The organism is Actinoallomurus soli (assembly GCF_024055715.1).
GTDB lineage: Bacteria > Actinomycetota > Actinomycetes > Streptosporangiales > Streptosporangiaceae > Actinoallomurus > Actinoallomurus soli.
This window is the reverse complement of sequence record NZ_JAMXMV010000018.1, coordinates 112347-163882: the sequence shown is the minus strand read 5'-3', so window position 1 is coordinate 163882 and position 51536 is coordinate 112347. Positions and strand designations below refer to the sequence as shown.

The window sequence follows — 51536 nt, the reverse complement described above, 5'->3', positions numbered from 1 at the left end:
CCGGGGCGCCGACGTCCGGTGGAAGGTCCCGCCCTGCTCAGCGGGCGCTGCGGCGGGCCGCCGGCGGGAGGGGCGGGCGGCCGGTGCCGAAGACCCACGCCCGGAAGAACGCGCTGAGGTCCTGGCCGGAGATCCGGGTCGCCAGGGCGGCGAAGTCGCGGGTGGTCGCGGTGCCGTGCCGGTGCTCGGCCGTCCAGGCGCGGAGCAGGGCGAAGAATCTCTCGTCGCCGATCTTCTCGCGGAGGAACTGCAGGGCCATCGCGCCGCCGTAGTAGACGCGGGGGCCGGCGTTCTCGTCGGGGGCCTTCGGATCGGCGAGCACGACCTGCCACATCGGAGAGTCGGCCGGATACGTCTCGTAGACCTGCCGGGCCTGCTCGGCCGCGGGCCGCCCGCCCTTGACCTCGTCCCAGTACCAGGTGGCGAAGGTGGCGAAGCCCTCGCTGAGCCAGATCTCGTTCCAGCCGCGGATGCCGACGCTGTCGCCGAACCACTGGTGGGCCAGTTCGTGCGCGACCGTCCCGGCGGAGTCGACCTGGGAGTAGACCGGGCGGGTCTGCGTCTCCTCCGAGAACGGCAGCTCCTTGCCGTCGTAGCTCACCTTCAGCGCGATGGCGCCGGTGGAGTCGAACGGATAGGGGCCGAACGTCTTCGTCCACAGGTCGGTGACCTCGGCGGTGGTCTTCCAGAAGAACGCCGCCGAGCCCGGCCGGGCCGCCTCCAGCCTCGGATCGACGGCGGTGTACTGCGGGATCCCGCCCGGCGTCGTCCCGGTCCGCACCTGCCACTTCCCGATGTCGATGGTGGCCAGGTAGGTGGACATCGGGTCCTTCTCGCGCCAGGCGAACGTCGTCCGGTCGCCGTCCGTGCGACGCGACACGAGCCGGCCGTTGGCGACGACGCCGAGACCCTGGGGGACGCGCACCCGGAAGTCGAAGGTCGCCTTGTCCGACGGGTGATCCTTGCAGGGGAACCAGGTCGAGGCGCCGTCCTCGATGTTCTGCACGACCGCCCCGTCGTCGGTCGGGACGAAGCCGTACGGCGTGTCACCGCCGATGGGCCTTGGTTCGCCGCCGTACGCGACGGTGACGACGAAGCCGGCCCCCTCGGGCAGGCCGTGGCGGGGAGTGATGATCAGTTCCTGCCCCTCGCGGGTGAACCGGGCGTCCGCCCCGTTCACCCGGACGCTCCGGACCGTGAGCCCGCGCAGGTCCAGGTCGAAGCGGGACAGGTTCTGGGTGGCCCGCGCCCGGATGCGGACGACGCCGTCGAGCCGCCGGGTCGAGGGGTCGTACGCCAGGTCCAGGGAGTAGTGCCGGACGTCGTACCCGCCGTTGCCCTCCAGCGGGTACCAGGGATCGCCGACGCCGGGGGAACCCGGCCGGAAGACGGGCCCGGCGGAGGCCGGGGAGGCGGCGGCGACCGAGCCCGCGCACGCGAGGGCCGTGCCGAGCGCGACGAGGCGGGAGGTCCGCGGGAGGGAGAAGCGCATGAAGGTCACCTCGAGAGCAGGTGGGGATCGACGCCTTCATGCTTCCGGCCGGCGGTCGCCCGATCGATCGTGCCCGCACGGGGATTCCCGGTTCGGTCCGCCCCACCCCGTAGGCGCGGACGTCTCGGACGTTGCCGCGCTCGAGTGGGCGGCCCACCCGTCGTCATGGCGGTGGTCGCGCGTTCGGCCGGAGCATCCCACAGCGGCGGCCGCGCGGCCGCGGGGCCGGTCAGCGGGGGAATCCGACTCCGGTGAACTGCTCGGAGAGATTCCACAGGCGGCGTGCGAGGTCGGTGTCCTGTGCCGGACCGGAGCGGCCGATGAGTTCCGGGGCGCCGCGCATGTGTGCGAGATGGTCGGGGCCGGTGAAGCTGTTGGCGGGGATGTCGGCGACAGCGGCGTACAGGGTCGGCAGCGCGCCGCGCCGGGCATCCTGGGCCAGCAGCCGGAGCGCGATCGACCACAGGATGTCGGACGGGCGGCGGGGGCCGTCGTGGTGGTAGATGTCCGTGGCGACCAGGCCGGGGTGGGCGGCGTGGGCGAGCACGGCCGATCCGGCGGCGGTCAGGCGGCGCTGTAGTTCGGCGGTGAACAGCAGGTTCGCCAGTTTTGAATCGTTGTAGGCGCGGGAGGGCTGGTAGGGCCGGTGCTCCCAGTTGAGGTCGGCGAGATCCAGCCTGGCGTATCGCTCGGCCTGTGAGGCGACCGTGACGACGCGGCCGGTGATGTGCTCGAGCAGCAGGTTGGTCAGGGCGAAGTGCCCCAGGTGGTTGATGCCGAACTTGGACTCGAATCCGTCGGCGGTGCGGGTCAGCGTCGGTCCCGAGACGCCCGCGTTATTGATCAGCAGGTCGATCGGGCCGTCCCAGCCGGCGGCGAACGACCGGACGGACTCCAGGTCGGCCAGGTCGAGTTCGCGGACCTCGGTGTCGCCCGGTATGGCGGCCGCGGCGGCCTTGCCCTTGCCGGCGTTGCGGACGGCGAGCACGACGCGTGCGCCGGCCGCGGCCAGGGCGTGGGCCGTGGCCTGGCCGATGCCGCTGTTGGCGCCGGTCACGATCGCCGTCGTGCCGGTCATGTCAGGGATGTCGGTAACGCTAAAAGTAGTCACGAGCAACAATGTAGGCATCGACGACAATGCTGTCAATGGATACATCGGGTGTTATGCTGGGGCGCATGCCCGATCGGCCCTACCATCACGGCAATCTGCGCACCGCACTGCTCACCGAGGCCGAGCGGACGTTGCGGGAGCAGGGCATCGAGGCCCTGTCGCTGCGCGACCTCGCCCGTCAGGCAGGAGTGAGCCACGCCGCGCCGCGCCGCCATTTCGCCGACCGGCAGGCGTTGCTCGACGCCCTGGCCGAGACCGGTTTCGCGCGCCTGGGCGAGGAGATGCGCGTGGCGATCGAGGGGGCCGGCGAGGACTGCGAGGCTCAACTGCGCGCGGTGGCCGGCGCCTATGTGCGCTTCGCGACCACGGATGGCGCTCTGCTCGATCTGATGTTCGGCGCCAAGACCGCCACGCGGTCCGCCGGGCTGCGGGCGGCGTCCGAACGCCTGTTCACCGAATTCGGCGACCTGGTCCGCCGATGGCAGCGAGGGGGCGCGCTTCCGCCCGGGGAACCCGAGCGTCTGCGTCTGCTTCTCATCGCCACCCTGCAGGGCATCGCCTCACTCGTCGCCTCCGACCGGGTCCAGGCCGCGCAAGCCGACGCGCTGATCACCGACGCGGTCACGCTTTTCGCCCCCTGCCGTCACCCCTGACCTCGGCTCCCGCGCGGCACGGTGACGTCGTTCAGGGCGCTGTGGGCGTCCTGGGCCGGTCGGCGTCGGTGGGGGCGGGGGCGTGGTGCAGGAGGCCGGCGAGGAGGACGTCGACCATGTGGCGGGCGCGGTAGCCGGGGAAGGTGTCGGCGCCGATGCACAGGTTGCCGATGGCGATCATCAGGTCCAGGGGGCGTACGTCCGCGCGGATCCGGCCGGCGTCGACGCAGGCCCGCAGCAGCCGGTCGAGGACCGGGACGAGGCGGTCGACGAACTCGGCGTGCAGGCTCTCCAGCCCCGCCTGGTCCGAGTGCAGTGCCTCGGGCAGGCCGTGCTTGGTCACCAGGAAGTCGGTGAACCGGGCCACCCAGGACCGCAGAGCCTCGTAAGGGTTCTCGGGGTTTTCGCCGGAGGCGCCGGCCGGGGTGGCGGCGAGCGCGTCGACCTGGTGGCGGAAGACCGCGACCACCAGGTCGGGGCGGGTGGGGAAGTGCCGGTAGACGGTGCCCATGCCGACGCCCGCCTCGGCGGCGATGTCCCGCACCGGAGCGTCGATGCCGGCGCGGGCGAAGACGGCCGCGGCGGCGTCGAGCAGGGTCTGGGCGTTCCGGCGCGCGTCGGACCGCTTGCGCCGCTCGCCGCGGGCCTGCGGCATGTCTGCCGGTGACATGCGGGCACCTCCAGGTTGCCAAGCGGAGCATTGCTCCATATATTCGGATTCGGAGCGACGCTCCGGAACTAATTGTGCCAGCTCGCCCTAATCATCCCTCCCACTAGCGAGGACTCCCATGAGCGACACCGCATCACCCCCTGCCATCACCGATCCGAGCGCGCCGGTCATCTCGGTCGCGCCGGTCAGGCTCACCGCCCCCGACCGCGGCCAGGACCTGCTGGTACGGGTCACCGCGCCGACGACCGGCCACAACCTGCCGGTCGTCGTCTTCTCCCACGGCATGACCTTGACCATGGACGACTACGCGCCACTGGCCGGCTACTGGGCCCGCCACGGGTTCGCCGTCATCCAGCCCACCCACCTCGACTCCTCCGGCCTCGCCCCCGACGACCCGCGCACCCCGCACATCTGGCGCATACGGACCGACGACCTCACCGGCGTCCTCGACCAACTCGACACCGTCGAAGCCGCCGTGCCCGGACTGGCCGGACGCCTCGACCCCGACCGCATCGCGGCCGCCGGGCACTCCTGGGGCGCACAGACCGCCAGCACCCTCGCCGGCGCACGGGTCCTCCAGACCGACGGCACACCCGGCGACAGCATGGCCGACCCGCGCGTCAAGGCCGCGGTACTGCTCTGCCTGCCCGGGACCGGCGGTGACGACCTGAGCCCGCTCGCCACCCAGTACTTCCCCTTCATGAACCCCGACTTCACGGTGATGAAAACGCCCAGCCTGATCGTCGCCGGGGACCACGACGACTCCCCCTTGACGGTCCGGGGCGCGGACTGGTTCACCGACGGCTACCACCTCAGCCCCGGCGCCACCGACCTGGTGACCCTCTTCGGCGCGGAACACGGACTCGGCGGCATCCAGGGCCACCACGACACGCGGACCACCGACGAGAACCCCGAACGCGTCGCGCTCGTCCAGCAGGCCACCCTCGCATACCTGCGCACCGCGCTCGGCCTCGACGACGGCGCGTGGCCCACCACCCGCGACTCCCTGACCACGGCCGGCGACCCGCTGGCAAGGATCGACTCGAAGTGAGGACGACGATGACCCACCCACCGCTCGATCCGGAGCTCGCCGCAGTGCTGACGGTCGTCCACGAACATCTGTCACCGTCCATCACCGCCGGGGACATCGAGGGACTGCGGGCCAACCCCATGTTCGCGGTCGCGGACGAGGACCTGACGCGCGACGGGACCGTCGAACTGCAGGACATCTCCATACCGGGTCCGCCGGGCGCCCCCGAGGTCTCGCTGCTCGTCCTCAAGCCCGTGGGCCTGGCGGCAGGAGCGCCCGTCTTCTACTACATGCACGGCGGCGGCATGATCATCGGCAACAATCGCACCGGAGTCGCCGGCGCGCTCGACTGGGCCGTCGACAACGGCGCCGTCGTGGTGTCGGTGGAGTACCGCCTGGCGCCGGAACATCCCGATCCCGCTCCGATCGAGGACTGCTACGCGGGCCTGTTGTGGACCCACGAACACGCCGCGAAGATCGGCGGCGACCCGGACCGAATCATCGTCGCCGGCGCGAGCGCGGGCGGAGGGCTCGCGGCCGGCGTGGCACTGCTCGCCCGCGATCGCGGCGGTCCGCGGCTGCTCGGTCAGGTGCTCATGTGCCCGATGCTCGACGACCGTTTCGTCACGCCGAGCAGCCGGGAACTCGACGGCGAGGGCATCTGGGACGCCACCAGCAATACGACCGGGTGGACCGCGTTGCTCGGCGAACGCAGAGGCGGCGGCGACGTCAGCGTCTACGCCGCGCCGGCGAGAGCGACCGACCTGACCGGTCTGCCCAGCTCATTCGTCGACGTCGGCTCCGTCGAGACCTTCCGCGACGAGGCCATCGACTACGCCGCTCGGCTGCTGCAGGCCGGCGTTCAGGCCGAGCTCCACGTCTGGCCGGGCGGCTTCCACGGATTCGACGGCATGGTCCCCCATGCCTCGCTGTCACAGACCGCGTCCGCGACCCGAGCCGCCTGGATCCGACGGCTCCTGGCCGCGGGCTGACAGGCGATCGCAGGAGCCCTGCCGCTCCGCCGAACCGGAGACGTCAGTGGCTGAAGGCGCGCCGGTAGGCGGTGGGGGTGGTGCCCAGCGCACGCCGGAAGTGCAGCCGTAGGTTGGCGGCCGTGCCCAGCCCGCAGTCCTGCGCCACCCGGTCCACCGAGTAGTCCGTGGTCTCCAGCAGTTCCCGGGCCCTGCCCAGACGGGCGCCCAGCAACCACTGCAATGGGGTCGTGCCCGTCTCCTCGGTGAACCGGCGCATGAACGTACGCTGCGAGAGCCCCGCGTGCCGGGCGAGCACGCGCAGGGTGAGCGGCTCGCCGAGCCGGTGCAGGGCCCACTCGCGGGTCTCGGACAGCGACGCTTCACCGGCCTCCGCGACGGGAGCGGGCACGTACTGGGCCTGCCCCCCGTCGCGGTGCGGGGCGGCCACCAGACCGCGAGCGATCTGGTTGGCCACCACCGCCCCCAGGTCGCGGCGCACGATGTGCAGGCACAGGTCGATGCCGCAGCACACCCCGGCCGAGGTGAGCACGTCTCCCTCGTCGACGTAGAGCACGTCGCGGCCGACCTTGACGGCGGGGAAGTCCCGCTCGAGGTCCTCGATGTGCTTCCAGTGGGTCGTGGCGTGCAGCCCGTCCAGCACGCCCGCGGCGGCCAGCGCGAACGCGCCCGTGCAGATCGACGTCACTCGCCGGCCCCGGTCACGGGCCTCGGCCAGTACGCCGAGCACGGCCTCCGGCGGCCGAAGGAGCGGCTCGAATCCCGGCACGATCACGGTGTCGGCGGCGCGCACCTGCTCCAGGCCCCCAGCGGCGACCAGAGTGAAACCCGCGGTGGTGGTCACCTTCGAGTCGAGTGCGCACACGGTCATCTCATAGGGCGTCTCCGGCCGGGCGTTGAAGATCTGCGCCGGGATGGCCAGGTCGAGCGGGGTGACCCCGTCCAGCGCCAGCACAGCGACTCGATGTACCGCCATGGCAATATCCTAACGAAAGTCGGCGAAATTGCCACTGTCCAGGTCAGGACGGTGACGGCCACCCTGGAGGACATGACCGGACCGATCCCCACCGACCAGGCCGGCGCGACGACCGCCGACCTGCTCGCGCTGCCCGGCACACCGCTTGCCGAGGCCATCGTGGATCTCATCCGACCTGTGGAATCACAGTCGGTGTTCAACCACAGCATCCGCAGTTATCTGTTCGCCCGGCTGGTGGCCGCTCGCCTCGCCCTGGTCGTCGGCCGTGACTACAACGACGATCTGCTGTTCGCGGCGTGCGCGATGCACGACCTCGGCGTGGCGTCGGACGGGCCGCACAGTCAGCGCTTCGAGGTCGAAGGCGCCGACCGGGCCGCCGAATTCCTCATCGAACACGGAACGCCCGCAGCCGACGCCGATGAGGTCTGGCAGGCCATCGCCCTGCACACCTCCTCGGGCATCGCGGAACGCCGCGGCACCCTGTGCCTGCTCGTCCGCGAAGGCGTCGCCCTGGACTTCGGCGGCCCGCTCGGCGGCGACCACCTCGAAGCCCTCACCGACGCGCAGGCCGACGCCGTCCACGCCGCCTATCCACGGCTGGAAATGATCCGCTCGCTCACCGACGCGATCGTCGCGCAAGCCGCGAAGAACCCGAAGAACGCACCTCGCTACGCGATCCCCGGTGAGTTCATCCGCGAACGCGAGACCTTCGGCCAGACCCGGCTGGAGCATGCCTGCCGTTCGTCCCGATGGGGCGACTGACGCCCCGAACCCCACAACCCCTACTCGGTCGACAAAGAAAAGGATTCACCGCGATGACCACCTACACCGTCGAGATCCCCGAGGACTCCGCAGTCTTCGGCAAGACCACCAGCGCCTTCTCGAGCTTCGGCTATTCCGCCGCGGTCCGCTCCCATGGCCAGCTCTTCATCGCCGGAACGATCGGCCGCCGCGCCGACGGAACCATCGCGGAGACCGTCGAAGAACAGACCGAGATCGCCATCCGGCGCATCGAGGAGATCCTTCGGCTGGAGAACCTCGACCTCACGGCCCTCGTCGACGTCACCAGCTACCACGTCGACATCCGCGAGAACATGGCCGGCTTCCTCGAGGCCAAACAGCGCCTCATCAAAGCCCCCTACCCGGCCTGGACGATCATCGGTGTCAGCGGCCTCGCCAGCCCGGGTCTCCTGGTCGAGATCCGCGCGACCGCCACCTATCCCGACACCGCATCCCGATAGACCGATGCTCCCGGGCTCGGGGGCCGGCCCCCGAGCCCGGGAGCTCGTCACCATTCGCATTGAGATTCGACATGAAGACTTCGGCTCAGCAGGACGAGAACGTCTCCGCGACCGCCCGGCGTCCCGGCCTCGCCGGCCTTACGCTGCTGGCCTCGATGATCGTCTCGTTCCTGGCCTCCTCGAGTGCCCCCACGCCGATCTACGCCATCTACGCGGGCCGATGGCATTTCTCCCCGATGACCACCACCATCGTCTTCGGCAGCTACGCCCTCACCGTCCTGGCCGCGCTGCTCGTGCTCGGCCGGACGTCGGAGCACCTCGGTCGCAAGCCGGTCCTCCTGGCCGCGCTGGCGTTGCAGATCGTCGCCATGGTCGTGTTCATCACGGCCGGCGGCATCGGCGCCCTGCTCGCCGGGCGGATCCTGCAGGGCGTCGCCACCGGCGGTGCGCTGGGCACACTCGGCGCCGCGATGCTGGACATCGACCGCGAGCGCGGCACACGCGCCAACGCCATTGCCCCCGGACTGGGGTCCGGGGTCGGCGCACTGCTGTCCGGCCTGGTCGTCCAGTACCTGCCGGCGCCCACGCGGCTCATCTACGTCATGCTCATCGGGATCTTCGTCATCCAGGCCGCCGGCGTGGCGCTGCTACCGGAGACCATCGGCCGCAGGCCCGGGCTGCGCTCCGCCCTCGTACCGGAACTCGCGGTGCCACGCCACCTGCGCGGTCCCCTGCTCGCGGTGGCGCCGGCGCTGTTCGCGGTGTGGTCGCTCGGCGGCTTCTACGGCTCACTCGCCCCCGCGCTCGCCCGCCGGCTCTCGGGCTCGACGTCCATGGTGATCGGCGGCCTCGGCCTGTTCGTCCTCACCGTGGTCTCGACCATCACCACCGTCGCGCTCGAACGCACACCGCCCCGGACCGTGATGTTCCTCGGCATCGGACTGCTCGTGGTGGGCTCACTCGGGACCCTCGTGGCCGTCGAGTCCTCGTCGATCGTGGGCTTCTTCGCCTGCACCTGCGTGGCCGGGGTCGGTTTCGGCGCCGGGTTCCAGGGCGGGATGCGCACCGTCCTGCCCCTGGTCGCCGAGCACGAGCGCTCGGGCGTCCTGTCGACGATCTACGTGGTCTGCTACCTGGGCATGGGCCTGCCGGCCATCGTCGCCGGGATCCTCGTCGTGCACGGCGGTGGCCTGGCCTCCGCCACGCGGGACTACTCGCTGTTCGTGGTGGCGTTCGCCGTCGCGACACTGGTCGCGCTCCTGCGTACCGGCCGTACGGCACGGCCGACGCGCCAGATGCACGTGACGTGCGAGTCCGACGCCTGATCACGGCTTGACGGGTCTCCCGGTCCGGTTCGCCCACCCCACGGGCGGACCGGACCGGGACGTGCCGGGACGGCGGGTCAGGTCAGGTGGACGTGCCGGGACGGCGGGTCAGGTCAGGCGGTCGGCGGCGACCTTGGCGGCGCCGGCGATGAGCCTGTCGTTCGGCGTGGCGTCCTTCGTCGAACGGCTGGACATGACCGCCATCACGATGGGCGCCCGGTGCGGGGGCCACGCCACGGCGATGTCGTTCCGCACGCCGTAGTCGCCGGTCCCGGTCTTGTCGCCGACGGTCCAGCCGGCCGGGACGCCGGCGCGGATCACGTTGTCGCCCGTGGTGTTGCGCCGCATCCAGTCGATGAGCAGGTCGCGCTTGGGCGTGGGCAGCACGTGGCCGAGCGTGTACGCGCGCAGGTCGGTGCCGAGCTGCCGCGGCGTGCTGGTGTCCCGGACGTCCCCGGGGATCGCGGTGTTGAGGTCCGGTTCGTTGCGGTCGACATGGGTGGTGCGGTCCCCGATCCGCCGCAGGGCGGCGCCGAGGCCGCTCGGCCCGCCGACCTCGCGGAACAGCAGGTTCGCGGCCGTGTTGTCGCTGAACCGGAGCGCCGCGTCGCACAGCTCGCGGATGGTCATCCCCGTGGCGACGTGCTTCTCGGTCACCGGAGAGTACGAGAGGAGGTCGTCCGCCGTGTACTTCACCACGTGGTCCAGCCGCTTCATCGGGTCCTCGCGCAGGACGGTGCCCGTGAGCGGGACCTTGGACGTGGACGCGTAGGCGAACCGCTCGTCGGCGCGCCAGGCGACGACCTTCCCCGTGCCGGTGTCGAGCGCCCAGACGCCGAGCCGGGCGTCGTACTGCTTCTCCAGGGCCTGGAAGGCCTGGTCGTTCCGCTGCCCCGCGGGCGCCGACGCGGCGGTCACCGTGGCCGACGCGCTCGCGGGGGTCACCTTCGCCGACGCGGTCGCGGCGTCGCCGTCCGCGCCGCATCCGCTCAGCGGGATGAGCGCGAGGGCGGCGGCCGCGGCGAGCGGAGCCCGAAGGCGCGTGGGCTGCTTCTTCTGTCGTGCGTTCCTCATGCCGGGGAGTCTTCCGACGGCCCTCGTATGCGGTCAAAGACGTAAACGGGCGATTCAATGCTGAAACAGCATAAACTCTGGTCGTGGATCTCCTCGGGGCGTGGCGTGCGTTCGTGAGCGTCAGCGAGCACGGCAGCTTCACCGAGGGAGCCGCGGCGGCGCGGATCCCCCAGCCGGTGGCGAGCCGCCGGATCGCCGCCCTGGAGAAGCACCTCGGCGAGCGCCTGCTCGACCGGTCCTCGCGCCGGGTGACGCTCACCCGATTCGGTCGCGACATGCTGCCGTCGGCCAAGCGCCTCGTGCGGCTGGCGGAGGCCATGGAGGACGAGGCCGAACGCGCCAAGCTCAGCCCGCTCCGGCTCGCCGTCCCCGATGTCTGCTCCGTACGCGACCTGGCCCTGCTCACCGCCGAGGCGCGCCGCAAGGGCGTCTACCTGGACTTCCAGCCGGCGCCGCCGGCCGAACGCGCCGAGCTCGTCCGGTCCCGTGAGGTCCGCGCCGCCCTGACGGCGGTGCCGCCGGACGAGGGCACCTGGTCCGTGGCCCTCGGGCTGGCGGGCACGGCCGCTCCCGCCGCCCGGACCATCTACCTGGAGACCCTGCGGCCGGGCCGCGCCGCCCTCGCGGCACGGCCGCGCCGGATCTGGATCCAGCCCGAGGACGACGTGCCGCACGTCCGGGACCGCCTGTTCCGGGTCCGCGACGCGGTCGGCCTGTTGCCCGCCCAGGTCGCCGTCGCGGGTACTCTCGTCGCCGCGGCCGCGGAGGCGGTGGCGTCGGGGGATCTCCTCCTGTGCTCGCCGCGCCAGGCCGGGGAGCTCGGGCTGCACTGGCGTCCGATCGGCGAGGTCGGCGTCGGGCGCGGCTTCGAGGTGGCCGCCGGCATCGGCGACGACGCCGAGCGCGTCCGGGTCCGGCTCCGCGCGGAGATCGCCCGCTGCCTGGGCGCCGATGAGACCGAGGGAGGCGCGGTACGGTGACGGGCGTCGAGGGGTTGCTCCGTGACCTGCGCACGGCCCTGGACGACGCCGGGCTGAGCGGGTCGTTCCTGGTCCGGGACCTGCGCTCCGGCGACGAGCTGGGCATCGATCCGGACCTGGAGTTCCCGGTCGCCTCCCTGGTGAAGATCCCGCTCTCGATCGCGACGCTCGAGCGCATACGGCGCGGGGAGCTCGACGGCGCGGCGCAGATCTCGATCGAGCCGGGCGCCGCGGCACCCGGGCCGAGTGGGCTGAGCAGGTTCCGGCACGCCACGCGGATCGCCGTCGACGACCTGCTCTACCTCAGCATGGCCGTCAGCGACAACGCCGCGACGGACGCGCTGTTCGCCCTCACGCCGCCGGCCGAGGTCGCCGCGATCCTGCAGGAGCTGGGCGTGCGCGGCGTCACGGTACGGCACACGATCCGCGAGCTGACCGGGACGCTCGCCGAACTGCTGCCCCCGGAGGACGCGCACCTGGCCCATGTCCTGGCGATCGAGGCGGGCACGACCGGGCGGGGCCACCGCATCCCGCAGCTCGACGTGACCCTCGCCAACTCCGGATCCCCGCGGGCGTACCTGGACCTGCTGCAGGCGCTGTGGACGCCGTCGAAGATCGACCCGGACGTCGCCGCGCGGGTCCGGGAGCTCATGGGCGACAACGTGCTGCGGCAGCGCCTCGCACCCGATTTCCGGTCCGACGCGACCCGCTGGTCCTCCAAGACCGGGACGCTCCTCAACCTCCGCCACGAGGTGGGGGTGGTCGAGCACGCCGACGGCCGGGTCTTCGGGGTCGCGGCGTTCACCGGGTCGCGGGTGCCGGCCCTGCACCAGCCCGAGGCCGAGGCGCTGATGGGACGGGTCGCGCGTGCCCTCCGCGACCGCCTGCGCGCGATGTGACGACGCGCCCCGGGGTGCGCGCGGCCGTCAGCCGGACTCGTCCACCGCGCCGGCCAAGGCCTCGGGCGTAGGGGCCGTATCAGGCGTACGCGGCTCACCGGTGGCGGGGCCCGCCGTCGCCAGGACCGATCCGGCCAGGATCAGGACGAAGGCGGTGACGACCCCGGGCGTCAACGGTTCGCCGAGGAACACCGCCCCGGCCGCCACCGCGACCGCCGGGTTGACGTACGTGATGACGGTGGCGCGCGCGGGGCCCGCCTCCTTGATCAGCTCCAGGAAGGCCACGAACGCGATCGCGGTGCACACGACGCCGAGACCGGCGAGGGCGGCCAGGACCTCGGCGGACGGCATGGCGGACGGGCCGGTGACGGCGGCCGCGGGCGCGTAGACCACGGTGGCCAGGGCCAGGCAGGCGGCCGTGAGCTGGAGTGAGGAGACGCCCTTCAGGTGGCGCGCGGCGATCAGCGGGGCCGTGGCGTACCCCACCACGGTCGCCAGCACCTCGGCGAGGGAGCGGGCGTCACCGCCGGTCAGGTGCGGTGCGGTGAGGACCGCGACACCCGCGAGGCCCACCGTCAGGCCGGCCGCCCGCCGGAGCCCGAGCCGGTCGGTGCCGCCGAAGAAGCGGGCCACGACGACTCCGACGATCGGCACGCCCGCGATCAGCAGGCCCGCCGTGGAGCTGGACAGATGGCGCTCGGCGTCGCTGAGGGTGAACCAGGGGACGATGATCTCGGTGCACGCGAAGGCCAGCAGGGGACGCCAGTGCGCCCGCGCGGTGCGGACCAGGCCGCCCTGCCGCAGCGCGAAGGGCAGCAGCAGGACGGCGCCGAGCGCGCAGCGTGTGAACACCACCGTGGACGGGGACACCGCGTCCACCGCCACCTTGATCATCAGGTAGGGGATGCCCCAGACCACTCCCATCAGGGAGAAGAGGAACCAGCCACGTGCAGTCATGCGGCGAGTATCGGGCCGCCCGGATGGGGCCGTCTTGAACGCTGTTGCGGCTACGCCGCCCCTGCCACGCTGGTGCGGTACGCCGCCGGTGTCACGCCCAGCACCCGCCGGAACCACCGGGTCAGGTGCGCCTGATCGGCGAACCCGACGAGTGCGGCCACCTCGGCGGGCCGCAACCCGGACTCCAGGAGCGCGCGGGCTCTGGTCACGCGGTACTGGGCGAGCCACGCGTACGGCGGGACCCCCGTCGCCGTGCGGAAGGCGCGCAGGAGCTGGTAGCGGGACAGGCCCAGCTCGGCGGCGAGGCCGGTGAGCGAGGGCGGGGCGGTGAGGTCGCCGGCCAGGCGGTCGCGGACGGTGCGGGCGATCCGGGCGGCGCCCGGGACCGTGTCGCTCACCGGGCGGGCGGTGGAGTGCCGGCGGGCGAGCGCGGTCAGCAGCCAGGGGAGGCGGCACTCAGCCTCCAGGGGGTCGGGGCGGCGGACGAGGTCGATGTGCGCGGCGCGCAGGGCCCCGGCGAGTTCGGGGTCGTCGAGCAGCGGCTCACGAAAGTGCGGAAGGCCGCCTCGGACGCCGTCGGTGACCAGGGCGGGGTCGGCGTACAGGGCGAGGTAGGCGTAGCCGGCGATCGGTGTGGCGGGGCCGCCGGTGTGCATCTCGCCGGGCTCGAGGACGATGATCGAGCCTGGGCCCGTACGGATGCGGCCGCCGCGGTAGTCGATGGACTCCACGCCGCCCACGCAGACGCCGACGGTGAGCTCCTCGTGCGCGTGCGGGGCGTAGACGTGCTTGTCGAAGCGGGCGGTGAGCAGGTCGAGCGAGGGTCCGTCCCGGCCGAGCCGCGCCCTGGTCCACCGTGCCTGTTCCCGTGCGCTCACCTCACGTGCCCTTCCCCCGTCCTGGCCACGCGGCCCCTCGGCGATCGCCGAGGGGCCGCGGTACCTGATCGGCCAGGGGTCAGCCGCCGAGGCCGGCCTGCTTGAGCCAGTCCTTGGCGACGGTGCTCGCGTCGTCCTTGTCGCTGACGACCTTGGTCATCATGGCGAGCAGGTCCTGCGTGGTGAGCTTGGCCGAGACGGCGTTCAGAGCGGCCACGCCGGTCGCGTTGAGGCCGGACTTGTAGACCAGCGGCGTGACGTTCTGCGCGCTGAAGACGTTCTGCGGGTCCTCCAGCACGACGAACTTGTTGGCCGTGATCGTCGGGTCGGTGGTGAACAGGTCGGCGGCCTGGATGCTGTCGTTCTTCAGCAGCTTGACCAGCGTCGTCTGCGCGTTGGCGTCGAACGGCTGGAACTTCTTGAACTTCAGGCCGTACTTGCTCTCCAGCCCGACCAGGCCCTGCTGGCGGGTCTTGAACTCCGACGGACCGCCGATCGTGAGCTGCCCGGCCACCGACTTGAGGTCGGCGATCGACTTCAGGTGGTACTTGGCGGCGGTCTGGGAGTTGACCGTCACCGAGTCCTTGTCCTCGGCCTTGGACGAGTCGAGGACCTCCAGCGTCGACGGCAGCTTCGCCTTGAGCTCGGAGTTCACCTGGTCGGTCGTCACGGCCGTGCTGCTCTTGTCGACCGACGTGGTCAGCAGCGCGCCGTTGTACTCCGGCATCACGGTGATGGCACCGGACTTGACCTGGTCGTAGTAGACCTCGCGGCTGCCGATGTTGAACTTCTTGGTGACCTTGACTCCCTTGGCCTCCAGGGCCTGGGCGTACACCTCGCCGAGCAGCTGGCTCTCGGGGAAGTTGGCCGAGCCGACGACGACGCTGCCCGCGCCGCCGCCGCTGGACTTCTGGTCGAGCGGGTTGCCGCCGTTCTTGTCGCCTCCGCCGCCTCCGCAGGCGGCGAGCGCGAGGGCGACCGTCACGCCGAGGGCGGCGCCACGAACGATGCGGATCATGCTGATTCCTTCCGTTGAATCATCAGGTCTCAGTTGCGCAGGCCGCGGGAGACGACCGCTCGGCGGATGCCGACGAAGGCGAGCTGGACGATGACGGCGAGCAGGACGACGAGCACCGAGCCGCCGACGACCGAGGGGTAGTCCTTGCGGGCGAGGCCGTCGACGATGTAGCGGCCGAGCCCGCCGATGCCGGCGTACGCGGCGATGGTCGCGGTGGCGACGACCTGGATGGCGGCCGTGCGCAGGCCGAGGAGGATGAGCGGCATGGCCACCGGCACCTCGGCCTTGAGCAGGATGCCGGTCCCCGTCATGCCCATCCCGCGGGCGGCGTCCTTGATGTCGGGGTCGACGCCGCGAACGCCCTCGTACGTGTTGACGAGGATCGGCGGGGTCGCCAGCGCGATCAGCGGGATGATCACGGGCGTGAGGCCGATGGACGTCACGGTGACGACGAGCAGGAGCAGGCCCAGCGTGGGGATGGCCCGCGCGAAGTTGGCGACGGTGACGACGGCGAACCCGCCGCGGCCGGTGTGACCGACGAGAGCGCCGAGCGGCAGCGCGATGAGCGCGGCGATCACGAGGGCCAGCGCGCTGTACCCGAGGTGTTCGAGCAGGCGGTGCGGGATGCCCTCGCCGCCGCTCCAGTGCGCCGAGGCGGTGAGCCAGGTCCAGGCGGCCCTGATCTGGTCGGCCAGGTTCATCGCGTCCCCCTCCGGGCCCAGGGCGTGAGCAGGCGCTGCGCGGCGACGAGGACGCCGTCGCTGACCAGCGCGAGAACGATGATCAGCACGCAGGAGACGATGATCGGCGTCGTGAAGTCACGGGAGTACCCATCGACGAACAGCTGCCCGAGCCCGCCGTTGCCGATGAGGGTCCCGACGCTGACCAGGCTGATCGAGGAGACGGCCGCGACCCGCGCCCCGGCGATGACGACGGGAACCGCGATCGGCAGCTCGACCTGGATCAGCCGCCGCAGCGTGCCGAACCCCATGGCGGTGGCCGCCTGGCGGACCGGATCGGGGACCGACCGGAGCCCGTCGACGACGTTCGGCACGAGGACCGACAGGGAGAACAGCGTCAGCGGCACGATGATGGTGAAGTCCGCGCGGCCGCCGCTGCCGATGCCGAAGTACGGGATGCACAGCATGAACAGCGCGAGCGACGGCAGGCCGTACAGGACGTTGGCCACGCCGAGCGTCGGCGGGTAGAGCCAGCGCCACCGCGCGCACAGCAGGCCGAGCGGGATCGCGACGATGAGGCCGAACAGGATCGGCAGCAGCGCCAGCTTGAGATGGTGGGCGGTCAGGTCGGCGAGCTGCCCGGTGTGGTCACCGATCCAGTCCCAGCGGATCAGCGGCTCCCCGCCGTTCGCCGCCGCCAGGGTCATCGCTCCGCCGCCTCGACGTCAGGCTTGTCCTGCCGCTCGGCGCCCGGCTCGTCCTGGCGGTCGAGGTCGCGGTTGAAGCGTAGCCGCTTGAGGCCCTTCTCACCGCCGAGGAACTCCCGGACGAAGTCGTCGGCCGGTTCGGCCAGCAGCTCGTCGGGCGTTGAGTGCTGGGCGAGGACGCCGCCGACCTTGAACACCGCGACCGTGTGCCCGAGCTTGATCGCTTCGTCGATGTCGTGGGTGACGAACGCGATGGTCTTGCGCAGCTCGGACTGCAGCCGGATGAACTCCTCCTGCAGGCTCTTGCGCACGATCGGGTCGACGGCGCTGAACGGCTCGTCCATCAGCATGACGGGCGGGTCGGCGGCGAGCGCGCGGGCGACGCCGACGCGCTGCTGCTGCCCGCCGGACAGCTGGTACGGGTAGCGCTTGGCCATCTTGGTGTCGAGGCCGACGCGCTCCATCAGCTCCAGCGCCGTCGTCCGGGCCTTCTTCTTGTCCCAGCCGAGGAGGTACGGGACGGTGGCGATGTTGTCGACGATCGTCCGGTGCGGGAACAGGCCGGCGTGCTGGATGACGTAGCCGATGCCGCGGCGCAGGCGGGCGGGGTCCTGGGCGCGGACGTCCTCACCGTCGATGGTGATGGTGCCGCTGGTCGGCTCGATCAGGCGGTTTATCATCCGCAATGTCGTGGTCTTGCCGCAGCCGGAGGGCCCGACGAGCACGGTGATCTGGCCGGTGGGAATCTGCAGCGTGAGGTCGTCGACGGCCACGGTGCCGTCGGCGTAGCGCTTCGTTACGCCATCGAATTGGATCAAGAGTGGCTCAGCCCCTGGGGTTATCCGGGATTAAAGGTCAAGATAGTGTGATTTATCTGCTTGCCGTAAGGTTCCACCGATGAGTCCGACATCCGTAGCCGTCCACGGTAGCGGCCTGACCTGCGAGGTCGTAGCGGCAGTCGCCCGAGAGGGCGTCTTTGTTACAGTTCCGCCACAAGCGGTGGAACGGGCACGGCAGGCGTGGGAGGTCGCCCGCGAGGTCGCGGACCGCCAGGCCGTCTACGGCCGGACCACGGGCGTCGGCGCCAACCGCAACGTCACGATCGAGGACGACGACGCCCACGGCCTGCGCCTTCTGCGCAGCCACGCCGGCGGGGCGGGGCCGCTGCTCGCCTCCGAGATCGTCCGCGCGATGCTCGTCGTGCGCCTCAACCAGATCGCCGCCGGGGGCTCCGGCGTCGACCCGGAGGTGCTCGGCACGCTCGCCGAGGTGGTCAACCGCTGGCTGATCCCGCCGATCCCGGTGTACGGCGCGATCGGCACCGGAGACCTGACCGCGCTCGCCTCGACCGCGCTGTGCCTGATCGGCGAGCGCCCCTGGCAGGGCGGCGCGGGCGGCCCGCGCTTCTCCCTGCGGCCCACGGACGCGCTGGCCTTCATCAGCTCGAACGCCGCGACCCTCGGCGAGGCCGCGCTGGCCGTCCGGGACGTGACCGAACTGCTGCGCGCCTCGATCCCGGTGGCCGCGCTGTCGCTGCTGGCCGTGCGCGGCTCGGCCGAGCCCTTCGCCGCGCCCGTGCACGAGGCGTGCCCGCACCCCGGGCAGCGCCGGGTCGCCGAGGCGGTCCGCGGCCTGCTGCCCGAGGAGGTCACCCCCGCGCGCATCCAGGACCCGTACGGCTACCGGGCGTTCCCCCAGGTGCACGGGCCGGCCGTGGACGTCGCCGAGCAGGCCGAGGGGATCGTCACCCGGGAGATCAACGCGGCGGCCGAGAACCCGCTGGTCGACGTCGTGAACCGTACGGTCTGGCACAACGGCAACTTCCACACCGCGTCGGTGGGCCTGGCGCTCGACTCCGTCCGCGCGGCGCTGTTCCAGACGGCGGCGCTGTCGGCGGCCCGGCTCGGCACGCTCGTGGAGCCGTCCTTCACCGGGCTCGAGGCGTTCCAGGCGGCGCCGGGCGAGCCCGGCTCGGGGATCATGATCCTGGAGTACGTCGCGCACTCGGCCATCGCCGACATCCGGCGGCTGGCCTCCCCCGCGGCGCTCGGCAGCGCCGTGCTGTCGCGGGGCGTCGAGGAGCACGCGGGCTTCGCCACCCAGTCGGCGCGTGCCACCACCGACGTCGTCACGGCCTACCGGACCGCGCTGGCCTGCGAGCTCGTCGCGGCGGTGCGGGCGCTGCGGATGCAGGGCCGCACGCCACCGGACCGGCTCGGCGAGGTGTACGCCCAGGCCGCCGACGCGCTGGACCCGGCCGTCGAGGACCGGCCGCTCGACACCGACATCGCCGCCGCCGCGGACCTGCTCCCCCGGATCGCGGCGTACGGCGCCTACTGAGAAGAACATTTGCCGGTGGACTCCCGGGGGAGGAGGCTGGGCTCGCAGACGATGCGGCGGCGGCGCGGCTTGCCCTCGATGCCGCCGACGATGACCCGGACCGCCGAGTGCACGATGTCCTCGATGTCCCAGTCGACGCTGGTCAGCGGCGGGGTGAGCAGCGCGGACATCGGGTGGTTGTCGAAGCCGGCGACCGACACGTCACCGGGCACGCTGAGGCCCAGCTCGCGGGTGGCGGCGTAGACGCCGTAGGCGATCGAGTCGGAGAAGCAGAACAGCGCGCTCGGCGGATCCGGCCGGCCGAGCACGGCCAGGGCCGTCTCGGTGGCGCTGTGCAGCGCCTGCGGCGAGGTCACCACGTCCACCTGGATGCCGATCCGCTCGGCCTCGGCGTTGACGTGCACGTCGGCGGGGCGGTCGGGCGTGCTGGCGCGCGTGGGGGTGAGCACGGCGACGTGCCGGTGCCCGAGCTGGTGCAGGTGCTCCAGCGCGAGCGTGACGCCGGCGCGGTTGTCGAACACCACCTCGCCGTAGGCGTGCCCGCCGCGCAGCGAGTCGCCGATCGACACGATCGGCAGGCTCTCCCCCAGCTCGGCCCACACGTCGCCGGCCGGGTCCACCGGCTGCACGATCAGCCCGTCGACGCGCTGGTCGCGCAGCTGCCGCGCGAGCATGGCCTCCCGCTCGGGGTCGCCGGCCGCGTCGAGGATGATGGCGTAGCGGTCGCGGGCGAACAGCGCGCGGCCGATGCCGACCGCGAGCGACTGCTGCCAGAGGTCCTCGAGGGAGCCGCACAGCAGGCCGACCATGCCGGTGCGCCCGCTGGCGAGGGCACGGGCGATGGGATGCGCCTCGTACCCCAGCTCGGCGGCGGCCTGCCGGACCCGCTGCTGCGTCTCCTCCGACGTCTGGATGCCCCGCAGCGCGTACGAGACGGCGGCGGGCGACAGCCCGGTCGCCTTCGCCACTTCGCGGATGGTCGCTCGCTTCCGTTGCTGCGCCACGGCTCCAACCCTATAGAGCGGGTCTGACAAGACTCAGCGAGAAATCACCGTCCTCGTCCGTCCACCACCGGTCGACCGTGAGTCCCGCCGCCCCGGCCTCGGCCTCGATCCGGTCCCGGCGGAACTTCGCCGAGATCTCCGTGCGCATCTCCTCGCCCGCCTCGAACTCCACCTTCAGGTCCACGGCCGGAACGTGGACGACCTGCGGTTCGGTCGACCGCAGCCGCATCTCGATCCACTCGTCGCCGGCGTTCCAGACGGCCACGTGCTCGAAGCGCTCGGGGACGAAGTCGGCGCCGAGCTCCCGGTTGATGACGTTCAGGACGTTCCGGTTGAACTCCGCGGTGACCCCGCGCGCGTCGTCGTAGGCACGGACGAGGCGGCCCTCGTCCTTCACCAGGTCCGCGCCGAGCAGCAGGGCGTCGCCGTCGTTCATCGTGGCGCGCAGCGCGCTGAGGAACGACACCCGCTCGGCCGGGGTCATGTTGCCGATCGTGCCGCCGAGGAACACGATCAGGCGGCGCTCACCGCCGGGCAGCAGGGCCAGGTGCCGCTCGTAGTCGGCCACGACCGGCCGCACCGTCAGGTCCGGGTGGTCCGCGGCGATCCGCTCGGCGGCGTGCGCGAGGAAGTCCCCACTGACGTCGACCGGGACGTAGGTGCGCAGCGTGCCGCCCAGCGCGTCGAGCAGCACCCGGGTCTTCTCCCCCGAGCCCGCGCCCAGCTCCACGAGGGTGACGGCGCCGGTCGCCTCGGCGATCTCGCCCGCCCGGCCGGCGAGGATCTCGCGCTCGCGGCGGGTCGGGTAGTACTCCTCCAGCCGGGTGATCTCCTCGAACAGCTCGCTGCCGCGCTCGTCGTAGAACCACTTGGCGGGCAGCGTCTTCGGCCGCGCGCTCAGGCCGTCGGCGACGTCCCGGCGCAGCGCCTTGCCGAGATCGTCCGGGGTGAGAAAGCGATCCACGTATGCCTCCCGATGTTCTTTCGTCGTCCGTGGGCCCGGGCCCGTCACAGTGCGCTCACCCGTACCCCGTGCTGATCGACCGTCACCAGTGAGCGGTCGGGGACCTCTTCCCAGTCCGGCGCCTCGTCGTACGGCTCGGAGGCGATGACGACGTCCTCGCCCCGGCGGACGTACAGCGTGTCGCCCCATCGCGTCGCGGCCAGCGACCGCCCGTCGGCGGCGAGGAGGTTGTACCGGCCCGGCGCGAGCGCGGCGACGGCCTCGACGGCGTACGCGAGCCCCTCCGCGAGGCCGCCCCCGGCCCGCCAGCGCCCGGCGGCCAGCGCGAACAGCAGCGCCGAGTCCACGGGGGCGCGGGCGTCCGGGATCGGCGCGAGGTCGCCGGCGAGCTCCCGCAGCTTGGCCTCGACGCCCGGGAACCCCTCGACCGCGCCGTTGTGGCTGAACAGGCGCTCGAAGTCGGTGAACGGCTGGGCGCACGACTCGTCCACCGGGAAGCCGGGCGTCGCGGAGCGGACGGCCGCGACCGCGCACGTGCTGCGGACGACCTCGGCGACGTCGGCGAAGGACAGGTCCGTCCAGATCGGCTGGGACCGCCGGTACCGGACGGGCCGGGCGCGGGAGGGGTCGTACCAGCCCGCGCCGAACCCGTCGGCGTTGATGATGCAGTTGGCGTTCATGCGCGGCGCGTACGACTGCCGTTCCAGGGAGTGGTCCGGTGCGAACAGCAGCTCGTGCAGGGTGCGCGGCGTTCCGAGGTAGGCGATGTGGCGGCACATCAGGCGGCGTCCCTCGCGCAGCGGAACCCGGCGAAGATCTGCCGGCGGATCGGATAGTCCCAGTTGCGGAAGGTCGTGCGGCAGGCCAGCGGGTGCGTCGCCCAGGAGCCGCCGCGCAGCACCTTGTAGTCGGTGCCGAAGAACACCTCGGAGTACTCCTTGTAGGGGAACGCGCGGAAGCCGGGATACCCGTGGAAGTCGCTCGACGTCCACTCCCACACGTCGCCGAGCAGTTGCCGTACGCCGTACGCCGACGCGCCGTCGGCGTAGGAGCCGACCGGCGCGGGCCGCATCATCCGCTGCCCGAGGTTCGCGTGCTCGCCGGAGTCGCCCCAGGGCAGGCGGCGCTTGCGGCGCGTATCCGGGTCCCAGCTCGCCGCCTTCTCCCACTCGGCCTCGGTGGGCAGCCGCTTGCCCGCCCAGCGGGCGTAGGCGTCGGCCTCGTACCAGCAGACGTGCTGCACCGGCTCGTCGAACGGCACCGGCTCGACCCGGCCGAACCGCCGCCGCAGCCACTGGCCGTTCTCGCGTCTCCAGAAGGCGGGCGACCGCTTGCCCGTCCGCGTGCGCCACTCCCAGCCGTCGGGGTGCCACCAGCGCGGGTCGTCGTACCCGCCGTCGTCCATGAACGCCAGGTACGCGGCGTTCGACACCGGCGTGACGTCGATGAAGAAGGCGGGCAGGTCGACCGTGTGGGCGCCGCGCTCGTTGTCGTACGCCCACGGGTCGTCGGAGGTGCCCATGACGAACGGGCCCGCCTCGACCAGCACCTCATGCCCGGCCAGGGCCGGGGCGCCGGCGGGAGCGTCCTCCGGCGACGGGTCGAGCAGCGTCGGGCCGTCCTTACGGAGCTGGTGGGTGGCGAGCATCGTCTCGTCGTGCTGGTGCTCGTGCTGGATGACCATCCCGTACACGAAGCCGCCCGCCGCGAGCGGCCCGGTCAGCGGCACCTTCTCCAGCGAGTCGAGCACCTTGGCCCGTACGGTGTCGATGTACGCGCGGCTCTCGGCCGGGGTGAGCAGCGGGAGCTTCGGGCGTTCGGCCCGTGGGTGCTCGAAGGCGTCGTACAGGTCGTCGATCTCCGGGCGCATCGCCTCCTGGCCCGCGGCGGCGCGCAGCAGCCACAGCTCCTCGTAGTTGCCGATGTGCGCCAGGTCCCAGACCAGGGGGGACATCAGCGGCGATACCTGCACCATCAGGTCCGGTTCCTCGAGCGCCTCCAGGGTGAGGCCGACGCTCCGGTCGCGGGCGGCCATCAGCTCCGTCGCGATCCGTTCCTTCAGGTCCACGTGGGCTCCTCCTCGGTAGCCGTGGCGGGCGATCCCGCGTCCGGCACGGCCGTGAACATCTCGGGTCTCTCGGGCATGGGAAAGCGGCCCGGTCGCTCGTCCGCCGGGCAGCGTCCGCGTTCGACGAAGCGGCCGGCGTAGGCGTCGACCAGGGGGACGAGCGCGTCGGCGCCCAGCCGCGGCAGGGCGTCCAGCGCGGCGGCGAAACAGCGGCGCGCGGCGCGGGCCAGCACCGGGTCGGTGAGGGCGTCGCGCGCGGCCTGCCGCCAGCGGTCCCGCGCCGGTTCGGCGGCCTCGGCGGCGAGGTCGGCCGCGACCGGGTCGTCGAGCAGCGCGGCCGCGACGGCGACCGGCACCGGCCAGTACGGCGGCGGCAGCGCGTCGATCATCCGCAGTTCGAGCCAGCCCTGCGGCCGGACCGGCGGGAACAGCGTCGACAGGTGGTAGGCGAGGTCGCCGAGGTCGGGGCGGCCCGTCGCCATCCACTCCCGGAACGTCATTCCCGGCGCCGCCCGCCAGCCGTCGCGGATCAGCATGACCTGCGCGTCGAGGGCGTACCGGACCCAGGCCTCGACGGGGTCGTCGCCGCCGACCGCCGCCGTACGCCCCGGATCGAGCGTCTCCCAGACCACCTGCCGCCGGGACCGTACGGACGGTCCGGGCGAGTTGGCGAAGGCCGCGGCCAGCACCGGCCCGAGCGCGTGGGCGAGCCGCCAGCGCCGGGCGGCGTCCGCGTCGTCCGCGCCGATGTCGAGGCAGACCTGGAGGGAGGCGGTGCCGCACATCATCCGCAGGCCGTGGTCGCCGAAGTACTCGCGCATGCGCCGGTAGCGTCCGCCGGTCGCCTGGAACACGGTCGGCCGCAGGTCGGCGCCGCGGCCGTCGAGGGACAGGTCCTCTTTGGCCAGGTGCGCGGTGACGTGCGCGATGTCGCGGGCGATGGCGGCCTGCGCCGCGGCGGGGCCCCGGCGCGGGGGCGAGCTGAGCTCGAGCTGGCCGCCCGGTTCGTACGTGACGCGGCTCCCGGCGGGCGGCGGCCCGGCCGCCTCCATCACCGCCCGGACGCGCGACACCGGAACGCTCCGCGACGGGGCGCTCCGGTCGACCACGAACCACTCGGTCTCGATCCCGACCAGGCCGGGCGGACCGGTCTTGAAACAGACGCCGTTGACGTGTTCGTAGACCTCGTCGATGGTCAGTCGGCTCACGGGCACCTCCGATCGGGCGAACGATCGAAGGTCCTTCCCTACTGAACCGCATCAATAATCCGAAAAACACCTTTCGTTGGTGAAAGCGGCAGTTGTCCGTGTGGTGAAGGGGGCGGGTGTGAACCGGTTCACTGAACCGCTACACTGATACGGTTCAGTGAACCGGTTCAGGATTCCTGACCTGGGCGTAAGGAGCGGCCGCGTGCGGATCGACGTGCATCAGCACCTCTGGGGCCCGGCCTTCCTCGACGCCCTCCGCCGGCGCACCACGGCCCCCCGGCTCGACGGCTGGACGCTCCACCTCGCGGGCGAGGCCCCCTACGACGTCGACCCCGCCGACCACGACCTCCGGCGCCGCGCCGACGAGGCCGCGCAGGACGGCGTCGGCCTCGTGCTGACCTCGTTGTCCGCCCCCCTGGGCGTGGAGTCGCTGCCGCCCGACCAGGCCGCTCCCCTCCTCGACGCCTATCACGCGGACGCGCTCGCGCTGCCCGAGCCGTTCCGCGCGTGGGCCGCCGCCGGTCTGACCGAGATCGACGCGCCCGCCCTCGCCCGGCTCCTCGACCAGGGCCTCGCCGGCCTGCAGCTGCCCGCGACCGCACTGCTCGACGCGGTCGGCTACGAGCGCTGCGCGCCCCTCCTCACCGTGCTGGAGGAGCGCGACCTGCCGTTGTTCGTCCACCCCGGTCCGGCCCCCGCCGCGGACGGCCCGGCGTGGTGGCCCGCACTCGTGCCGTACGTCCACCAGATGCACGCCGCCTGGTACGCCTTCCGCGCGTTCGGCCGGCCGCGCCATCCCGGCCTCCGTGTGTGTTTCGCGCTGCTGGCCGGGCTCGCGCCCCTGCACGGCGAGCGGTTCGCCGCGCGCGGCGGCGGGCGCGGCCTGGTCGATCCCAACGCCTACGTCGAGACGTCCTCGTACGGACCGCGCGCCGTCGACGCCACCGTCCGGGCGATCGGCATCGACACGATCGTGAGCGGCTCAGACCGCCCGTACGCCCGTATCCCCCGCGACTTCGGCGTCGGCGACGCCGCCGAGCACGCCATCCGCGTGGCCAACCCGCACCGGCTCCTCACTGGAAAGGACTGACCCCTCGTGGCCTTTGAGTCCCTGCCCGAACGAAGCCTCGACCGGCACGAGCTCCGCCGGCTCGTCGACGACCTGGCCGCCCGCCCCGAGGAGTGGCGCGAGCTGGTCGACTTCCCCGACGGCCACCGCCACTACGTGTCGCTGCACCGTGACGAGTACGTCGACGTGTGGCTGCTGTGCTGGACCCCCGAGAGCGACACGGGCTGGCACGACCACGACATCTCCTCCGGCGCGGTCGCGGTCGTCGACGGCGTCCTCATGGAGTGCAACCCCCGCATCGGCGGCGAGCACGTCGAGGTGGAGGTCGAGACCGGCACGTCGTTCTGCTTCGGCCCCGAGCACATCCACCGCCTGGTCGGGGTGGCGGACCGCAGCGTGTCCATCCACGCGTACTCGCCGCCGCTCTGGCGCATGGGGCAGTACTCCATCGACGACGGCGGCGTCATGCGCCGCGTCTCGGTCAGCTACGCCGACGAGCTCCGCCCCCTGGACCCCGCCGCCTGATCGCTCGCGCAAAACCCTCTAGCACCGATTTTTACATCGCTGGTAGCTTGCTCTTTACTTGTAGTGACGACGAGCCGAGCGGTGAAACGGAGTCGAAGGGTGTCCCTGACGGAGGCGCTGCGCGCCGGCGAGCCGGAGGTCTTCGGCCTGCTCTACGACGAGCACGGTCCGCGGATCCACGCCTACTGCCACCGCATGGTCGGTGACGAGGCCGCCGACGCCGCGCGGGACGCCTTCGCCGCAGCCGCCCGCCACCGCGCCGGAGCCCCGTCCGACGACGACGCGCTCCCCCTCTGGCTGCACGCGCTGGCGCGGGCGGAGGTGCTGCGGCGCGGCGCCCTGGCGCACGCCGTCGCGGCGGATCCGATGGCGCCCCCGCTGGAGCGCGCCCTGGCCCGGCTGCGCCCCGAGCACCGCGACGCGCTGGCGCTGGCCGACGCACTCGACGTCGAGGGGCTCGCAAGGATCACCGGAGTGGCGGACGACACCGCCGAGCTGCTGGTCCGCATGGCGGGCCGCCGGCTCGAACAGGCCGTCGTCACCGTGCTTGAGGCCGGCGCCGAGGCGGACGACGAGCTGCTGACGGCGCTCGCGAAGGGCCGCCTGCCCGCGCTCGTGAGCCGCCGGGTGCCCGGCCCTCCCGCGTCGCTGCGGGAGGACGTGGTCGCCGCCAGCGCCGCCGCCGAGCGGGCGACCGCCGGCGTGCCGCTGTCCGACGCCGACGGGCTGCCCCTCTCGATCGAGGGCGCGTTCGGCACGGCCGACGCGGCGACCGGGCACCACGCGAGGCGCACCCGGCCCGAGACCGCGGCGGCCGCCCGCCACCGGCGCCGGCCGCACCGGCGCAACGCCCTGCTCACCGAGACGCTCACCCTGGCCGCCTGTGCCGCTGCGGTCGTCGGCGCGATCCTGGTCTGGCCGGCCGGTCCGGGCCAGGGGGTCTCCCACGTCGGCGACAACAGCCGGCTGGTGCGGCACGGCACGCCGACGAGCCGTCCGTCGTCGCCCGGCGACGCCGGAACGCTGGGCGACGGGTCCTCGCGCGCCGGCGGTTCGCGGACCGCGCCGAAGACCGCCGCCGCGTCTCCGTCGGCCTCGGCCACCCGCGCGTCGTCCTCGCCGACGCCGACGGCGAGCCGCCCGCCCGCCTCCCCGTCGAGCCCGACCCCGTCCGGCACCCCGACGCCGTCGCCGACCACCTCCGCGCCGACACCCACGCCCACACCCACGCCGAGCCTGTCGACGCTCCCCCTCCCGGTGTCGGTCGGCGGAAGCCCCAGCGCGACCCCGACGCCGAAGACCTCCTGAGGAGACTCCGGCGCCTGCTCGAGCCGGGCGGACCTGGGCCGGCCGGCCGCGTCCCGCGCGACCACATCCGGTCGCGGTCGGCTCGCGCCTCCCCATCCCGGACCTTTGCCGGCGGCCCGTACGTTCGAAGATCGACAACGTCTTCGCAGCCATCGAGGTCACCGTGAACGAACCGAAGATCGACAAGGATGTGCCACACCCGGCGCGCGTCTGGAACTACCTCCTCGGAGGCAAGGACAACTACCCGGCCGACAGAGAGGCCGGCGACCAGGCCGTACAGGTGCTGCCGGAGGTGGTCCGGCTGGCCCGCGAGTCCCGCCAGTACCTCAACCGCGCCGTCTCCTACCTGGTCGAGGAGGCCGGAGTCCGGCAGTTCATGGACATCGGCACCGGGCTGCCCACGGCCGACAACACCCACGAGGTAGCTCAGCGCTCCGCGCCCGAGACCCGCGTCGTCTACGTGGACAACGATCCCCTGGTCCTGACCTACGCCCAGGCGCTGCTGACCTCGACGGCGGAGGGGGTCACCGACTACGTCCATGCGGACCTGCGGGAACCCGACGCGATCCTGGAGCAGGCCGCTCGCGTCCTGGACTTCGAGCGGCCGATCGCGCTGATGCTCATGGGCATCACCGAGTTCCTCCCCGACGATCGGGAGGCGTACGACATCGTCGACCGGTTGGTGGCGGCGCTGCCGGCCGGGTCGTACCTGGCGCTGTACGCGACGACGAACGTGGTACACGGCGAGCGCACCGATCAGGCCATACGGATGTGGAACCAGGTCGAGGGCACCACGCCCATGACGGCCCGGTCGGTGGCACAGATCGCCAGGTTCTTCCGCGGGCTGGAGCTGGTGGAGCCGGGCCTGGTCGAGATCACCCGGTGGCGGCCCGTGCACCCCGACCTGACCGGCGAGCCGGTCGACGGCTACGCGGGCGTGGGGCGTAGACCATGATGCCCACCGCGGCCCGGGAGGGCCGCGGATCGCCGGTCAGACCTCGCTGAGGACGCGTCGCCGCGGGACACCGGCGGCTGTGCCGGGGCCGTCCTGGCCCGTCCGCGAGCGCTCGCGCCGCACGAAGATCAGGCCGAGGGCGGCGCCGACGAGCATGGCGACGAGGTGCCCGACCGCCGCCACGCCCAGCCGGTCCAGGCCGCTGAACAGGTGCGGCGCGAGGAAGGCCAGGGCCACCCCGGCACCGATGCGCCACCAGCGGCTCGGCACGCGGTCGAAGAGCCGGTGGCCGTGCCGGGCGGTGCGCACGAGCGGCTCGGCGCCGTACAGCATCGTGGCGACGAGCGCCGAGGCGATGACGTAGGACGGGCCGACGTCGTCGATGTACCGCAGGGAGGCGGGCATGGCGCCGGCCGAGATCCGCCAGGCGAGCAGGCCCTCGCTGATGAGCGTTCCGATGACCTGGGCGGCGCCGACCAGCACGAGGGTCCGGACGTTGCCGAAGCGGTGTACCACGGGGAAGAGTCCGATGACCGCCAGGACCACCCACATCCACGGCACGGCCTGGGCCACGAACGCCGAGGCGACCATGGTGCCGACGGGGTCGGTCCTCAGGTTGACCAGGTTCGTGGCCGTCGTGGCGACGACCGAGCGCTGCTGGGCCGGCCCCAGGCCGTACGCGTACACGGCCGAGACGGCGCAGAACGCCAGGATGAACACCATGGGCAGGGGGAAGCGCCTGAGGAACGAATGCACGCGGGAAAGCGTAGGGGCTCTTTCTGAGAGCTCCATGACATACGGACGATCGTCAGCCCGGTCTTACCCCGGGGACAGGCGACCGTCCCGTCGGGTGGATCAGCCCCGGGCGTTCTGAGCGGCCGCGCTCCAGCCGCGTTCGAGCAGCTCGAAGGCACAGGCGATGGCGGTGTCGGCGTCGGCGCTCCCGCCGGGGAGGTAGCGGGTCTCCAGGGCGAAGTGGGCCAGTGCCCGGCAGGTCGGGTCGTCGGCGGGCGCGCCGATCTCCTCGGCGATCGCCCGGGCCAGAGCGGTCTCGTGCCGCATCCACATGCGGCGCTCGTACTCGCGCAGTTCGGGGGTGTTCTCGACGAGTTCGACGAACCGGGTGAAGCTCACGCCGGCGTCGCCGCCCTTGACCCGCCGGGAGCGCCGGACGTAGTCGCGCAGGGCGGCGGGGATCGATGTTCCCTCGGGGCGTTCGCGCACGGCGGCGATCAGGGCGGCCTCCAGCTCGGCGTCCTCGTCGAAGACGAGCGCCTCCTTGCCGGGGAAGTGCTTGAACAGCGTGGTCGTGGAGACGTCGGCGGCCTCGGCGATGTCCCGGATGCCGACCTGGTCGTAGCCGCGCTCGAGGAAGAGGCGCAGTGCGGCGTCCGCCAGGGCCTGGCGGGTGGCGGCCTTCTTACGCTCGCGCCGGCCGAGGGGCGCACGCTCCGTCGTCGCGTCGGTCATGCCGCCGATCCTACTCTTACGGTTGACCGAGGCAACACGTTGAACCGTCACACTTATTGATCGGGTGCGCTTTCGTGAAGGGATCGGCCGGCCGGTGAGGGGGTCGCCCGGACGCGAACGCCCCTCGCCGGCCGGTCGCGGCCCGTCCTACCGCTGCGGCAGGCGAGCCTCGCGGAACCGGCGGAGCCGGACGGAGACCCGGTCGACGGCGGTCGTCACGGTGACGGACCGGTACCGTCCGGGCACCTCGGCCGCCCAGAACGCCCCCGCGATCGTCACGGCCGGGACCTTCACCACCGATCCCCCGGCGTGGAACTCGACGAGCACCTCGCCCCCGGGCGGCAGCTCGCCCCAGGCCACGGACCAGCCCCGGCCGCGTACGGCGCCGCGGACCAGGGAGTCGTCGAGCCCGCGGGCCACGGCGACGTCGATGAGCCCGTCGCCCGTGTGCACCTCCAGGGCCGGACGGCGCCGGCTCCCCCGGCCGACGCGCAACTCCCAGCCGCTCGCCGCCAGCGGGGTCGTCGGGAACGTGATGGCGTGGGACATGGTCGACCTCCCTGGAGGCGGCGGATGAGAGACGGATACGGGCGGCGGCCACCGCCGCCCGTACCCGGTGCCGGTCAGATGGCGAGGGCGCCTTCGACCGGGGATTCGCCGCGCCGTACGAGGAGGGCGGCGAACGCGGCGACGAGCGCGACCACCGCGGCGACCGTCATGGAGGTCTGGAAACCGTCCATGAAGGCGAGGTGGCTGCCGGTCGTGATGGCCTTGGCGACCGGGCCCGGAGCGCCGTGGGGCACCGGGGCGACGCCCTGGGCGATGTAGTCCTTGGCGCCGGTGAGCTGGTGGGCCGCCGGGGCGGGCAGTCCCGCGCCGGTCAGCCGGTCGACGAGGACGCTCCCGACGCGGCTGGACAGGATCGTGCCGAGGACCGAGGTGCCGAGCACGCCGCCGACCTGGAACGCGGTCTGCTGCAGGCCGCCCGCGACGCCCGCCAGGTGAACGGGGGCGTTCGCGACGATCGCCTCGGTACCCGCGGTGAGGATGAAGCCGAACGCCATCCCCATCAGGATGAACCACGGCCAGATCGTGTTGTACGAGGCGTCGACCCCGATCCGGGACAGCCCGAACAGCGCGCCCGCGGTGAACACCATGCCGATCCCGAGCGGCACGCGCGGCCCGAACCGCTGCGTCAGCGCCCCGCCCAGCGGCGAGGAGACGATGAAGATCGCGGTCATCGGCAGCATCCGGACGCCCGCCTGCACCGGGGACATTCCGTGGACCTGCTGCATGTAGAGGGTGATGAAGAAGATCGTGCCGAACAGGGCGAACGCGCCGAGGACGATGAGTCCGGTCGCGGCCGACAGCGACGCCGAGCGGAACAGGCTCATCGGCAGGATCGGGTGCGTCGCCCGCACCTCGCGGATGACGAATCCGACCATGAGGACGGCGAACGCGGCGAACGACCACAGCGGCACCGGGTCGCCGAAGCCATAGTTACCGGCCTTGATCAGGCCCCACACCAGGGCGAACAGCGAGCCGGACAGGAGCAGGACGCCGGCGAAGTCGAACGAGCCGACGGCTCCCTCGTCGCGGGACTCGCGGATCACCCACAGGCCGACCAGGAGGGCGACCAGACCGAGCGGCGCGTTGAGGAAGAAGACCGACTGCCAGTTCACGTGCTGGACGAGCAGGCCGCCGACGATCGGGCCACCGGCGATGGAGATGCCGACGGTGGCGCCCCAGATGCCGATCGCGGCGTTGAGCCGTTCCGCGGGGAAGGTGTTGCGCAGGATGGCCAGGCTGGCGGGCTGCAGCAGCGCGCCCGCGAAGCCCTGCACGACGCGCCAGAAGATCACCATGCCGATGCCACCGGACACGCCGACGAGGACGGAGGCGACCGCGAAGCCGATCACACCGGCGAGGAAGGTGCGCTTGCGGCCGAACCGGTCGGCGATCTTCCCGGCCGGGATCAGGGTGACGGCCAGCGCGAGCAGGTAGCCGTTGGTGACCCACTGCAGACCGGACAGGTCGGCGTGCAGGTCCTTGGCGATGGCCGGGTTGGCGATCGACACGACGGTCGCGTCGAGGCCGACCATCATCACGCCGAGCGCGACGGCGAGCAGGGTGAGCCAAGGATGGCCGTGACCGGCCCGGCTCGGTCTTTCGTGCGTCCCGGGGCGGGACGGAAGTGTCGCTGGGGACGTCATGAACTGCCTCCGAAAGTTCGTGAGGTCCCAAACGTGTCATGCTGTGACAGTTGTCGTCAAGCGACTAAAGTCCGGCTATGACGAGTGTCACGATATGAAGGAACTATTGGCCGAGCCGTCCAATGTCAGCTACCCTGCGGGCATGGAGGCGTCCCCTGCTGTTCAGCCCTGCGCTCCGACGGCCGGTCGTCGTGAGCGAAAGAAGCAGCGCACTCGTGAGGCCCTGGTGGACAGCGCGTTCCGGCTGTTCGCGGAGAAGGGCTTCGAGGCGACCACCGTCGAGGAGATCGCCGACGCGGTCGACGTGTCCTCCCGGACGTTCTTCCGTTACTTCGCGTCCAAGGAGGATGTCCTCCTGACGTTCCAGGACGAGCAGTTCGGCGCGATGAAGGAGGCGTACGCCGCCCGGCCCGCCGACGAGCCGGTGATCACCGCCCTGCGCCGCGCCGCGGTCTCGGTCATCCGCGCCTTCGAGGACGGCGAGTTCGGCTTCGACCCCGAGCGGTTCGGCTGCATCCAGAGCCTGATGGAGACCAGCCCCGCCGTCTTCGGCAGCAGCCTCGAACACGGCCAGAAGAAGCACGCGGAGATGACCCTCCTGGTGGCCGACCGCATGGGCGTGGACCCCGCCACCGACCTGCGCCCGCACGTGGTCGCGGCCGTCGTCAACGGCGTGTTCCACACGGCGTTCGAGCTGCTCAGCAGCGGCATCGTACGAGCCGAGCGGTTCTCCGACGTGCTGTCGGAGCTCCTGCTGTCCCTGGAGGACGGCATCAACTTCCCCGCCGCCGCGGTGGAGGCCTCCTCGCCGAACTGATCGGCCGCGGAGACACCCCACCGCGCGTCAGACGGACCGGCCTCATCCGGCCCCGCCCGCCTCGTACGGCTCCGGCCGACGTACGGCCTCAGCCGGTCGAGGCGGCCCACCGCTTGATGGCGAAGCGGTCGCCGTCGCGACGGACCTCGGCCGCGCCGGCGCCGGCGAAGTGCGCCGGCACGACGAGCTCTCCGGTGTCGGCCGCGCGTTCGAGCACCCTGCGGCGGGTCGCCGCCGCCTGCGCGCGGTCCTCGCAGAAGCAGCTGTTGTAGTCGGGTTCGAGGATCTGCACCGGGCTGTGCAGGATGTCGCCGACGAACACGGCGCGGTCCGTGCCGGAGGCCACTCGGACGATCGATGAGCCCGGCGTGTGGCCGGGCGCCGGCTCCAGGCTGATGTTCCCGTCGACGCGGTGGCCGTCGCTCCACAGCTCGGCGCGGCCGAGGACCGGGGCGACGCTGTCGGCGTAGACGATCCGGCTGCCCTCCTGTCGGCGTCTCTCGTGGTCGTCGCGGGGCGCGCGGCGGCGGTGGGCGTTGCGGGGGTCGAAGAACTCCTGGTCGATCCGCGGGATCAGGTACGTGGCGTTCGGGAAGGTCGGGACCCACTCCCCGTCCCGCGACTCGGTGTTCCAGCCGACGTGGTCGTAGTGGACGTGGGTGTTGATCACGAGGTCCACGTCCTCGGGCCGTACGCCCGCCGCGGCCAGCCGGCCGAGGAAGTCGGTCCGCAGATGGTCGAACAGCGGGATCTGCGGCCGGTCCCGGTCGTTGCCCACTCCGGTGTCGACCAGCACCACCTTGCCCTCGCTGCGCAGGACCCAGGTCTGCGCCGCACCGTGGTAGGCGTCGGTCTCCGGGTGCCAGTGATCCGGCGCGAGCCAGGACTCGTTGCGCCGCCAGATCTCGGCCGGGCTGTCCGGGACGATGAACCGCGCGGGCGCTATCTCGCCCTGCCATTCCACGACCTTGGTGACCTCGACGTCACCGATCTGGAAATCGCTCATGAGACCATGTTCACGGCCCCCGATGCGCTTTCCAATGCGCGATACGAGCTCCTGGATGCGCGATCGTCTCATCGATGCGACGTACCACAACGCCCGGCCGCGCCCTGGCGGATCGAGGATCTGGCCGCACAGGTCGGCCTGTGCCGTGCCACCCTGGCCCGGCGGTTCACCGCCCTGACCGGGCAGCCGCCGATGGCGTACCTGACCTGGTGGCGCATGACCACGGCGGCCCGGCTCCTCCGCGAGTCCGAGATGCCGCTCGGCGCCATCGCCCGTCAGGTCGGCTACGGCTCCCCGTACGCCTTCTCACACGCTTTCAAACGGCGGTTCGGCCTCCCACCAGGGCTGTACCGCGACCGCGAACCCGCCGGTCGAGCATCGCCGGCTCCGGCGGGCAAAACCCGCGCCGCATCATGATGGGTCAGCCGTTCGGGTCGATCCACAGCTGGACGGCCAGGGCGTCAGGAGGAGGGTGAAGCCGGTTGAACGCGTTGTGCCAGAACCGTGCCCACACCCCGTCACAACACCACCCCGCGACCGCACCGTGCGGGCCGAACGGTACGTTACCCGGGTGGGAGAACTGATCGACTTCGCCAGATGCTCCCCCGCCCTGCAAGACCTCACCGCCCAGACCGAGATCCTTCTCGGCGTCCCGGAGGCTCGGGGGGCCCGGGCAACGGCACGGGAAGACGGGCCAACGGAACCAAGAGGCAGCAAGTGGACCACCTGAGCGTAAACATCGCCGGCCAGCGGATCGCGTACCTGGAGAGCCCCGGCGGCCGGGGCAGCCAAGACGATCGCGCGGTCATCTTCGTCCACGGCAACTCGTCTTCGGCCAGAACCTGGATCCCAGTGCTGACCGGCGGTTTCGGCCAGCGGTTCCGTTGCCTTGCGCTGGACCTGCCCGGCCACGGGCAGTCCGAGCCGGCCAGGGACCCGTCCGACTACTCGCTGCCGGGATACGCGGCGGTGCTCGCCGACTTCGCTCGGACGCTCGGTGCCGCCGACGCGGTCGTCGTCGGATGGAGCATGGGCGGTCAGATCATTCTGGAGGCCGCACCAACGTTGCAGGACGCGGCCGGCTTTGTCATCTTCGGCGCACCGCCGGTCGCGTCAGCCGCCCAGTTTCCGGAGGCGTTCCTGCCGAATCCGGCGATGAGCGCCGTCGGCAGCGCGAGCCTCAGCGAGTCCGAGGCGCAGTCGCTTGCCGCCAGCTTCACCGCGCCCGGCTCGGCGCTGGCAACCAGCGAGTTCGTATCCGACATCCTGGCCACCGACGGCGCGGCGCGCACAGCGCTGGGCTCCAGCGTCGGCGAGGGTCGGTTCGCGGACGAGGTCGCGATCGTCGCAGAGCTCCGCCAGCCGCTGGCCATCTTGCACGGCGTCGGCGAGCAGTTGGTCAACCTTGACTACCTGCGCAAGCTCACCATCCCTGCGCTGTGGCGCGGAGAGGTGCAGTTGATCCCCGACGCCGGCCACGCGCCGCACCAGGAGACACCGGAACGGTTCGCCGCGCTGCTGACGGACTTCATCGGCGAACTCGGCGGCTGAACGTGCTCGTCACACCAGGGACGCGCTCCTGCGCCGGCACGTCGACCTGATATCGTCCCGCGCGGTGTGGTCGCGGTCCTGTCGATCCATGACTCGGCTCTGCGTAGCCTGATCCGCCGAGCCTGGACCACCCACCGGTGGGACAACCGTCCTACCCGCCGCCCCTGAAGATCACCAATCCGCGCAACCTCTAAGGTCCACGGGTGCGTCTCTACCTGTCCTCCTTCCGTATGGGGGATCACCCGGACCGCCTGCTCGCGCTGCTCCGCGAGCGGCGGGCCCGCGCCGACGTCGCCGTCATCGCCAACGCCCTCGACGCCCAGGCCGAGCCGGAACGCTCGGCCGGAGTGCGGCGTGAGGCCGACGAACTCGCCCGGCTGGGGCTGCGGCCGACCGAGGTGGACCTGCGGGACTTCTTCGACCGGCCCGGCGACGTGATCGCCGACGTCCTGGCCCCTTTCCCGATGATCTGGGTACGCGGCGGGAACACGTTCATGCTGCGCCACGCCATGGCCCGCAGCGGCGCGGACCTCGCGCTGACCGCACTGCTGCGGCGGGACGCGACGGTCTACGCCGGTTACAGCGCCGGCGCCTGCGTGCTCGCGCCGAGCCTGCGCGGCCTGGAGGAGTGCGACGATCCGCAGGTGGTACCCGCCGCCTACGGCGATCCGCCGACCTGGGAGGGCCTGGGCGTCCTCGACCACGCCGTGGTCCCGCACGTCGACTCCCCCGGCCATCCCGAGACCGAGGTCCTGACCGCCGTCGCCGCGCGCTACCGGGCCGAGGGCGTCGCCCACCGCGCCCTGCGCGACGGGCAGGCCCTGGTGATCGACGGCTCCGACGCGCGCGTTCACTGAGGAGCGCGGCGCGAGGTGCCGTTCTCGTCCCGCCAGGTGGGATGGAACCGGAGTATCTCGGCGGTGGCGGCGCCGCTCGTGACGAAGGGATCGGAGACGACGGCCGCCTCGACCGCCGTCCTCTCGCCGTCAGCGATGATCACACCGCCCGTACGGGGCTCCAGCGGGCCGGCCAGGTGGACCATCCCCTTGGCGAAGACGCCGTCCGGGTTCGCGTAGTGCGCCTCCTTGAGCGCGTCGATCGACTCCAGCGGGGCGTGGTATCTCAGCAGGATCACGTACATGGGTTCAGCAAAGGGCACGGCGCCGCGCCGACGCCAAGACCGGCCGGTGGCGGCCCTATAGGCTCACACCTATAACCGCTGATGGCGGCAGGGGTCGAGGGCGGGCACATGGACGAGCTTCCGGGCGTGGAGTTGCGGCACCTGCGCTACTTCGCGGCGGTCGCCGACGCCGGCACCGTCACCGAGGCCGCCCGGCGGCTGCGCATCGCCCAGCCGAGCCTCAGTCAGCAGATCCGGCTGCTGGAGCGGCGCATCGGCACACCGCTGTTCCGGCGCGTCCCCCAGGGGATGGAGCTGACCGAAGCGGGACGGTTGCTGCGGGACGGCGTCGACCGGATGCTCGGCGAGCTGCGCTCGTCCGTCGCGGCCGCGCGAGCCGTCCCCTCCACGGCGAGCGTGGGAGTGTGCCGGGGAGTGCCGCAGCCCGTCCTGGCTCGCGCGGAGGGGCTCATGACGCGCGACGGGCCACTGCGAATCGCCTACGAGCAGGCCGACTCCCAGCGACAGGGCGACCTTCTCCGCGCGGGCACGTTGGCCTTCGGCATCCTGCGGACACCGGTGGACGAATCGGGCCTGGTCCTGCGCACGATCAATGACGAGCCGCTCGGCATCGTCACGCACCACCGCCATCCCCTCGCGGACCGGCCCGCACTCACCTGGTCGGAGCTGGCCGGCCAGCGGCTGCTGTGGTTCCCGGCCGAGCGCGCCCGTGGCTACGCGGCCGCCGTCCTCACCCGCCTCCGTGAGCACGGCTGGACACCGGAGACCGTTCCAGAGACGCACGGCGGCCACAGCCTGTTCCGCCACGCGCTCCTCGGCCACGACGATCTCGTCGCGCTGCGGACGAGGGCCGGCTCGGTCGACGACCCCGGCCTCGTCTGGCGTCCGGTCGGACCCGGGCCTCCGCACGAGCGACTGGCCCTGACCGCGGCCGCCCGCACGACCTGGTCCCGGCTGCTGTCGGCCGATGACCGGGCCGAGACGGCGAGGTCGTGAGGGCGTCTGCCGCCGACCGTCCGTCGTGGGTCAGGACTCACCGAAGACCGAGACGCGAGTGCGGTGATGGCGCGGTGTCTCGATCTCGTCGATCGCCGCCACCGCGAGATCGGCGTACGAGAGGCGGGATTCCGGCGGCGGCGCCGTCTCACCGCCGATCCGGTAGCCGCCCGTCCTGGCACCGTCGGCCTCCAGCCGGGCGGGCGGGGTCAGCATCACCCAGTCGACGGTGGTGTCCGCCTCGCGCAGCCGGTACAGACCGGCCGCGTGCGCGGCCGCGAACGGCCGGAGCCGCTCCGCGAACGGGCGGAACTCGGGCGGGTGCGCCTCGGGGTCGTCCATCACCAGCCCGCCGCCGGGAGTCGCGAGGGTGGAGAACAGGCCGATCGCCACGAGCCGGGACACGCCGGCCTCGGGCAGACCGCTCAGCAGCGCAGCGGCGGCCTTGACGAAGAATTCCGAGTCGAGATCGTCGAAGCCCTGCTCAGGTCCGGAGAACGGGCTGACCGCCTCGACCGCCGCGTCATGACCTCCGCTGATCGCGGCGACCGCGCCGGCGTCGGTGACGTTCCCCGCCACGACCCGCACACCGTCCGCGCCGAGCTCGGGGTACCTGTCCGGATCCCGTACGACCGCCGTGACCTGATGCCCCCGGCTCCGTGCCTCGGCGGTGATGGTCCGCCCCGCCCGGCCACCGGCCCCGAAGATGACGATCCTGCTCATGGCGCCGCTCCCCTTCCCGGCCGCGTACTTCGCCGCCGGAAGAGGACGGTATCCATGGGATACTGGTTACCTCAACGATACCGGGATAGAGTGCGGAGCCATGGCCGAGCCGCTGGACCCGGAGATGTTCGACCCCGTCTGCCCGTCGAGCGCCATGCCGATCCAGATCGGCGACAAGTGGACCGCGATGGTGGTGCTCTGCCTCGAAGACGGCGCGCGACGGTTCACCGAACTCCGCGGACCGCTCCGCGGCATCACCCCGAAGGTCCTCACCCAGACCCTGCGCGCCATGGAACGCGACGGCCTGGTCACCCGGACGGCGTACGACGAGAACCCCCCACGCGTCGAGTATGAACTGACCGACCTGGGCCGGAGCCTGCTGATCCTCATCGACGCCGCCCGCGCCTGGAGTCGCGACCACCTCCCCGCCCTGCTGGAGGCCCGCCGAGCCCACGAGTCAATCCCACGTCCGGCATTGCTCAAGCGATCGAGACCGTAACGACTCGGCGCGGCCGTCTACGACGAGACGACGACCACCTCGACGCATTGACCGCCGTTTCCTTCGCTGTGGCTGCTCTTTCTCCAAGCACTGGCCGTCACGTCCATCGTTCCTCCAGAACCCGGCGGATCAGGTCTCTGGACATCTCCACCGGAAGCGCTCGGGATCGGATCTGATCGTACGTTTCCGAGAGTAGGCGAATATCGTCCGGCTCGCTCGTCGTGATTCCGCGGACGGCCGTCGCCACGTACGCCAACTCGGTCCGGTTCGGAAGAGTCGCAAGCACGAAAGCCCCACTCGTACCAATAGGGCCGAGCGGGTCGGGAACGATCTGAACGGAGATACGCGAGGACACGACGGACAGCAGATGTTCGGGCTGCCCACGCATGACGTCACGATCACCGACCTGATTCCGCAGGACAGCCTCCGCAAGAAGCGCGGATATGCGAGGCGGCGGTGGATCCTCACGCGGGCCGCTTCATTCTGGCCGCCGTCGCGGCCTTGTCGCCGCCCAGCAGCGCTGACGCGTAGTCCTCGGTCTGGAGGAGGCCGTCCACGACCAGGCACTGATAGGTACCGAGGAAGTCGGCCTCGGACTCGACCTCGGGCCAGTCGAACCAGACGGGGAAGGCCGCGTCGAGGACGAGTTCGTCCCAGAGGGACGGGAGGGCGCCTCGGGTGTCGAGGATCTCGTCGAGTTTGACGGCGATGGCCCGGTCGCAGCGCGTCTCGCCGCGCTCGATCTTGCCGACATGGGAGCCGCAGACGGGAACCTCCTCTCCCAGTTGATCCTGCGAGAGCCCCGACATCGAGCGGTACCGCTTCACCTCGGAGCCGAACAGTTCGAGGGTCTTGGGGCGCTTCTTGCCGATCGCCATTCGCCACTCCTCTTCGGTCTCGCGACTCGTCGCGACTCGCGTCGCGAGAGTCGGCACGTTCGCCCCTGACTACGACAGTCGTCACCAGCGGCTTCTCTGTCCACAGACCATGTCACCACACGTCATCAAGCGAATGCAGGGAGTTTTCCCGAAAGGACGCTGCATGGTCACGACAAGTCCGGACGAATGGGTCCCGCCGCCCCGCCTCACCCTTGAATTGCACGCCTGCGCCGAGAATGTCTACTTGGTGCGCACTCTCATCGACCAGGCCGCCGATTCATGGGGCCTGTCGCAGGAGGTCCGCCACCTCGGCCGGCTGATCCTGACGGAGCTCACGACCAACGCCTGCCGGCTCTACCCGGGCAAGGTGATCCATACGTGGGTCGCCACTCCACGGCACGGCGTCGGGGAGGTCGGCGTGTGGGATCCGGACAGCGCCAACCTGCCCAGGATCGTCGACGCAGACGAGGCCGCGGAGACCGGGCGCGGCCTGTTCATCATCAACGAGCTCACCGGCGGGCGGCTCGGCTGGTACCCCTCCCAGCGCGCCGGCAAGGTCGTCTGGGCACGCTTCGGCCCCTGAGCGGCCACGGCCGTACCGAATGCTCGGTGAACGCCACATCGGACGGGAATGGTCACCCGAGTGCCTGGCGGAGCTCCTCGACGTTCACACCTGTGGCGGACAGCAGTGCCTGGCACGGGTCGTCGGGGTCCGCCAGCACCGCGGCCAGCAGGTGCGTGGTGCCGGTGGACGGGCTCTTGCCCTCATGGGCGAGCAGGCGTGCGCGGGTCAACGCCTTCTCGGCGCTGCTTTCCAGGGCGAGTGAACCTGCCTGCGGCCGGTCGCCCGTCCGGATCAGGTCGGCGACCGCGTTGAACACGGCGGATGGTGTGGCTCCTCGGGTACGCAGCAGCTCAGCACCCGTGTTGACCCGGGCCACCCCGTCGCGGAGCCGGTGGCCGGCGGCGGTGAGCTGGTCGTCCACGACGAGCATGGCGAGGAGCAGATGCGCGGTGGTCACGCGGGAATGTCCGAGCCGGACGGCCTGGCGCTCGGCCTCCATGCGCACCGTGGGCACGACAGGCGACCCGAAGCCACCGCTGGTGAGTCGCCTGCCGATGCGGCCTCCCCACCCTCGGCCCGCGGGTTTGTCGAGCATGCCCAGGTTGCGCAGCCCGTCGACGCTGCGCGTGTTCGGTTCGCCGCCCTGGTGCGCGCTCGGATGCACGGCGAGCCTGGCGATGAGTTCGTCCCGATCCAGCCGCCGTTCGAGCAGTGCCTCACTTGCCCGGTTACCGGGATCGTGCAGCAGTCCCATGAGCAGGTGGGTCTCGTTCGCCCAGGTGACGCCGAGTTCGTTAGCGGACACGAGCATCTGACCGAGCGCGGCGGCCAGCGCTTCGCTCGGCACCATGGGCTGGTTCTCCGGCGACGCCGACTCGTCACGCGGCTTCGCCGTCCGGCGAGCCACCCACGCGGCCTCGTGCAACAGCGCCGTGACCGCGGGCGCGGCCGGCGGGTCGTTCCTGCCATCGTCCTCGCTCAGCCAGAGCCAGACCCTGTCGTCCTTGGCCGAGATGACCGCCCTCAACCCGCCGTTGCTGCGAGACAACAGATCCGCTGCCGCGGATTCGCCCTTGAGGAGCGCGAAGAGCAGATGCTGGGTTCCCACGGTCTGGCCGGTCTCGGCGGCCTTCTCATACGCCCGGGCCAGCGACTCCACGACCTCGCGGGAGGCGTCGGTGGTACCGGTGCTCGACGCGTTCATCATGCGGCCCCCTTCGTTGATCATCACGATGGAGCCTAGGAACGCGCCTTGTGCCGAGACATCTGCCGATCATCCGGACCATATGGCCGATCGACCATAATGAGCGAGCCGATCGGCGTTCAATGAGCTACGTTCACGGCCGAAGGCGAGGTGTCCGCGAATTTCTCCGCTGGTCGAACGGGCTCGCTCCGTCCGCATGGCCGTCACCCGTGAGGCGGAACAGACACGGGCCGCCGTACGCTCTGCGGCGCCTCATGTGGTGGTCGGCGAACTGGCGATGTTCCTGATGGCGCTCGCCATCGGATTCCTGCCGCTCTGGATGTCACCGCCGTCGCCGCGCCACGTGACCGTCACCGCGGCGACCGCGGTCTGGGCGGCACTGCTGGTGCCCGCTCGCAAGCGCTGGCCGGCCGGAGCGCTGCCGGCCACGGTGCCGGTGATCGCCGGCACCGATATCGGGGCGTTGGCGGTCCTGCCCGTGATCGCGTACTCGACGGCACGGCGCATCAGTCCCGCCCGGCGCCTGTGGTCGATGGTGCTGGCGACCGTGGGTGCCGGCCTTCCCCTCAGCGTGGTGGCGGAGACGACCGCCTCGTACGGACTCGGCGAGACGCTCGCCGGTTACGCGCTGAACGCCGCACTTCTCCTCCTGCTACCGGCGTTGGCCGGGAGCCTGATGGGGCGGCGCCGTCCGCTGGTCCGATTGCTGCGGGAACGCAACGAGTACCTGGAGCGGGCGCAGGTGCTCACCGGGGAAAAGGCGCGAATGAAGGAACGCGCACGCATCGCCGCCGAAATGCATGACATGCTCGGACACCGGCTCAGCCTGATATCGATGCACGCCGGAGCGCTGGAACTCACCGTCGCCCAAGAAGCCCCCCGGGTGAGCGGCCAGGCCGAGCTTCTGCGCACCACGGCGGCGACGGCGATGGCCGAACTGCGCGAGATCCTCGAGGTTCTCCGTGGCCCCATGGAGGGTGCTGCCGAAACCGCTGGCGGACGCAGCGGAACCCGAACCGATATCGCCGATCTCGTGGCCGAGTCCCGACGGGCCGGTGTCGACGTCGACCTGGCGTGGTCCGGCGGGGACCTCGACGACGCGGACCCGCGGACGCGCCACGCCCTTCACCGCGTCGTCCGCGAAGGCCTGACCAATGTGCACAAGCACGCCCGGACGGCACATACCCGGGTCGAAGTCACCAACGACGCCGGCCGTGCCCGCGTACGCGTGATCAACGGCCCGGTACCGGGCACGCCCCAACGGCTCCCCGGCACCCGCCAGGGACTGGTCGGCCTGGACGAACGGATCGCTCTGCTCCACGGCGCCTTCACCGCCGGTCCCACGCCCGAGGGCGGATTCCTGGTCACGGCCGACCTCCCTCTCCGCCCGCCCGTCCCCCTGCCCCCCGACCCCGCGGTGCGGCGCGACGTACCCGAACGGCCCAGGCCACTCGATGACGAAGTGCTCACGCTGCCCCGAGCCCTCGGCGCCGGATGCCTCGGGTTGCTGGTACTCGTTCCGGTCGCTGTCGGCACGGCCATGGTGATCATCATGCGAGCCCTACAATGACGCGGGTGATCCGGACCCTGATCGCCGATGACGAGACGCTCATGCGAGCCGGTATCCGCCTCATTCTGGACACCGCCGACGACATCGAGGTCGTGGCCGAGGCGCCCGACGGCCCCTCCGCCGTCCGCGCCTGCCGGGAACACGAAATCGACGTCGCCCTGCTGGACGTCCACATGCCCGGCGGCGACGGCCTGGCGGCCGTTCCGGTCATCGCCCGCGAATCCCCCCGGACCAACATCGCCATGCTCACCGCCTTCGGCGACGACCACAACGTCGCCCAAGCCCTCCGAGCCGGCGCCGTAGGTTTCCTGCTCAAGGACACCGGCCCCACCGAACTGATCCGAGCCGTACGCGTAGCCGCCACCGGCGAGTCGATCCTGGCGCCCCAGATCACCCGCCGGCTGATCGAACGCCACCTGCTTTCCGACTCCCAGGACGCCGAGCCGGCCAAACGCCGAATCGAGCAGCTCACCGACACCGAACGCGACGTACTCCGCCTGGTCACCGCCGGCCTGTCGAACGCGGAGATCGCCCAGCGACTCCACATGGGCACAGGCACGGCAAAGGCTCACATCAGCCGCATACTCACCAAAGTCGGCTGCACCAACCGCGTCCAAGCCGCCATCCTGGCCCATGACGCCGGCCTACCAGCGGGCCCATGAGCCGACACGGTCCCGCCCACTCTCGGCCCCCGTACCAGAGAGCCAGAACTCACAGGTGACATATCGGCCTGCCGACATGTAGTCGCCGATAGCCGGGGAGCTCAAAGCGGCCTGTTGACAGCAGGTCGGCTCGGCACGTCGATCTGCAGATCGTGAAAGTCGCGGATCGACAGGATGACTCGCCGTTCTGGAGCAGCCGAAGTACTACGTGGGTGTTCACGTGATCGGCACCAAGACTCTGGTTCGCACGAACCGGCCGACAGCCCGGCCGCGGGATCGCGCGCGCCGTTATGAAGCGCACGCGATTGCGCCGGCTCACGGCGCACCGTACACGTGCTCTCGGAGGCCCGGCGTACGGTGCGCCGGCCGGTTAGGGTGTGGCGTTGAGCAGGGTCGGGCCGGAGGATTCTCATCGTGATCGCCGGAGAGACAGCCGAGCGCCGTGGGGCCGCGCCGCCCCCGTACATCGAGCGTTTCGGACGCCTCGGGCCGACCGTGTCGATCGCCGTCGGCGGGGTCGCGATCGTGTCGGCATCCATTTGGCTCGTCCTGGCCGCTCACAGTGCGCGTCTGGGAGACGGCCCTCCGGCCCTCGCCCTGCTCCTCGCAGGGATCGGAATGGTCGGCTTCGGCCTGATGAGATTCGCCCGGGGACGTTCCAAGCACTGGATCGCCTTTGCCATCGACGCCAACGGCGTTTACTTCGCCCACTGCGTCCACCCCGGATCCGAGCCCGATGGCCTGGCAAGACGAATCCCCTGGGATGAGATCAACGCACTCATCCTTTTCTCCCGGCGCACGGAGTTCCTCCGCGGCACCGTCGAATGTGTCGGGGTGCGGTTGAATCCCTCCGTCGCAGGCTCTCCCGAAGACCACTTCGCGCGACTCAGGCAGATTCTCTCAAGGCCTGATATCGAGCTGCACGTCTGGGAACAACTTCGAGAACTGGACGGCGACCTGCCGGAGGCACGGATGAAAACGGCGGTCAGCCTGCACACCGAAGTTCGCGGGTGGAGCTACCGCCGTTCTCGCGTCATGGAGGCGGTGCGGGCGCACGCCCCCGGCGTGCCGGTCATCGGCTTCACCGCGGACGACTATTACCACCTGGTCGGGTGGCGCGCCGGCCAGGAGAAGTTGCGGGAGCTCCTGCAAGACGCCGAATTGCGCCGTTGGGGCTGGTGAGAGCCCTGCTCCCGTAGCCCGTACACCGGCCGGCGCCCCGTACACGGCCCCGCCGAGCAGGTAAGGGGGCAGGCGGCCACCGGCGCGCTCGAACGAATCCCCGATATCCACGTGCCTCCAACGCCTAGTGGCACTAGGGTTCTACCTAGAGAGTCTAGGAACGGTGGGAGGTGGCGCATGGTCCGGGCCGGTCTCAGTGCGGCGAAGGTGACGGAGGCCGCCGCGGAGATGGCGGACGAGGTCGGGCTCGACCAGGTCACCATCTCCGCGCTGGCGCGGCGCTTCGGGGTGAAGGACGCCAGTCTCTACTCGCACGTCAAGAACCTGCGGGAGCTGCGGGTCCGGATCGCCCTGCTCGGCGGGGAGGAGATGACCGAACGCATCGCCGCCGAGGTGGCGGGCCGGGCGGGCAGGGACGCGCTGGTCGCGTTCGCCAACGCCTATCGGCGGTTCGCGCTGGAACACCCCGGCCGGTACGCCGCGACCCAGATGCGGTTCGACCCGGAGGAGGTCGCCGACTCCGTCGCCCTGCGCCGGAGCATCGAGCTGACCTACGGCATGCTCCGGGCCTACGGCCTGACCGAGCCGGACCTGACCGACGCCGGCCGCCTGCTGCGCGCCGCCTTCCACGGCTACATCCACCTTGAGCTCAGCGGTGGTTTCGCCCACCCGCGGGAGGTCGAGGACTCCTGGTCGCGCTCGCTCGACGCGCTGCACGTCCTCCTGGAGAACTGGCCGTCGCACTGAACCCGCAGTGGCTGACGAACGAAGACCCGCCTGGGCGTTCCCGGGGCGGATGACCATGAAGGACGGAGACAGTGGAGCGGTATCACGGATGGGCCGACGAGCGGTTCGGCGCGGTCGCCGACGCCTTCGCGGGTAACTTCGCGGACTTCCCCGAGCTGGGCGCGGCGGTCGCCGTGTACGCCGGCGGGCGTAAGGTCGTCGACCTCTGGGGCGGGGTCGCGGACGAGCGGACCGGCCGGCCATGGGAGCAGGACACCGTGGTGCCGGTGTTCTCCTGCGCCAAGGGCATCGTGAGCGTGTGCGTACACCTCCTCGCACAGGAGGGACGGCTCGACCTGGACGCGCCCGTCGGCCGGTACTGGCCCGAGTTCGCGCGGAACGGCAAGGAGGCGATCACCTCCCGCATGGTGCTCGGGCATCGTGCGGGAGTCCCCGTCCTCGACGAGGTGCTCTCGTTCACGGAGATCGCCGCCTGGACGCCGGTGATCCGCGCCATCGAGGAGCAGAAGCCGCTGTGGGAGCCTGGCACGGCGTACGAGTACCACGGCCACGTCTTCGGCTTCCTCCTCGGCGAGGTGATCCGGCGCGTCACCGGGCTGACACCGGGCGCCTACTTCCGGGAGGCCGTGGGCGACCCGTTGGGGCTGCGCGCCTGGCTCGGCCTGCCGGATCGGGAGATGGACGGCCGGGCCCGGCTCGTCGAGGCCGGGGGACGGCCTGCGATGCCGGGGCCCGAGCACCTGCTCACTCGCATCGTGACGATGAACGGCGCCCTGGTCTTCCCCGGCCTGGATGAGCCGCACGGCTGGAACGACCCGGCCCTGCTCAGAATGGAGCTGCCCGGCGCGGGCGCCACCGCGTCGGCGAGCGGGCTCGCCGGGCTGTACGCGGCGGCGGTCACCGGGATCGAGGGCCGCGAGCGGCTGCTCACCCCGGACACCGTGACGGACGCGGTCCGGGAGGTGTCCTCGGGCAAGGGGTGGCTGGGCTTCGACGCCGGGGCGCGCTGGGGCTCGGGCTTCCTGCTCGACTCGTCGTTCCGGCCGATGCCGGGGCCGCGCAGCTTCGGCAACGACGGGGCCGGCGGCCAGTTCGCCTTCGGCGACGACGAGTACGGCGTGGGATTCGCCTACGTCGCCAACCGCATGGTCGGCCACGGTGACGCCCGCGCCACCCGCCTGATCAACGCCCTGCGCGAGTGCCTCGTGCGGTGACCGCACACGTTCGCCGGGTCCGGTGGCAGCCCGGCGAACCCTCCGGGCTGCCCTGAGTGATTCGACGCTGTAACCCCAGCAGGAACAAATCCCTGCTGGCGGGACAGCGCCGGTGACGACTCCATGCCCCGGCGACAACTCGTCTCCTGGACCGCGACCGTGTCCCGGAGATCCACGGGTGACGGGAGAGTGTGCCACCGCTTCGGGGCCGTGTCGGCCCCGCGATCCCGATCGTCACTCATACCTCCAGAATGCGATGCCGCCCGCGCCCTGTCGACGCGTCGACGGACACGGTCATCGGGGAAGCGCCGCCGCCGGAGGGGTCAGGGGCGGGTGAGGATGAGGCCGCTGGTGGGGACGCCGGTGCCGGCGGTCACGAGGACGTTCTCGACGCCGGGGACCTGGTTGACGGAGGTGCCGCGGAGCTGGCGGACGGCCTCGGCGATGCCGTTCATGCCGTGGATGTACGCCTCGCCGAGCTGGCCGCCGTTCGGGTTGACCGGGAGGCGGCCGTCGAGCTCGATGCCGCCGTCCGCGACGAAGTCCTTCGCCTCGCCGCGCCCGCAGAAGCCGAGCTCCTCCAGCTGCACCAGCACGAACGGCGTGAAGTGGTCGTACAGGATCGCCGCCTGCACGTCGGCGGGCCTCAGCCCCGCCTGCCGCCAGAGCGTCTCCCCCACGCGGCCCATCGCCGGAAGCGTCGTCAGGTCGTCCTCGTAGTAGGAGAACATCATCATCTGGCCGGGCCCCGAGCCCTGCGCCGCCGCCCTGATCACCGCGGGCGGATGGGGCAGGTCGCGGGCGCGCTCCGCGCCGGTCACGACGATCGCGACGCCGCCGTCGGACTCCTGGCAGCAGTCGAGCAGGTGCAGCGGCTCGACGACCCACCGGCTGGCCTGGTGCTCCTCCAGGGTGATCGGCCGCTCGTGGAACCACGCCTTCGGGTTGGTCGCCGCGTGGCGGCGCATCGCCACGGCCACCCGCCCGAAGTCCTCGCTGGTCGCTCCGTACTCGTGCATGTAGCGCCGGGCGTACATCGCGACCCAGGCGGCCGGGGTCGCGAAGCCGTACGGCAGGTGCCAGGAGAACTCCAGGTCCGCCGCGCCGACGGCGTGCTCGGAGCGGGCCGCCGCCTGGCCGAAGCGGCGCCCTGAGCGCTCGTTGAACGCCCGGTAGCACACGACCGTCTCCGCCAGCCCGGTCGCGACCGCCATCGCCGCGTGCGCGACCGTTCCGCAGGCCGCGCCGCCGCCGTAGTCCACGCGGGAGAAGAAGGACAGGCCCGGGATGCCGAGCTCCCGCGCCACCGCGATCTCGGTGTTGACGTCCGCCGTGAAGGTCACCAGGCCGTCGACGTCGCCCGGCGTCAGCCCGGCGTCCTTGATCGCGTCGATGCACGCCTCGGCGGCGAGCTGAAGCTCCGAGCGGCCCGACTCCTTGGAGAACCCGGTCGCCCCGATCCCGGCGATCGCCGCCGTCCCGGAGATGCTCATGATCCCCCCTTGAGTCGTACGGTGGCGATGGCGTGGTCGCCGAGGCTCACGGCGCCGCGCACCTCCACCGTGCGGTCGTCGACGACGCGGCCGGTCAGGGTCAGCGTGTCCCCGGCGTACGCGGGCACGCCGAGGCGTACGGAGATGCCCTCCAGGACGGCGCCGGGGAGGTGTTCGAGGACGTAGCGCTGGACGAGGCCCATCGTGGTGAGGATGTTCAGGAAGATGTCCTTCGACCCCTGCGCCCGTGCCAGCGCGGTGTCATGGTGCACCGGTGTGAAGTCGCGCGTCGCGAGGGCGGTGGCGATCACGAACGTCGGCGTCAGCTCGATGCTCAACGCCGCCGGGCCCGCCGCCGCCTCCGCGTCGCGCGCCTCCGGCGCGGCCGGCTCCCGTGTGCCCGGCTGCGGCGCGGAGCCGGACGGGCGCCACTGGGGCAGGGTGAGGTCGTCGTCGATCTTCTGGAAGACGAGCTCGACCGGCATGCCGATCCGTACGCGGTCGGGCGGGCAGTCGAGGAGGTCGCCGACCATGCGCACGCCCTCCTCCAGGTCGACGAGCGCGACCACGAACGGCGGGTCGAAGCCCGGGACCGGCGGATGGTGGTGGACGACGTAGCTGTGGAGCGTGCCACGCCCGCTCACGGTGACGTGCTCGCGCTTGGTCGCGTGGCAGTCCGGGCACATCGGGCCGGGTGGATGGCGCAGCCGCCCGCACTCGGCGCAGCGCTGGACGCGCAGTTCCCCGTCCCGTACGCCGTCCCAGAAGAACCGGGTGTCCGGGCCGATGGCCGGCCGGGGCCGGCGGCCCTTCGCCGTCCGGCCGCCCGCCGCGCGGGGGCGGAACTTCAGCACCCGGAACATCATCTCGGCGACGCGCTCGTCCCCGGAGTACCAGGTCTGGTGCCAGGTGACGAAGTAGCCCTCGCCCAGGCCGGTGCGCTTGGGCCCCGTGACGCCGCCGAAGCGCATCGTCGAGCGCAGCTCCTCGCCGTGCCGCAGGTACCGGTCGTAGGTCTGCTCGCAGTTGGTGGCGACCACGCCGGTGAAGCCGGACTCGTTCAGCAGGGCCAGGACCCGGTCGGCGACCGAGCCGGGCTTGTCCGTGCTCAGCCCGGGCATCGACCAGACCTGGATCATCGCGGGCGGCGCCGTCCCGGTCCACCGGGTGTCGCGGTCGCCGAGCGCCTGGGCCCAGTTGCGGATCATCGGGGCGTTCACCGGGTCCGGGCAGGGAGCGGCGGACCGCTCTCCCAGGGCGGCCAGCTCCTCCGCGAGGGCCATCAGCCGATCGTGCAAGGTGTCTGTCTCCTTCGCGGTGGCTCGCGGCGGTCACCGGGGGGCTCGCGGCAGGCCGAGGCCGATCATCGCGATCAGCTCCCGCTGGATCTCGTTGACGCCGCCGCCGAACGTCAGCACGATCGCGCCCTTCACGCCGTGGTCGAGGCGTTCGATGAGGTCGCGGGTCTCCTCGTCGCCGGGATCGCCGTACCGGGCGAGGACCTCGCCGACCACGCGGCCGACGTCCTGCATGCGCTCCGACCCGTAGATCTTGGTGGCGGACGCGTCCGGCGCCCCGAGCCAGCCCAGATCCATGCTCGCGGCGACCTGCCAGTTGAGCAGCTCGTTGACCCGCAGGTACGCGTGGACCCGCGCGACCGCGCGCCGTACGTCGGGGTGGTCGATGAGCGGGCGGCCGTCGGGACCCGTTCTCGTCCGGGCCCAGTGGGCGAACCGGTCGTAGGTGTGACCGATGTTGCCGGCCGGGCCGAGCGTGACCCGCTCGTGGTTGAGCTGGTTGACGATGAGGTTCCAGCCCTTGTTCTCCTCGCCGACGAGCAGGTCGGCCGGGACCTGGACGTCCTGGTAGTAGGTGGAGTTGGTGTGGTGGCGGCCGTCCATGGTGACGATCGGCGTCCAGGAGAAGCCGGGGTCCTTGGTGTCGACGATGAGCATCGAGATGCCCTTGTGCTTCTTGGCGTCCGGGTCGGTCCGCGCGGCCAGCCAGATGTGGTCGGCGTAGTGCGCGCCCGAGGTGAAGATCTTCTGGCCGTTGACGATGTAGTGGTCGCCGTCCCGTACGGCCGTGGTGCGCAGCGCGGCCAGGTCCGTTCCGGCGCCGGGCTCGCTGTAGCCGATCGCGAAGTGGCACTCACCGGCGAGGATGCCCGGCAGGAACCGCTTCTTCTGCGCGTCGGTGCCGAACTCCACGAGCGTCGGCGCGACGGTGTTCAGCGTGATGATCGGGTACGGGACCTCGGCGCGGGCGATCTCATTGGCGAAGATCTGCTGCTCGACGGGGCCGAACCCCCCGCCGCCGTACTCCCTCGGCAGCGCGATGCCGAGCATGCCGTCGCGGCCCAGCCGCCGGCAGTGCGCCATGTACGCGGTCCCGAAGGGATCGTCGGCGATGTCGTTCCGCTGCGCGTCGGTCAGGCAGGAGGCGAAGTACGCGCGCAGCTCGGCACGCAGCGCCTTCTGCTCGTCGGTCAGGTCGATGAACATCAGGCCACCAGAGCTCCAATCGCGTCCAACTGCGCCTCGGCGCCACCCAGCAGTTCCGCGTGGTGCTTGGCCCAGGCGAAGTACCGGTGCAGCGGGTAGGTGACGTCCAGGCCGAGCCCGCCGTGCAGGTGCTGGCAGGTGTAGAAGGCCCGCAACGCGGGGTCGCACGCGTTGTACGCGGCGACGGCGAGCACCTCGGCGGCGTCGTCGAGACCCTCGGCGAGCCGCCACACGCCCGCCCAGACCGCCACGTCGAGTGCCCGCTTGGCGATGTAGACGTCGCCGATCTGCATCGTGACGGCCTGGAACTCCGCGAGCGGCCGCTCGAACTGCTCACGGGTCTTGACGTGCTCGGTGGTCAGCGCGAGGGCCCGGTCGAGCGCCCCGGACACGATGGCGACCGCACCCGCGGTGGCGTGCTCGGTGAGGGTCCGGTGCGCGCCGCCGCCGAGCAGGGCGTCCGCGCCGACCCGTACGCCCTGCAGGCCGATCCGCCACAGCGGCTCTCCGGTGGCCGACGGCTGCGGGGCGAGCGCCACCGCGCCCGGCTCCACCAGGAAGACGCCGGTCTCCTCGCCGAGCCACGCGGGAACGAGGATGACGTCGGCCTGCTCGGCGTACGGGACGAAGGTCTTGACCCCGTCGAGGACGTACGCGTCCCCGTCGCGGCGCGCCGTCGTCGCAGGGCCGGTCCCCGGCCGGTGCGGCGTCGCCGTGGCCGGGCCGCGACCCGGCTCGCGCGGCCCCGTCGTGGCCGGGCTTGTCCCCGGCTCGCGGCCGGCGGCCGTGGCCAGGCCGGAGCCCGGCTCGCGGACCGCCACGCTGAGGACCGATCCGCCGGCGGCGAGGTCGGCGAGGCGTCCGCGCTGCTCCTCCGTGCCGTGCGCGGCCACGGTCGCCGCCGCGACGAGGGAGCCGTACGCGGGGACCGGGGCCACGTGCGCGCCGACCTGGCGCAGGATGACGGCGAGTTCGAC

At 71.8% G+C, this 51536-nt stretch carries 55 protein-coding genes and 1 pseudogene (1 of these 56 only partly in view); 25 read left to right on the top strand and 31 right to left on the bottom strand.

Annotated features, from left to right (window positions below):
- Window positions 1-37: 37 nt before the first annotated feature.
- Window positions 38-1492 (bottom strand): M1 family metallopeptidase, encoded by a 1455-nt coding sequence (locus NDW01_RS33510; RefSeq protein WP_252828345.1) that lies wholly within the window; start codon window positions 1490-1492, stop codon window positions 38-40.
- 229 nt (window positions 1493-1721) lie between these two features.
- Window positions 1722-2570, bottom strand: a complete 849-nt coding sequence (locus NDW01_RS33505; RefSeq protein WP_252828344.1) for an oxidoreductase — start codon at window positions 2568-2570, stop codon at window positions 1722-1724.
- A gap of 98 nt (window positions 2571-2668) precedes the next feature.
- On the opposite strand from NDW01_RS33505, the gene NDW01_RS33500 reads away from it, so the two are divergent.
- Complete coding sequence (locus tag NDW01_RS33500) at window positions 2669-3256, top strand: TetR/AcrR family transcriptional regulator (protein WP_252828343.1); 588 nt, start codon at window positions 2669-2671, stop codon at window positions 3254-3256.
- 31 nt (window positions 3257-3287) lie between these two features.
- On the opposite strand, the gene NDW01_RS33495 is transcribed toward NDW01_RS33500, so the two are convergent.
- Window positions 3288-3926, bottom strand: coding sequence for a TetR/AcrR family transcriptional regulator (locus NDW01_RS33495; RefSeq protein WP_252828342.1), 639 nt, complete (start codon window positions 3924-3926; stop codon window positions 3288-3290).
- Between the two features lie 118 nt (window positions 3927-4044).
- On the opposite strand from NDW01_RS33495, the gene NDW01_RS33490 reads away from it, so the two are divergent.
- Together NDW01_RS33490 and NDW01_RS33485 are read left to right on the top strand one after the other, a co-directional pair.
- A complete protein-coding gene (locus tag NDW01_RS33490) occupies window positions 4045-4977 on the top strand; it encodes an alpha/beta hydrolase family protein (RefSeq protein ID WP_252828341.1) in 933 nt (310 codons plus the stop codon).
- On the top strand, window positions 4974-5948 hold the full coding sequence (locus NDW01_RS33485; protein ID WP_252828340.1) for an alpha/beta hydrolase: 975 nt from the start codon (window positions 4974-4976) through the stop codon (window positions 5946-5948). Before NDW01_RS33490 ends, NDW01_RS33485 begins: the two co-directional genes overlap by 4 nt.
- A gap of 43 nt (window positions 5949-5991) precedes the next feature.
- On the opposite strand, the gene NDW01_RS33480 is transcribed toward NDW01_RS33485, so the two are convergent.
- A complete protein-coding gene (locus NDW01_RS33480) occupies window positions 5992-6924 on the bottom strand; it encodes a GlxA family transcriptional regulator (protein WP_252828339.1) in 933 nt (310 codons plus the stop codon).
- Between NDW01_RS33480 and NDW01_RS33475 the strand changes: the two genes are divergently transcribed.
- The 3 genes from NDW01_RS33475 (at window position 6913) to NDW01_RS33465 (ending at window position 9490) form a co-directional block, all read left to right on the top strand.
- Window positions 6913-7686 (top strand): HD domain-containing protein, encoded by a 774-nt coding sequence (locus NDW01_RS33475; protein ID WP_252828338.1) that lies wholly within the window; start codon window positions 6913-6915, stop codon window positions 7684-7686. The two genes, NDW01_RS33480 and NDW01_RS33475, sit on opposite strands and share 12 nt — an antisense overlap.
- Window positions 7687-7739: 53 nt before the next feature.
- Window positions 7740-8165: a Rid family hydrolase gene (locus NDW01_RS33470; RefSeq protein WP_252828337.1), complete on the top strand. Its 426-nt coding sequence runs from the start codon at window positions 7740-7742 to the stop codon at window positions 8163-8165.
- A gap of 71 nt (window positions 8166-8236) precedes the next feature.
- Window positions 8237-9490 carry an MFS transporter gene (locus tag NDW01_RS33465; protein ID WP_252828336.1) on the top strand — a complete coding sequence of 418 codons (1254 nt, stop codon included), beginning with the start codon at window positions 8237-8239 and terminating at the stop codon, window positions 9488-9490.
- A 108-nt stretch (window positions 9491-9598) separates the two neighbouring features.
- On the opposite strand, the gene bla is transcribed toward NDW01_RS33465, so the two are convergent.
- Window positions 9599-10564 carry a class A beta-lactamase gene (gene bla, locus NDW01_RS33460; protein WP_252828335.1) on the bottom strand — a complete coding sequence of 322 codons (966 nt, stop codon included), beginning with the start codon at window positions 10562-10564 and terminating at the stop codon, window positions 9599-9601.
- 83 nt (window positions 10565-10647) lie between these two features.
- Here bla and NDW01_RS33455 point away from each other — a divergent pair, with 83 nt between their 5' ends.
- A complete protein-coding gene (locus NDW01_RS33455) occupies window positions 10648-11544 on the top strand; it encodes a LysR family transcriptional regulator (RefSeq protein WP_252828334.1) in 897 nt (298 codons plus the stop codon).
- Window positions 11541-12443 carry a serine hydrolase gene (locus tag NDW01_RS33450; protein WP_252828333.1) on the top strand — a complete coding sequence of 301 codons (903 nt, stop codon included), beginning with the start codon at window positions 11541-11543 and terminating at the stop codon, window positions 12441-12443. Before NDW01_RS33455 ends, NDW01_RS33450 begins: the two co-directional genes overlap by 4 nt.
- A 27-nt stretch (window positions 12444-12470) precedes the next feature.
- Here NDW01_RS33450 and NDW01_RS33445 read toward each other — a convergent pair whose 3' ends face one another.
- The 6 genes and pseudogenes from NDW01_RS33445 to NDW01_RS33420 all read right to left on the bottom strand — a co-directional run.
- Complete coding sequence (locus NDW01_RS33445) at window positions 12471-13400, bottom strand: DMT family transporter (RefSeq protein ID WP_252828332.1); 930 nt, start codon at window positions 13398-13400, stop codon at window positions 12471-12473.
- A 50-nt stretch (window positions 13401-13450) separates the two neighbouring features.
- Window positions 13451-14278, bottom strand: a complete 828-nt coding sequence (locus NDW01_RS33440; protein WP_252828331.1) for an AraC family transcriptional regulator — start codon at window positions 14276-14278, stop codon at window positions 13451-13453.
- A 79-nt stretch (window positions 14279-14357) separates the two neighbouring features.
- The gene (locus NDW01_RS33435) at window positions 14358-15296 is read right to left on the bottom strand and encodes an ABC transporter substrate-binding protein (protein ID WP_252828330.1); all 939 of its coding nucleotides are present in this window, start codon (window positions 15294-15296) and stop codon (window positions 14358-14360) included.
- A gap of 29 nt (window positions 15297-15325) precedes the next feature.
- Entirely contained in the window at window positions 15326-15997 is a 672-nt protein-coding gene (locus NDW01_RS33430; RefSeq protein ID WP_252828329.1) for an ABC transporter permease, read from the bottom strand.
- On the bottom strand, window positions 15994-16683 hold the full coding sequence (locus NDW01_RS33425) for an ABC transporter permease (protein ID WP_252828328.1): 690 nt from the start codon (window positions 16681-16683) through the stop codon (window positions 15994-15996). Before NDW01_RS33425 ends, NDW01_RS33430 begins: the two co-directional genes overlap by 4 nt.
- Window positions 16684-16757: 74 nt before the next feature.
- Window positions 16758-17501, bottom strand: a pseudogene (locus tag NDW01_RS33420) (ABC transporter ATP-binding protein); the annotation flags it as partial.
- A 79-nt stretch (window positions 17502-17580) separates the two neighbouring features.
- Between NDW01_RS33420 and NDW01_RS33415 the strand changes: the two are divergent.
- Complete coding sequence (locus tag NDW01_RS33415; protein WP_252828327.1) at window positions 17581-19023, top strand: aromatic amino acid ammonia-lyase; 1443 nt, start codon at window positions 17581-17583, stop codon at window positions 19021-19023.
- On the opposite strand, the gene NDW01_RS33410 is transcribed toward NDW01_RS33415, so the two are convergent.
- From NDW01_RS33410 to NDW01_RS33390, 5 genes are read right to left on the bottom strand one after another with little or no spacing between them, the layout of a single operon-like run.
- Window positions 19017-20027 carry a LacI family DNA-binding transcriptional regulator gene (locus NDW01_RS33410; RefSeq protein ID WP_252828326.1) on the bottom strand — a complete coding sequence of 337 codons (1011 nt, stop codon included), beginning with the start codon at window positions 20025-20027 and terminating at the stop codon, window positions 19017-19019. The two genes, NDW01_RS33415 and NDW01_RS33410, sit on opposite strands and share 7 nt — an antisense overlap.
- A gap of 10 nt (window positions 20028-20037) precedes the next feature.
- Window positions 20038-20991 (bottom strand): L-histidine N(alpha)-methyltransferase, encoded by a 954-nt coding sequence (gene egtD, locus NDW01_RS33405; protein ID WP_252828325.1) that lies wholly within the window; start codon window positions 20989-20991, stop codon window positions 20038-20040.
- Window positions 20992-21035: 44 nt separating this feature from the next.
- A complete protein-coding gene (gene egtC / locus NDW01_RS33400) occupies window positions 21036-21770 on the bottom strand; it encodes an ergothioneine biosynthesis protein EgtC (protein ID WP_252828324.1) in 735 nt (244 codons plus the stop codon).
- The gene (egtB, locus tag NDW01_RS33395; RefSeq protein ID WP_252828355.1) at window positions 21770-23026 is read right to left on the bottom strand and encodes an ergothioneine biosynthesis protein EgtB; all 1257 of its coding nucleotides are present in this window, start codon (window positions 23024-23026) and stop codon (window positions 21770-21772) included. The genes egtC and egtB overlap by 1 nt, the downstream gene beginning before the upstream one ends.
- A gap of 23 nt (window positions 23027-23049) precedes the next feature.
- Window positions 23050-24267, bottom strand: coding sequence for a glutamate-cysteine ligase family protein (locus NDW01_RS33390; RefSeq protein WP_252828323.1), 1218 nt, complete (start codon window positions 24265-24267; stop codon window positions 23050-23052).
- Between the two features lie 202 nt (window positions 24268-24469).
- On the opposite strand from NDW01_RS33390, the gene NDW01_RS33385 reads away from it, so the two are divergent.
- The 4 genes from NDW01_RS33385 (at window position 24470) to NDW01_RS33370 (ending at window position 28124) form a co-directional block, all read left to right on the top strand.
- Window positions 24470-25357, top strand: coding sequence for an amidohydrolase family protein (locus NDW01_RS33385; RefSeq protein WP_252828322.1), 888 nt, complete (start codon window positions 24470-24472; stop codon window positions 25355-25357).
- Between the two features lie 6 nt (window positions 25358-25363).
- Window positions 25364-25861 carry a cysteine dioxygenase gene (locus tag NDW01_RS33380; RefSeq protein WP_252828321.1) on the top strand — a complete coding sequence of 166 codons (498 nt, stop codon included), beginning with the start codon at window positions 25364-25366 and terminating at the stop codon, window positions 25859-25861.
- Between the two features lie 99 nt (window positions 25862-25960).
- Entirely contained in the window at window positions 25961-27169 is a 1209-nt protein-coding gene (locus NDW01_RS33375; RefSeq protein WP_252828320.1) for a sigma factor, read from the top strand.
- 163 nt (window positions 27170-27332) lie between these two features.
- Window positions 27333-28124 (top strand): SAM-dependent methyltransferase, encoded by a 792-nt coding sequence (locus NDW01_RS33370; RefSeq protein WP_252828319.1) that lies wholly within the window; start codon window positions 27333-27335, stop codon window positions 28122-28124.
- 36 nt (window positions 28125-28160) lie between these two features.
- Here NDW01_RS33370 and NDW01_RS33365 read toward each other — a convergent pair whose 3' ends face one another.
- From NDW01_RS33365 to NDW01_RS33350, 4 genes are all read right to left on the bottom strand, one after another.
- On the bottom strand, window positions 28161-28880 hold the full coding sequence (locus NDW01_RS33365) for a rhomboid-like protein (RefSeq protein ID WP_252828318.1): 720 nt from the start codon (window positions 28878-28880) through the stop codon (window positions 28161-28163).
- A 99-nt stretch (window positions 28881-28979) separates the two neighbouring features.
- Entirely contained in the window at window positions 28980-29594 is a 615-nt protein-coding gene (locus NDW01_RS33360; protein WP_252828317.1) for a TetR/AcrR family transcriptional regulator, read from the bottom strand.
- A gap of 147 nt (window positions 29595-29741) precedes the next feature.
- Window positions 29742-30143 (bottom strand): hypothetical protein, encoded by a 402-nt coding sequence (locus tag NDW01_RS33355; RefSeq protein ID WP_252828316.1) that lies wholly within the window; start codon window positions 30141-30143, stop codon window positions 29742-29744.
- Window positions 30144-30217: 74 nt separating this feature from the next.
- Entirely contained in the window at window positions 30218-31807 is a 1590-nt protein-coding gene (locus tag NDW01_RS33350; RefSeq protein WP_252828315.1) for an MFS transporter, read from the bottom strand.
- A 94-nt stretch (window positions 31808-31901) separates the two neighbouring features.
- On the opposite strand from NDW01_RS33350, the gene NDW01_RS33345 reads away from it, so the two are divergent.
- On the top strand, window positions 31902-32624 hold the full coding sequence (locus NDW01_RS33345; RefSeq protein ID WP_252828314.1) for a TetR family transcriptional regulator: 723 nt from the start codon (window positions 31902-31904) through the stop codon (window positions 32622-32624).
- A gap of 88 nt (window positions 32625-32712) precedes the next feature.
- Here the strand turns inward: NDW01_RS33345 and NDW01_RS33340 are convergent, their stop codons facing one another.
- Window positions 32713-33630: an MBL fold metallo-hydrolase gene (locus NDW01_RS33340; protein ID WP_252828313.1), complete on the bottom strand. Its 918-nt coding sequence runs from the start codon at window positions 33628-33630 to the stop codon at window positions 32713-32715.
- Between the two features lie 6 nt (window positions 33631-33636).
- On the opposite strand from NDW01_RS33340, the gene NDW01_RS33335 reads away from it, so the two are divergent.
- The 3 genes from NDW01_RS33335 (at window position 33637) to NDW01_RS33325 (ending at window position 36038) form a co-directional block, all read left to right on the top strand.
- The gene (locus NDW01_RS33335) at window positions 33637-34047 is read left to right on the top strand and encodes a helix-turn-helix transcriptional regulator (RefSeq protein WP_252828312.1); all 411 of its coding nucleotides are present in this window, start codon (window positions 33637-33639) and stop codon (window positions 34045-34047) included.
- A gap of 300 nt (window positions 34048-34347) precedes the next feature.
- Entirely contained in the window at window positions 34348-35181 is an 834-nt protein-coding gene (locus NDW01_RS33330) for an alpha/beta fold hydrolase (protein ID WP_252828311.1), read from the top strand.
- 203 nt (window positions 35182-35384) lie between these two features.
- A complete protein-coding gene (locus NDW01_RS33325) occupies window positions 35385-36038 on the top strand; it encodes a Type 1 glutamine amidotransferase-like domain-containing protein (RefSeq protein WP_252828310.1) in 654 nt (217 codons plus the stop codon).
- Here the strand turns inward: NDW01_RS33325 and NDW01_RS33320 are convergent.
- Window positions 36032-36322, bottom strand: a complete 291-nt coding sequence (locus NDW01_RS33320; RefSeq protein ID WP_252828309.1) for a YciI family protein — start codon at window positions 36320-36322, stop codon at window positions 36032-36034. The two genes, NDW01_RS33325 and NDW01_RS33320, sit on opposite strands and share 7 nt — an antisense overlap.
- Window positions 36323-36430: 108 nt before the next feature.
- Between NDW01_RS33320 and NDW01_RS43585 the strand changes: the two genes are divergently transcribed.
- Window positions 36431-37318, top strand: coding sequence for a LysR family transcriptional regulator (locus NDW01_RS43585; RefSeq protein ID WP_305883840.1), 888 nt, complete (start codon window positions 36431-36433; stop codon window positions 37316-37318).
- A gap of 30 nt (window positions 37319-37348) precedes the next feature.
- On the opposite strand, the gene NDW01_RS33305 is transcribed toward NDW01_RS43585, so the two are convergent.
- Window positions 37349-38041, bottom strand: coding sequence for an NAD(P)-dependent oxidoreductase (locus tag NDW01_RS33305; protein WP_252828308.1), 693 nt, complete (start codon window positions 38039-38041; stop codon window positions 37349-37351).
- A gap of 100 nt (window positions 38042-38141) precedes the next feature.
- Between NDW01_RS33305 and NDW01_RS33300 the strand changes: the two genes are divergently transcribed.
- Window positions 38142-38540 carry a winged helix-turn-helix transcriptional regulator gene (locus NDW01_RS33300; RefSeq protein WP_252828307.1) on the top strand — a complete coding sequence of 133 codons (399 nt, stop codon included), beginning with the start codon at window positions 38142-38144 and terminating at the stop codon, window positions 38538-38540.
- Window positions 38541-38557: 17 nt separating this feature from the next.
- On the opposite strand, the gene NDW01_RS44510 is transcribed toward NDW01_RS33300, so the two are convergent.
- The 3 genes from NDW01_RS44510 to NDW01_RS33290 are packed head-to-tail and all read right to left on the bottom strand — an operon-like array spanning window position 38558 to window position 39418.
- Window positions 38558-38647, bottom strand: a complete 90-nt coding sequence (locus tag NDW01_RS44510; protein WP_406567781.1) for a DUF397 domain-containing protein — start codon at window positions 38645-38647, stop codon at window positions 38558-38560.
- The gene (locus tag NDW01_RS33295; RefSeq protein ID WP_252828353.1) at window positions 38638-38958 is read right to left on the bottom strand and encodes a Scr1 family TA system antitoxin-like transcriptional regulator; all 321 of its coding nucleotides are present in this window, start codon (window positions 38956-38958) and stop codon (window positions 38638-38640) included. Before NDW01_RS33295 ends, NDW01_RS44510 begins: the two co-directional genes overlap by 10 nt.
- Before the next feature lie 46 nt (window positions 38959-39004).
- Complete coding sequence (locus NDW01_RS33290) at window positions 39005-39418, bottom strand: helix-turn-helix domain-containing protein (RefSeq protein ID WP_252828306.1); 414 nt, start codon at window positions 39416-39418, stop codon at window positions 39005-39007.
- A 163-nt stretch (window positions 39419-39581) separates the two neighbouring features.
- Here NDW01_RS33290 and NDW01_RS33285 point away from each other — a divergent pair, with 163 nt between their 5' ends.
- Complete coding sequence (locus NDW01_RS33285; RefSeq protein ID WP_252828305.1) at window positions 39582-40001, top strand: ATP-binding protein; 420 nt, start codon at window positions 39582-39584, stop codon at window positions 39999-40001.
- Window positions 40002-40053: 52 nt separating this feature from the next.
- Here the strand turns inward: NDW01_RS33285 and NDW01_RS33280 are convergent, their stop codons facing one another.
- The gene (locus NDW01_RS33280; RefSeq protein ID WP_252828304.1) at window positions 40054-41211 is read right to left on the bottom strand and encodes a Clp protease N-terminal domain-containing protein; all 1158 of its coding nucleotides are present in this window, start codon (window positions 41209-41211) and stop codon (window positions 40054-40056) included.
- 319 nt (window positions 41212-41530) lie between these two features.
- Here NDW01_RS33280 and NDW01_RS33275 point away from each other — a divergent pair, with 319 nt between their 5' ends.
- The 5 genes from NDW01_RS33275 (at window position 41531) to NDW01_RS33255 (ending at window position 46562) form a co-directional block, all read left to right on the top strand.
- Window positions 41531-42757, top strand: coding sequence for a sensor histidine kinase (locus tag NDW01_RS33275; RefSeq protein ID WP_252828303.1), 1227 nt, complete (start codon window positions 41531-41533; stop codon window positions 42755-42757).
- A 5-nt stretch (window positions 42758-42762) separates the two neighbouring features.
- Window positions 42763-43419: a response regulator gene (locus NDW01_RS33270; RefSeq protein WP_252828302.1), complete on the top strand. Its 657-nt coding sequence runs from the start codon at window positions 42763-42765 to the stop codon at window positions 43417-43419.
- A 414-nt stretch (window positions 43420-43833) separates the two neighbouring features.
- Complete coding sequence (locus NDW01_RS33265; RefSeq protein ID WP_252828301.1) at window positions 43834-44601, top strand: hypothetical protein; 768 nt, start codon at window positions 43834-43836, stop codon at window positions 44599-44601.
- A gap of 177 nt (window positions 44602-44778) precedes the next feature.
- Window positions 44779-45348: a TetR/AcrR family transcriptional regulator gene (locus tag NDW01_RS33260; protein WP_252828300.1), complete on the top strand. Its 570-nt coding sequence runs from the start codon at window positions 44779-44781 to the stop codon at window positions 45346-45348.
- 71 nt (window positions 45349-45419) lie between these two features.
- On the top strand, window positions 45420-46562 hold the full coding sequence (locus NDW01_RS33255; protein WP_252828299.1) for a serine hydrolase domain-containing protein: 1143 nt from the start codon (window positions 45420-45422) through the stop codon (window positions 46560-46562).
- Between the two features lie 323 nt (window positions 46563-46885).
- Here NDW01_RS33255 and NDW01_RS33250 read toward each other — a convergent pair whose 3' ends face one another.
- The 4 genes in view from NDW01_RS33250 to NDW01_RS33230 are tightly spaced (at most 33 nt apart) and all read right to left on the bottom strand, a layout consistent with a single transcriptional unit that may run on beyond the window.
- Window positions 46886-48055 carry a lipid-transfer protein gene (locus NDW01_RS33250; protein WP_252828298.1) on the bottom strand — a complete coding sequence of 390 codons (1170 nt, stop codon included), beginning with the start codon at window positions 48053-48055 and terminating at the stop codon, window positions 46886-46888.
- On the bottom strand, window positions 48052-49353 hold the full coding sequence (locus NDW01_RS43580; protein ID WP_305883839.1) for an OB-fold domain-containing protein: 1302 nt from the start codon (window positions 49351-49353) through the stop codon (window positions 48052-48054). Before NDW01_RS43580 ends, NDW01_RS33250 begins: the two co-directional genes overlap by 4 nt.
- A 33-nt stretch (window positions 49354-49386) precedes the next feature.
- A complete protein-coding gene (locus tag NDW01_RS33235) occupies window positions 49387-50559 on the bottom strand; it encodes an acyl-CoA dehydrogenase family protein (protein WP_252828297.1) in 1173 nt (390 codons plus the stop codon).
- Window positions 50559-51536, bottom strand: the 3' portion of a protein-coding gene (locus NDW01_RS33230) for an acyl-CoA dehydrogenase family protein (RefSeq protein ID WP_252828296.1). It continues 204 nt past the right edge of the window; only the last 978 of its 1182 coding nucleotides appear in the window; its start codon lies off the right edge, out of view; the stop codon is at window positions 50559-50561. Before NDW01_RS33230 ends, NDW01_RS33235 begins: the two co-directional genes overlap by 1 nt.

What these genes read in the sequence shown, in the direction of transcription:
- NDW01_RS33510 (WP_252828345.1), bottom strand. Translation starts at nt 1,492, where the DNA reads ATGCGCTTCTCCCTCCCGCGGACCTCCCGCCTCGTCGCGCTCGGCACG.
- NDW01_RS33505 (WP_252828344.1), bottom strand. Translation starts at nt 2,570, where the DNA reads ATGACCGGCACGACGGCGATCGTGACCGGCGCCAACAGCGGCATCGGC.
- NDW01_RS33500 (WP_252828343.1), top strand. Translation starts at nt 2,669, where the DNA reads ATGCCCGATCGGCCCTACCATCACGGCAATCTGCGCACCGCACTGCTC.
- NDW01_RS33495 (WP_252828342.1), bottom strand. Translation starts at nt 3,926, where the DNA reads ATGTCACCGGCAGACATGCCGCAGGCCCGCGGCGAGCGGCGCAAGCGG.
- NDW01_RS33490 (WP_252828341.1), top strand. Translation starts at nt 4,045, where the DNA reads ATGAGCGACACCGCATCACCCCCTGCCATCACCGATCCGAGCGCGCCG.
- NDW01_RS33475 (WP_252828338.1), top strand. Translation starts at nt 6,913, where the DNA reads ATGTACCGCCATGGCAATATCCTAACGAAAGTCGGCGAAATTGCCACT.
- NDW01_RS33480 (WP_252828339.1), bottom strand. Translation starts at nt 6,924, where the DNA reads ATGGCGGTACATCGAGTCGCTGTGCTGGCGCTGGACGGGGTCACCCCG.
- NDW01_RS33470 (WP_252828337.1), top strand. Translation starts at nt 7,740, where the DNA reads ATGACCACCTACACCGTCGAGATCCCCGAGGACTCCGCAGTCTTCGGC.
- NDW01_RS33465 (WP_252828336.1), top strand. Translation starts at nt 8,237, where the DNA reads ATGAAGACTTCGGCTCAGCAGGACGAGAACGTCTCCGCGACCGCCCGG.
- bla (WP_252828335.1), bottom strand. Translation starts at nt 10,564, where the DNA reads ATGAGGAACGCACGACAGAAGAAGCAGCCCACGCGCCTTCGGGCTCCG.
- NDW01_RS33445 (WP_252828332.1), bottom strand. Translation starts at nt 13,400, where the DNA reads ATGACTGCACGTGGCTGGTTCCTCTTCTCCCTGATGGGAGTGGTCTGG.
- NDW01_RS33435 (WP_252828330.1), bottom strand. Translation starts at nt 15,296, where the DNA reads ATGATCCGCATCGTTCGTGGCGCCGCCCTCGGCGTGACGGTCGCCCTC.
- NDW01_RS33430 (WP_252828329.1), bottom strand. Translation starts at nt 15,997, where the DNA reads ATGAACCTGGCCGACCAGATCAGGGCCGCCTGGACCTGGCTCACCGCC.
- NDW01_RS33425 (WP_252828328.1), bottom strand. Translation starts at nt 16,683, where the DNA reads ATGACCCTGGCGGCGGCGAACGGCGGGGAGCCGCTGATCCGCTGGGAC.
- NDW01_RS33415 (WP_252828327.1), top strand. Translation starts at nt 17,581, where the DNA reads ATGAGTCCGACATCCGTAGCCGTCCACGGTAGCGGCCTGACCTGCGAG.
- egtC (WP_252828324.1), bottom strand. Translation starts at nt 21,770, where the DNA reads ATGTGCCGCCACATCGCCTACCTCGGAACGCCGCGCACCCTGCACGAG.
- egtB (WP_252828355.1), bottom strand. Translation starts at nt 23,026, where the DNA reads ATGGCCGCCCGCGACCGGAGCGTCGGCCTCACCCTGGAGGCGCTCGAG.
- NDW01_RS33360 (WP_252828317.1), bottom strand. Translation starts at nt 29,594, where the DNA reads ATGACCGACGCGACGACGGAGCGTGCGCCCCTCGGCCGGCGCGAGCGT.
- NDW01_RS33355 (WP_252828316.1), bottom strand. Translation starts at nt 30,143, where the DNA reads ATGTCCCACGCCATCACGTTCCCGACGACCCCGCTGGCGGCGAGCGGC.
- NDW01_RS33350 (WP_252828315.1), bottom strand. Translation starts at nt 31,807, where the DNA reads ATGACGTCCCCAGCGACACTTCCGTCCCGCCCCGGGACGCACGAAAGA.
- NDW01_RS33345 (WP_252828314.1), top strand. Translation starts at nt 31,902, where the DNA reads ATGAAGGAACTATTGGCCGAGCCGTCCAATGTCAGCTACCCTGCGGGC.
- NDW01_RS33340 (WP_252828313.1), bottom strand. Translation starts at nt 33,630, where the DNA reads ATGAGCGATTTCCAGATCGGTGACGTCGAGGTCACCAAGGTCGTGGAA.
- NDW01_RS33335 (WP_252828312.1), top strand. Translation starts at nt 33,637, where the DNA reads ATGTTCACGGCCCCCGATGCGCTTTCCAATGCGCGATACGAGCTCCTG.
- NDW01_RS33320 (WP_252828309.1), bottom strand. Translation starts at nt 36,322, where the DNA reads ATGTACGTGATCCTGCTGAGATACCACGCCCCGCTGGAGTCGATCGAC.
- NDW01_RS43585 (WP_305883840.1), top strand. Translation starts at nt 36,431, where the DNA reads ATGGACGAGCTTCCGGGCGTGGAGTTGCGGCACCTGCGCTACTTCGCG.
- NDW01_RS33305 (WP_252828308.1), bottom strand. Translation starts at nt 38,041, where the DNA reads ATGAGCAGGATCGTCATCTTCGGGGCCGGTGGCCGGGCGGGGCGGACC.
- NDW01_RS33300 (WP_252828307.1), top strand. Translation starts at nt 38,142, where the DNA reads ATGGCCGAGCCGCTGGACCCGGAGATGTTCGACCCCGTCTGCCCGTCG.
- NDW01_RS44510 (WP_406567781.1), bottom strand. Translation starts at nt 38,647, where the DNA reads ATGGACGTGACGGCCAGTGCTTGGAGAAAGAGCAGCCACAGCGAAGGA.
- NDW01_RS33290 (WP_252828306.1), bottom strand. Translation starts at nt 39,418, where the DNA reads ATGGCGATCGGCAAGAAGCGCCCCAAGACCCTCGAACTGTTCGGCTCC.
- NDW01_RS33285 (WP_252828305.1), top strand. Translation starts at nt 39,582, where the DNA reads ATGGTCACGACAAGTCCGGACGAATGGGTCCCGCCGCCCCGCCTCACC.
- NDW01_RS33280 (WP_252828304.1), bottom strand. Translation starts at nt 41,211, where the DNA reads ATGATCAACGAAGGGGGCCGCATGATGAACGCGTCGAGCACCGGTACC.
- NDW01_RS33260 (WP_252828300.1), top strand. Translation starts at nt 44,779, where the DNA reads ATGGTCCGGGCCGGTCTCAGTGCGGCGAAGGTGACGGAGGCCGCCGCG.
- NDW01_RS33250 (WP_252828298.1), bottom strand. Translation starts at nt 48,055, where the DNA reads ATGAGCATCTCCGGGACGGCGGCGATCGCCGGGATCGGGGCGACCGGG.
- NDW01_RS33235 (WP_252828297.1), bottom strand. Translation starts at nt 50,559, where the DNA reads ATGTTCATCGACCTGACCGACGAGCAGAAGGCGCTGCGTGCCGAGCTG.